Origin of the sequence: Lonsdalea quercina (genome assembly GCF_900107885.1) — a bacterium.
GTDB lineage: Bacteria > Pseudomonadota > Gammaproteobacteria > Enterobacterales > Enterobacteriaceae > Lonsdalea > Lonsdalea quercina.
The window spans coordinates 576,714-634,384 of the sequence record NZ_FNQS01000001.1 but is presented as its reverse complement, the minus strand read 5'-3'; the positions used below and the strand labels follow the sequence as shown (position 1 = coordinate 634,384).

General features: G+C 53.3%; 39 protein-coding genes, 1 tRNA gene and 2 pseudogenes (1 of these 42 only partly in view). 32 read left to right on the top strand and 10 right to left on the bottom strand.

Going from position 1 to position 57,671, the window contains the following annotated elements; all coding sequences use genetic code 11:
- The 7 genes from BLU64_RS02785 to BLU64_RS02750 all read left to right on the top strand — a co-directional run.
- Positions 1-26: the end of an MFS transporter gene (locus BLU64_RS02785; protein WP_235195080.1), read on the top strand. 1,129 nt of this gene lie to the left of the window's left edge; the window shows 26 of its 1,155 coding nt (coding positions 1,130-1,155); the start codon falls outside the window, past its left edge; the stop codon is at positions 24-26.
- A 29-nt stretch (positions 27-55) separates the two neighbouring features.
- Positions 56-1,258 carry an iron-containing redox enzyme family protein gene (locus tag BLU64_RS17560; protein WP_244888408.1) on the top strand — a complete coding sequence of 401 codons (1,203 nt, stop codon included), beginning with the start codon at positions 56-58 and terminating at the stop codon, positions 1,256-1,258.
- Between the two features lie 65 nt (positions 1,259-1,323).
- Positions 1,324-4,074 carry a 3-deoxy-7-phosphoheptulonate synthase gene (locus BLU64_RS02770; protein WP_051625473.1) on the top strand — a complete coding sequence of 917 codons (2,751 nt, stop codon included), beginning with the start codon at positions 1,324-1,326 and terminating at the stop codon, positions 4,072-4,074.
- Positions 4,068-5,582: an anthranilate synthase component I family protein gene (locus BLU64_RS02765; RefSeq protein WP_074727852.1), complete on the top strand. Its 1,515-nt coding sequence runs from the start codon at positions 4,068-4,070 to the stop codon at positions 5,580-5,582. The genes BLU64_RS02770 and BLU64_RS02765 overlap by 7 nt, the downstream gene beginning before the upstream one ends.
- Positions 5,573-6,169: an anthranilate synthase component II gene (locus tag BLU64_RS02760; RefSeq protein ID WP_026742261.1), complete on the top strand. Its 597-nt coding sequence runs from the start codon at positions 5,573-5,575 to the stop codon at positions 6,167-6,169. The genes BLU64_RS02765 and BLU64_RS02760 overlap by 10 nt, the downstream gene beginning before the upstream one ends.
- A gap of 100 nt (positions 6,170-6,269) precedes the next feature.
- Positions 6,270-6,698, top strand: coding sequence for an acyl-CoA thioesterase (locus BLU64_RS02755; protein ID WP_071999756.1), 429 nt, complete (start codon positions 6,270-6,272; stop codon positions 6,696-6,698).
- Positions 6,695-7,087: a RidA family protein gene (locus BLU64_RS02750; protein ID WP_026742262.1), complete on the top strand. Its 393-nt coding sequence runs from the start codon at positions 6,695-6,697 to the stop codon at positions 7,085-7,087. The genes BLU64_RS02755 and BLU64_RS02750 overlap by 4 nt, the downstream gene beginning before the upstream one ends.
- A 23-nt stretch (positions 7,088-7,110) precedes the next feature.
- On the opposite strand, the gene pdxR is transcribed toward BLU64_RS02750, so the two are convergent.
- From pdxR to BLU64_RS17555, 3 genes and pseudogenes are all read right to left on the bottom strand, one after another.
- Positions 7,111-8,535, bottom strand: a complete 1,425-nt coding sequence (pdxR, locus tag BLU64_RS02745) for a MocR-like pyridoxine biosynthesis transcription factor PdxR (RefSeq protein ID WP_074727850.1) — start codon at positions 8,533-8,535, stop codon at positions 7,111-7,113.
- Between the two features lie 592 nt (positions 8,536-9,127).
- Positions 9,128-10,537: an Ig-like domain-containing protein gene (locus BLU64_RS02740; RefSeq protein WP_026742264.1), complete on the bottom strand. Its 1,410-nt coding sequence runs from the start codon at positions 10,535-10,537 to the stop codon at positions 9,128-9,130.
- A gap of 216 nt (positions 10,538-10,753) precedes the next feature.
- Positions 10,754-11,006: pseudogene (locus tag BLU64_RS17555) on the bottom strand (integrase core domain-containing protein); the annotation flags it as partial.
- 511 nt (positions 11,007-11,517) lie between these two features.
- On the opposite strand from BLU64_RS17555, the gene BLU64_RS02730 reads away from it, so the two are divergent.
- Positions 11,518-12,231: an alpha/beta hydrolase fold domain-containing protein gene (locus BLU64_RS02730; protein ID WP_235195082.1), complete on the top strand. Its 714-nt coding sequence runs from the start codon at positions 11,518-11,520 to the stop codon at positions 12,229-12,231.
- A 192-nt stretch (positions 12,232-12,423) separates the two neighbouring features.
- Here the strand turns inward: BLU64_RS02730 and BLU64_RS02725 are convergent, their stop codons facing one another.
- The 3 genes from BLU64_RS02725 to BLU64_RS02720 form a co-directional block, all read right to left on the bottom strand.
- Complete coding sequence (locus BLU64_RS02725; RefSeq protein WP_074727848.1) at positions 12,424-18,804, bottom strand: type I polyketide synthase; 6,381 nt, start codon at positions 18,802-18,804, stop codon at positions 12,424-12,426.
- Positions 18,805-19,025: 221 nt separating this feature from the next.
- Positions 19,026-19,622, bottom strand: coding sequence for an AMP-binding enzyme (locus BLU64_RS17800; RefSeq protein ID WP_327062218.1), 597 nt, complete (start codon positions 19,620-19,622; stop codon positions 19,026-19,028).
- A gap of 54 nt (positions 19,623-19,676) precedes the next feature.
- Positions 19,677-20,588, bottom strand: coding sequence for a class I adenylate-forming enzyme family protein (locus BLU64_RS02720; RefSeq protein WP_342341532.1), 912 nt, complete (start codon positions 20,586-20,588; stop codon positions 19,677-19,679).
- A gap of 558 nt (positions 20,589-21,146) precedes the next feature.
- Here BLU64_RS02720 and BLU64_RS02715 point away from each other — a divergent pair.
- The 23 genes and pseudogenes from BLU64_RS02715 to BLU64_RS02605 all read left to right on the top strand — a co-directional run.
- Positions 21,147-21,420, top strand: a pseudogene (locus BLU64_RS02715) (IS3 family transposase); the annotation flags it as partial.
- A gap of 642 nt (positions 21,421-22,062) precedes the next feature.
- The gene (gene tssB / locus BLU64_RS02710; protein WP_026742266.1) at positions 22,063-22,557 is read left to right on the top strand and encodes a type VI secretion system contractile sheath small subunit; all 495 of its coding nucleotides are present in this window, start codon (positions 22,063-22,065) and stop codon (positions 22,555-22,557) included.
- A 25-nt stretch (positions 22,558-22,582) separates the two neighbouring features.
- Positions 22,583-24,130: a type VI secretion system contractile sheath large subunit gene (gene tssC, locus BLU64_RS02705; RefSeq protein WP_074727846.1), complete on the top strand. Its 1,548-nt coding sequence runs from the start codon at positions 22,583-22,585 to the stop codon at positions 24,128-24,130.
- A gap of 17 nt (positions 24,131-24,147) precedes the next feature.
- Positions 24,148-25,488 (top strand): type VI secretion system baseplate subunit TssK, encoded by a 1,341-nt coding sequence (gene tssK / locus BLU64_RS02700; protein ID WP_026742268.1) that lies wholly within the window; start codon positions 24,148-24,150, stop codon positions 25,486-25,488.
- A complete protein-coding gene (gene tssL / locus BLU64_RS02695; RefSeq protein WP_026742269.1) occupies positions 25,485-26,174 on the top strand; it encodes a type VI secretion system protein TssL, short form in 690 nt (229 codons plus the stop codon). The genes tssK and tssL overlap by 4 nt, the downstream gene beginning before the upstream one ends.
- Positions 26,171-27,889: an OmpA family protein gene (locus BLU64_RS02690; protein ID WP_026742270.1), complete on the top strand. Its 1,719-nt coding sequence runs from the start codon at positions 26,171-26,173 to the stop codon at positions 27,887-27,889. The genes tssL and BLU64_RS02690 overlap by 4 nt, the downstream gene beginning before the upstream one ends.
- A gap of 4 nt (positions 27,890-27,893) precedes the next feature.
- Positions 27,894-28,385 (top strand): type VI secretion system effector Hcp, encoded by a 492-nt coding sequence (gene hcp / locus BLU64_RS02685; RefSeq protein WP_026742271.1) that lies wholly within the window; start codon positions 27,894-27,896, stop codon positions 28,383-28,385.
- 62 nt (positions 28,386-28,447) lie between these two features.
- A complete protein-coding gene (locus BLU64_RS02680; RefSeq protein ID WP_026742272.1) occupies positions 28,448-28,756 on the top strand; it encodes a hypothetical protein in 309 nt (102 codons plus the stop codon).
- A gap of 161 nt (positions 28,757-28,917) precedes the next feature.
- Positions 28,918-31,584, top strand: coding sequence for a type VI secretion system ATPase TssH (tssH, locus tag BLU64_RS02675; RefSeq protein WP_074727844.1), 2,667 nt, complete (start codon positions 28,918-28,920; stop codon positions 31,582-31,584).
- A complete protein-coding gene (locus tag BLU64_RS02670) occupies positions 31,581-34,070 on the top strand; it encodes a type VI secretion system Vgr family protein (protein WP_026742274.1) in 2,490 nt (829 codons plus the stop codon). Before tssH ends, BLU64_RS02670 begins: the two co-directional genes overlap by 4 nt.
- Positions 34,071-34,086: 16 nt before the next feature.
- Positions 34,087-34,881: a T6SS immunity protein Tli3 family protein gene (locus BLU64_RS02665; RefSeq protein WP_051625474.1), complete on the top strand. Its 795-nt coding sequence runs from the start codon at positions 34,087-34,089 to the stop codon at positions 34,879-34,881.
- Positions 34,874-36,886 (top strand): T6SS effector phospholipase Tle3 domain-containing protein, encoded by a 2,013-nt coding sequence (locus BLU64_RS02660; RefSeq protein WP_026742275.1) that lies wholly within the window; start codon positions 34,874-34,876, stop codon positions 36,884-36,886. The genes BLU64_RS02665 and BLU64_RS02660 overlap by 8 nt, the downstream gene beginning before the upstream one ends.
- 46 nt (positions 36,887-36,932) lie before the next feature.
- On the top strand, positions 36,933-37,196 hold the full coding sequence (locus BLU64_RS02655; protein ID WP_026742989.1) for a PAAR domain-containing protein: 264 nt from the start codon (positions 36,933-36,935) through the stop codon (positions 37,194-37,196).
- Entirely contained in the window at positions 37,196-38,626 is a 1,431-nt protein-coding gene (locus BLU64_RS02650; RefSeq protein WP_026742988.1) for a hypothetical protein, read from the top strand. Before BLU64_RS02655 ends, BLU64_RS02650 begins: the two co-directional genes overlap by 1 nt.
- Positions 38,627-38,631: 5 nt before the next feature.
- On the top strand, positions 38,632-42,051 hold the full coding sequence (locus BLU64_RS02645; RefSeq protein WP_074727842.1) for an ImcF-related family protein: 3,420 nt from the start codon (positions 38,632-38,634) through the stop codon (positions 42,049-42,051).
- Positions 42,051-43,652 (top strand): type VI secretion system protein TssA, encoded by a 1,602-nt coding sequence (gene tssA / locus BLU64_RS02640; RefSeq protein ID WP_026742986.1) that lies wholly within the window; start codon positions 42,051-42,053, stop codon positions 43,650-43,652. Before BLU64_RS02645 ends, tssA begins: the two co-directional genes overlap by 1 nt.
- Before the next feature lie 42 nt (positions 43,653-43,694).
- On the top strand, positions 43,695-45,449 hold the full coding sequence (gene tssF / locus BLU64_RS02635) for a type VI secretion system baseplate subunit TssF (RefSeq protein ID WP_074727841.1): 1,755 nt from the start codon (positions 43,695-43,697) through the stop codon (positions 45,447-45,449).
- A complete protein-coding gene (tssG, locus tag BLU64_RS02630; protein WP_026742984.1) occupies positions 45,413-46,498 on the top strand; it encodes a type VI secretion system baseplate subunit TssG in 1,086 nt (361 codons plus the stop codon). Before tssF ends, tssG begins: the two co-directional genes overlap by 37 nt.
- Positions 46,476-47,021, top strand: a complete 546-nt coding sequence (gene tssJ, locus BLU64_RS02625; RefSeq protein WP_026742983.1) for a type VI secretion system lipoprotein TssJ — start codon at positions 46,476-46,478, stop codon at positions 47,019-47,021. The genes tssG and tssJ overlap by 23 nt, the downstream gene beginning before the upstream one ends.
- Positions 47,021-47,476: a type VI secretion system baseplate subunit TssE gene (gene tssE / locus BLU64_RS02620; RefSeq protein WP_074727839.1), complete on the top strand. Its 456-nt coding sequence runs from the start codon at positions 47,021-47,023 to the stop codon at positions 47,474-47,476. The genes tssJ and tssE overlap by 1 nt, the downstream gene beginning before the upstream one ends.
- Before the next feature lie 38 nt (positions 47,477-47,514).
- Complete coding sequence (locus tag BLU64_RS02615) at positions 47,515-47,985, top strand: hypothetical protein (protein WP_026742981.1); 471 nt, start codon at positions 47,515-47,517, stop codon at positions 47,983-47,985.
- A gap of 68 nt (positions 47,986-48,053) precedes the next feature.
- Positions 48,054-49,415: a VasL domain-containing protein gene (locus tag BLU64_RS02610; protein WP_074727890.1), complete on the top strand. Its 1,362-nt coding sequence runs from the start codon at positions 48,054-48,056 to the stop codon at positions 49,413-49,415.
- A 44-nt stretch (positions 49,416-49,459) separates the two neighbouring features.
- A complete protein-coding gene (locus tag BLU64_RS02605) occupies positions 49,460-49,996 on the top strand; it encodes a hypothetical protein (RefSeq protein WP_026742979.1) in 537 nt (178 codons plus the stop codon).
- 109 nt (positions 49,997-50,105) lie between these two features.
- Here the strand turns inward: BLU64_RS02605 and BLU64_RS02600 are convergent, their stop codons facing one another.
- Complete coding sequence (locus BLU64_RS02600; protein ID WP_074727837.1) at positions 50,106-51,368, bottom strand: tyrosine-type recombinase/integrase; 1,263 nt, start codon at positions 51,366-51,368, stop codon at positions 50,106-50,108.
- A 382-nt stretch (positions 51,369-51,750) separates the two neighbouring features.
- A tRNA-Phe gene (locus BLU64_RS02595) sits at positions 51,751-51,826 on the bottom strand.
- 605 nt (positions 51,827-52,431) lie between these two features.
- Here BLU64_RS02595 and BLU64_RS02590 point away from each other — a divergent pair.
- A complete protein-coding gene (locus BLU64_RS02590; protein WP_026742977.1) occupies positions 52,432-54,585 on the top strand; it encodes an ornithine decarboxylase in 2,154 nt (717 codons plus the stop codon).
- A 48-nt stretch (positions 54,586-54,633) separates the two neighbouring features.
- On the opposite strand, the gene ansP is transcribed toward BLU64_RS02590, so the two are convergent.
- A complete protein-coding gene (gene ansP / locus BLU64_RS02585) occupies positions 54,634-56,109 on the bottom strand; it encodes an L-asparagine permease (protein ID WP_026742976.1) in 1,476 nt (491 codons plus the stop codon).
- A gap of 481 nt (positions 56,110-56,590) precedes the next feature.
- Positions 56,591-57,664 (bottom strand): membrane-bound lytic murein transglycosylase MltC, encoded by a 1,074-nt coding sequence (gene mltC, locus BLU64_RS02580; RefSeq protein WP_026742975.1) that lies wholly within the window; start codon positions 57,662-57,664, stop codon positions 56,591-56,593.
- Positions 57,665-57,671: the final 7 nt, after the last annotated feature.

Here is a 57,671-nt window from a genome sequence, read left to right as displayed (position 1 = left end):
GCCTCATCCGGGCTAAAAGCTCTTAATCCTATCGAGTATTTGTGAGGAGATAATAATGGATTTAACAATTGAAAAAAATGTAGCACGAACACAACTAATTGAAGGGATTAGCCCTATTTGGAACGGATGGTTCGAAGCGGATGATTTAAGTGGATTAGTGAACCATCCGTTACTACAGGCATTAGAAAATAATGCCGTTAGTCTGGATGGCGTCAGAACACTGCTGATCCAGCACAGCCTTTATTCCCGCCACTTTACCCGTTATCTGTGTGCTCTGATTGGCAAATTACAGGATCCAGAAGATGTGACGGCACTCCTGGAAAATCTAGAGGAAGAAATGGGGGTGGATGGCAGCAGCCGGATTACGCATGCTGAGCTATTTCAGCGGACGTTACGCCACATCGGTGCTCAGCCAGCCTCTCAAGAACCATTGCCGCAAACTCAGACGATGATCGATGCCATGATGAGCCACTGTCAGTCTGCCGATACACTGAATGGCCTTGCTGCAATGTGCCTTGGCGCCGAGGCGATCGTACCACTCATCTATCGCCCCATTCTTCATGCTCTGCGTCACCATGGTTTTGGTGAAGAGGCGACAGAGTTTTTCAGCCTGCATATTGAAGAGGATGAAGATCATGCGTTAGCCATGCTGGCTATCATGGAGCGCATGCTGCGCGCCCAGGGCGGCGCATGTCGAAATCGCGCCGTTGCAGTTGGGCGTGAAATGATCGCAAATCGCGTGGCGATGTTTGATGCTATTTGGGAGCAGATTCAGACGTTGCCAACTGAAGCACCACCGGCGCAGAAAGCTGGCGGGTTTTCTTCGGGCGATTTTTGGCGCGTTGGCGGTAGCCTTGACGCTCGTCTTCCCGAAAAACTGATTCATGAACAAGTGATGAGTCAGGCGCATCCATCCTTTTCTTCCGAACGTAACCACAAAGTAAACATAGTGGATCTGCCAAGCCACACGATCAGTATGACCGTGGGGCATCTGGAACTGAATGAGCGTACGCGTTTACATCGTCACAACTACGAGACGGTGATTTATGTCACCCAAGGGGAAGGATATTCACGCATTGGCAAGCGTGAGGTGTCATGGCGTGCTGGCGATGCCATTTATGTGCCCGCTTGGGCAGAGCATCAACATGTTAATACGGGCTCAAAAGAGGCTATCTACCTGGCCTGTGAAAACGCTCCACTACTACAGAATTTAGGCGGTATAGCGCTACGTGAGGAGCTGAGTGAACGTCAGAGCTAACACAGGTCTTTGTTCACCTGATTCTTTTTAACACGGTTTCTAAAACAGACTAAGCGAGCGAAACGATGCTGCCATCCTTACTTAAACACTGGGATCCTGATAGCTGGCGCGAAAAGCCTCATAAGCACATTCCTGAATATGTCGACAGTACGCTTTTAGATTCAACATTATCACGGCTCAGCCAATATCCAGCGTTGGTCCCCGTCAGTGAAATTCGCTCACTGCGCGAAGCGCTGGCGGACGTCGCGCAGGGTAAAAGTTTCGTCTTGCAGGCAGGGGATTGCGCTGAACGTTTTAGCGATATGCAGCCAAAAAAGCTCCGTGCGCACTACCAGTTGCTGGAAACACTCGGTTCAACACTGGAAAGCGCGTTAGCTGTTCCGGTAATACGTATTGGTCGAATAGCTGGCCAGTACGCTAAACCTCGCAGTCAGCCTTATGAAACGCAGGGCGACGAGGTCTTTATGAGCTATTACGGGGATATAATTAATGACCTTGCTTTTTCTGCTGATGCTCGTCAGCCAGACCCATTGCGATTGGAAACCGCCTATTTCCATGCCGCGGCGAGCCTGAATTATCTTCGCAGTCTGGCGCCAGGCTCTGTCGCTTATGATAGTCATTACTACGTCAGCCATGAAGCATTATTGCTGCCCTATGAGCAGACTCAGTTGCAGCAGGATGAAGATGGAACCTGGTTTTGTGGTTCTGGACATTTCCTATGGATAGGGGAACGCACACGCCAGTTGGAGGGGGCGCACGTGGAGTTTTTGCGTGGTGTGGGGAACCCAATTGGCGTTAAAGTTGGTCCTGCTTGCACCAACGATGAGCTGTTGCGTCTGATTGATCGACTGAATCCGGAAAATATTCCAGGCCGTTTAACGTTGATTACCCGCTTTGGACATCATGAGATCCAGCGGTTTCCAGCATTGTTAGAGAGAGTGCAGCGTGAAGGTCGCCAAGTGATATGGCTATGCGACCCGATGCACGGTAACGGGATGCAGACGGAGAGTGGCCTTAAAACTCGGCATTATGCGCATATTGCCGTAGAAATGGAGGCGTTCTTCGAGGCGCATAAGGTCGCGGGATCGCGCGCAGGCGGTGTGCACTTGGAGTTAAGCGCTCAGGCGGTGACGGAATGCTTGGGAGGCCCTGAAAATCTTGAGGAAAGTGGCTTATTGCGCGCGTATCAGAGTAGCTGCGATCCGCGTCTTAACCCACAACAGGGAGCGGCATTGGTGTCTCGCTTGGCAACAATGCTCGCTTCTCCGCCATCTTCGCTTGCGCTCAAGGAAGAGTCCGGGCCAATAAATCTTGCGGAGTGCCTGGCAACCGCGCGTCCGGAGAATGACAACCTCTGCTATATCGGCCCGGGATTTAGCCTCAGCTATCGTGAGCTGAACATTGCCGTACGTCGCCGCGCATCACATCATGAACGTCAGGGGGTGAAGGCGGACGAACGTGTGCTGATTGCGTTGAATGACGGCCCTGAGCTGGTGATCGAATTTTATGCTGTGCTGGCTCTTGGCGCATTGCCTGTTGTGATCAACCCTCGCTTCGATAAGGCAAGTTTGCTCCAAATTATCAACGATTTTATGCCGATACTGGCGATAAGACAGCCTGCTCAGCAAGGCGTTTGGCCAGAGAGTATTGCCGTAAGCATGGTTGATTTTGGAGATTATCGGCAGTGGGTGCAGGGCCAAGAAGAGGACGCCACCTGGAATGGATTTATCCGCAAACCCTGGAGCGCGCCGGCTCTAATTCAATGTACCTCAGGTAGTACCGGTAGCTCGAAAGGCGTCGTTCATAGTGCGCAGTCAATGCTGGCGATCTGCCAACATTTCGCTACAGAGCAATTAGGGATTCATACCAGCGATATTCTCTATTCTCCCTCTAAAGCCTTCTTTGGCTATGGCATGGGTAACAGTCTCTTTTTCCCGCTATTTACCGGCGCTTGCAGCGTCCTGGACGCGGACTGGCCCGATGCCCAGCACGTCGTGACGCTATTGCGTCAGTTCCAGCCTAGCGTAATGTTTGCTGTCCCCAACCTCTATCGGGCGTTACTGGATTATGGGCTACGGCCGGAAGACACGTCGTTGCGCTTGGCATTTAGTGCAGGAGCCGCATTGCCAGCACCACTCGCGGCTCGTTGGAGACAGCTGTTTGGCAGCGAATTGTATGATGGGATTGGTTGCACCGAGCTTGGGCATATTTTTGCCACTAATTATCCGGCTGGAGCCGAGTGCCCTGGTAGCGTAGGACGTATGTTGCCCTGTGCTGAAGCCCGCATTGTTGATGACCAAGGAAATGTTGTTGCTATAGGGGAAAGAGGCATTCTGATGGTGAAATCACCCACCTGTGCGTCAGGTTACTGGGACCGACCGGAGGAGCAGCAAGCTAACTTTCAGGGAGAATGGTATTGCACGGGTGACCTGTTTAGCCAGGATGCGCTGGGGAATCTGATATTTCATGGTCGGAAAGACGATCGCTTTAAAGTCAATGGACGTTGGGTTGTTCCCATTGAAATAGAAAACCTCGTAATGAGATTGTTCCCGGAGTTAGGTTCGGCCTATCTAGTTCCTGTCTATGACCAAAATGAGGAAGTGCGTCCAGCGCTCATCTTGGGCAACTCCCGTATCCATGATACGCAAATAGCAGAGATCCGGACGGCGCTGGAGCAAAAACTCGAGCGGTTCAAATGGCCTGTGCGGGTGGTCTGCCTTGCTGAAATTCCTATAAATAAAAACAATAAACCGGACCGTCGGACTATGGCGAAGCTGGCTGTTGAGCAGCATGCCGAGGAGGAAACCGTATGTTGAATGAAAAGGAGTTTAATGAATATGGTCGTCAGGGCTTTACCCATATTCCGCTATGGCAAACCCTGACGTTACCTGACGCTGTGGAACCGCTGGCTTTGTATCAGGCTCTAACGAACCAGGGGCAGGATTATTTGTTTGAAACGGGCGTGCGCCGACAGCATGGCGTTGAGCCAGCGCTGTCGGTCATTGGGCTGCCGTGCCGTGAGCGCTTCGAACTGGGTGAAGGGTATCTACATCACTACCGCGATATGCATTTGTGTGAGACGTGGGAGACAGATGATCCTTTGGAAGTGCTGAAGATATTGCAGGAACGTTGGTCTGTTCCAGAAATATCAGCGCTGCCCGAATTTGCAGGAGGGCTTTTTGGCTATTTTGGTTTCGAAACGACACGTTTGATCGAGCCGAGGCTGCGCCGAATCGCTCGGAAGCCATCAGGCTTTGCTCTACCTGACGCACTACTGTGGTTGAGTCTGGAACTGGTGGTCATCGATCACCAGCGTGGACTGTTGCACTGCATCGTCTACGGCGAGACTGGCGTAGAGGGAGATTATGTCAGATCACGTACACGTCTCGAGCAGATAGTTGAACGGGTACAAGATTCGCTGACACCATCGGACGCGGACAAGGGGGCCTTATCAGCACCCATCGCGGCCCGCGAAATCAACCAATTCTTTCCTGAAGAGTGTTTTCGGCAGGCGGTTGAAAGAATTAAAGAGTATATCGAGGCGGGCGATGTGATGCAGGTGGTTCTCTCTCGACGGATGAGCCATCCCTACGCCGAAGATGCCACGACGCTCTACAGAAATCTTTCCCGGCAAGGAACGGCACCCTATCGCTACCTGCTCAATATGGGAGAGAGCCAGATTGTAGGCGCATCTCCTGAGATGCTGTTTCAGAAGCGGGGAGCGCGCGTGGTGAGCCGGCCGATGGCGGGTACCCGCCGTCGGGGATGCACCGCTGAAGAGAATGATGCCTTGCACGAGGATCTATTAGCCGATCCGAAAGAAATAGCTGAGCATATGATGCTGGTTGATTTGGCGCGCAATGATTTAGGGCGGGTTGCCGCAGCGGGCAGTGTGCAGGTGGATGAGCTACTCACCGTAGAGCAGTTTCCAAATGTGATGCATATCGTCTCTACCGTGACGGGGCAGGCCGCAACAGGGACGCAGGCTCTTGATTTACTGAAGAGCACTTTCCCTGCGGGCACACTGAGTGGAGCATCGAAAATCCGGGCTTTGGAAGTCATTGCCGAGTTGGAGCCACATGCGAGAGGTGTTTATGGCGGGTCTATTGGTTACCTGGATTTTTATGGTAATGCGGATCAGGCTATTGTTATACGGACTGGCATTCTGACTGACGGGAAACTGTATGTTCAGGCGGGCGCAGGTGTGGTCCAGGATTCACGCCCCGAGCGCGAGTGGCAGGAAACCAAGGAGAAGAGCCAGTCCATGCTACAAGCTGCCGCCATAAACCCGCAGCAACCAGAGGAGGCGGTGTTATGCATTTAGTCATCGATAATTACGACTCTTTCACTTGGAATATCGTGCAGTATCTCAGTATTTTAGGTGCAGAGGTCGTGGTGCGGCGTAATGATGATATTGATATTGAGGATATTTCTTCGCTACAGCCGGAATCGCTGATTATTTCACCTGGTCCTTGCTCGCCGAGAGAAGCTGGCATATCTATGGAAGCGATTCGGTATTTTGCCGGGCATCTGCCCATTCTGGGAGTTTGTCTTGGACACCAGTGTGTCGCCGCCGCCTTCGGCGGTGAGATTCGCCGGGCGAATGAGGTCCTGCACGGAAAAGTGTCTTTGATGGAGCACAATAGGCAAGGATTATTTATCGGGCTTGAGGATAACTTGCGGATAGCGCGCTACCACTCGCTGGTGGTGGATAACCTCCCGCCAGAGTTAGAACCTGTAGCCTGGGCACGGCGACCTGACGGCGGGCGCGGTGAGATCATGGCATTGCGTCATCGTGATTTTGATATTTATGGACTGCAATTTCACCCGGAATCTGTGCTTACCGAGCAAGGGCTAAAGATGCTGGGAAACTACTTGCGTTTAGTGGAAAACGCGCTTGTGGTGGGCTGATTATCTTCGGTGGATTCCCAGAAGACCGTGAACTTGGTGAGCAGTTATCGAAGGATCTTCCACCGTAAGGTTGGTTACATGAAACAGGATACAACAACAAATGCAACACTCTCATTTTTCGAAATCATATTTAGTGCGTTTTTCCCACTGCGACCCGGCGGGAATTGTCTATTTCCCGCAGTATCTGGTAATCACAAATTGGCTTATTGAAGACTGGTTTACGGAAGGGTTAGATATAGATTTTAATGTGTTGATAAACCAGCGTAAGCACGGATTACCCATCGTAAAATTAGAATGCGAATTTCTTCAACCTTCACGCCAGGGCGACAGTTTATTGATGAATTTACAAGTCGAAAAAATTGGTCGAAGTTCCTTAACCCTAATAATTGAAGGTTCTGTCGGCGGAGAATTGCGTATGCGTAGCCGACAGGTTTTAGTTTATACTTGTCTTATAAGTAGCAAATCTGTGGAGATCCCCGATCATATCCGCACTGCCTTGTCAGCATCAAGTGAGGGGGTTCCCTCATGACTACATTGCTCCAACCACCAAGCTGGGTCAGACCAAAAGGATATGCTAATGGTATTGCAAGTAGAGGTACCATGATATTTACTTCTGGGCAATTTGGCTGGGACGAAAAAGAAAACCTAGTGAGTGAAAATTATGGTGAACAAGCGATTCAAGCATTAAAAAATATCGTTAAAATTTTGGCAATGGCAAACGCCAAACCAGAACACATCGTTCGATTAACCTGGTATATTGCAGATAAAGATGCATATCTTAATCAGGCGAAATTAGTCGGTGTTGCATATAGAAAAATAATTGGCCACTTCCCTGTAATGAGTGCATTTGAAGTTAACTCACTAATGGTTCCTGGTGCCAAAGTGCAGATTGAGGCGACTGCCGTGTTGCCTGATTAGTTAACAACATTATTTTAATACAGCTAATCGAAGCACTGAAAGAGCATTTTAGCCTGTTTCAGTGCTTGTTCGTGGCTTGTCACATTTGCAAATCCTAGAATCAGGCCCTTACCGCATTCTTTTCTTGAAGATCTTGCCGATAAAGCTCCGATTAGAAGATTATGCATTCTTCCTCGTGTTGCGATTCCAATATCATTTTCTTCATCGTCTAGCTTGGCCAGGATATGTAGTCCACAGGCGGGCATTTCAAATTTCAGCCTTTCTCCAAAGACTTCCTTAAGTCCATTGATGGTCATCACTCGACGTTTTGCATAAATAGCTCTGGTTTTACGCAAATGACGAGAGAAATGATTTTCTTGCATAAAATCAGTTAATACTCTTTGCGTTAATAATGAGCAGCCATCTTGCCAGGTTTGACAAGTAGCATTAAATCGTGGCAATTGAGGTTCAGGGACGACTAGATAAGCTAAGCGTAGCGAGGGGCTAAGCACTTTGCTAAAAGTGCCAACGTATAATACGTTGTCGTGTGACTCAGTACTAGCGAGAACGGGTAAAGGTCGGCTATTGTAGCGATATTCACTATCGTAATCATCCTCGATAATAAAGGCATTGCTCTTTTGAGCCCATTCGAGTAATTCAGCGCGACGAAGTGTCGATAACGCAGAACCAAGCGGACTTTGATGAGCTGGTGTGACAAGTGCGAAGCGAGCATCGGGGGCTAATTCTTTACCGATAGAAATGTTCATACCATCCCTGTCAACAGGAACAGGGATTAATTCCGCACCGAACTCATTAAGTAATTGACGGCTTGGTGGAAAGCATGGGTCTTCAATCCATACTTGATCTAATGGCTGCATTAGTGTTCGACTAATAAGATTTAAGGCTCCTCGATAACCTGCAGTAATGAAAATTTGTGATGATGTACAGTTAAGTCCTCGAGATACACGGAGATAAGAAGCGATAGCTTCTCGTAAGGGTTGGTATCCAGCAGCTTGAGGATAAGAGAAAAAGTAATTTTGTTGGCGTAATTGGCGAGTATATATATTACCCCAAATCTTATATGGAAAAAGATCTAATCCAGGTAGACCTAGCTGGTAGGGAGCGGGTGAGTGGCTTTTGGATGAAAAATCGGACAGAGGGTCATATAGTGAGTGAGATACTTTTTGGGAAGGGGGTATGTCATTTTCCTGAATAGATAATTTGGCTAGTTTTTTTGAAACAATTGTACCTGCGGGACCGCGGGCTTCGAGGTAACCCGCTTCTGTTAATAGGCTGTAGGCAAGTTCTACGGTGTTTCTGGATAATTGTAATTCGCTTGCGAGTGTGCGGATAGAAGGTACTCTCTGTCCAGGAATTAAAACGTTACTCTGAATGCTTTTTACAAATCGATCATAAATTTGCCGATACAATGGTTTTTGATTATCATCAAAAAATTCTTTTTTATTCATTTGTTATCTCTTTAATAAATAATCATCAGCAATAGATAACGGTTTTATACAAAAGAAGGTTATATAAGTTATATTGGGGAATAGAGCTTAAGCTAACTAGTATCTTATCATATTCTATGGATGTATAAACTGATAACTATTTTAATGGGAAATATATTCTCTCTAGAATAAATGATTTATATATATTACCATACTTTATATTAAGTGCAACAATATTGTTAATGGTTCTATTGTATTCTCTATATCTCTTGAATACTTAAAGTTGCAGGTAGTGTGAACCGCCACGGGTTTAACGGACACTTCAGAGTCCATTTACGGACTGACCCACATCACTATACGCATCAATCAGGTACGAGCTGACCGCTCACGTTAAATTCATGAAGGTGGCGTATGCCACCATTTAGGGGGGGCAGCGGGCACAGTGTAAAGGACAGGCAGAAAACTTCTACTTTGGTCATCCCCTTGGTAAGAGATGTCTGGTGAGCAGAGTCTTTAAAAAGAAAGCCTTCCGGTAATACAAAAAGCTGCCTAATCACGAACTTTACAATAGTGCCCTTTTGTTAAATGTAGTTATTGCAGGATAAAAAGTCGATTAGGAACTAACCGTGATATTGTCGATACTTAAAGCGGGGCCGGATATAACAAGGCTTTTTGCCTTGGTTCCCGTAAATGTATGCTCAAACCAACAGCCTACAGTGTTACCACTGCCAGTAATATCTTCCATATAAACCTCTTTGTCCTGGCTGTCATAAAAAGCAAAACGGTTCTTATATCCCTTTCCCATTTGTACTCCAGCTTTAAAATAATTAAATTCAATAGGGAACGTGATTTTATATTTAAGAGCAGTCGCTCCACCATATGCACTAAGGGCCGTCCCCACCAGATAGGGTGCAAGCTCATCATCAACCCCATCAGCTATAACAATCCTGTCCAAGCTGAGATTGGTCAGAGTAGCACCAGAGTTCACCAGTTGTACGGACTGCCATAAATATAATGTAATGTTTTGATTTCCCTCAAAATCCTCGAATATCATGGAGGGTGATATCTTAATGGTATAAATTGATTCTGCGGAGGTTTCAACTACCGCGGACTGAGAACGCGTCACCTGGTACCATACAACTATCTGTTCTCCGTCCGTATCACCTGCCAGGTTATTGTTCAGCATAATCGTCAGCGCCTTACCGGCCTCTGCCGATGTCACCGTATGCTTGGCACTGGTCGTAATACCTGACATGTCCCTCAGCGAAGCCGTCACACTATCCCCCTCTGCCAGGTTTGCCACTTCTGGGATGACTATCGAGATGCCACCTGTTAAAGATGCCGGGTCAATAGTCATCGCCGTGTTATCCGCTTCAGCCACTGTGGGAGCAGGCAAGACTACTTCCCCCCCTTTAAATGTTGCCGTCACCGAATTGTAAACGGCAATATTTTCAGCGAGATAAGCGGTTAATTTCGATTGGCCGGCGGTCGTACTGGTGAAGGGCAGAGAGGCCCGCCCGTTGCTGTCTGTTGTAATCTTCGCCGTATTTTCCCCGCTAATAAAGACAGCACCATTTGTCAGCGTAAGGGAAACTGATGCTCCGGAAACTGGAACAGTTCCGCTGAGCGTCTGGAGCTCAACTTGGTTCTGGTCCTCGCCGTCAGCTTTGGCGTCATCAATTGTCAGCAGAAGATTTATGGTATCGACGGAATTATGCGATGGGGTAAACGTTGCCGCCAGGGAGTTATGAATGGCGGTATCGCTCTGAAGTGCAATCTCAATCACAATGGTTTCTGCCGTAGTGTCAACCAGGCTGGCAGACACTGCGCCGAGGCTATTACTCGAAACCACGATGGATGACAAACCGTTTGAGAAGATTGCTGAACCAGTTGTAATGCTGAAAACAACAGGCTCATTTGATATATAATTTTTACCATTCATTATATCGGCACTGGCACTGATTTTATCAGTGCCATTCGCGACGGCAGTGTTCGGTGTAAGCACGAAATTTGTTATTTCCATTACATAATCTCCGCTATCAATGCATTGACTGAAGTGAATTTGGATATTGTCTGAAAGCCTCTACCTCGGGGCAGTCTGATGCCCGACAACACTGAAAGCGCATTCTTCCAGTATCAGAATGACTAAAATACCAATGAAAGCCGGTTAATGGAGCCTGATGAGCCGGGCAGAAACGGTTCAATACTGACCTTGGTTCAAAATCAGTGCAGTCATAAACTAGAGATCTTCGTCTTTCTGAAGACTTCGAATGAATTCAGCCGGAATCATGTCATTTGATGATGAATGCGTTCTCTCAAGATTGTATTTCCTGCGCCAGGGGGCGAGTCTGTCCTGCGCATCGCCCAGTAACAGGAATCAGGAATGTTCAGACATTCATCCCCCAGACTACTGTTAAATGACTCGATAAACGGATTATCTGTCGGTTTCCAGGGTGGGAGAAGTCCATGATGACATCCTCCTCGCCCGTCCAAGGTCACCGACACGCTGTGAGCAGAACGACGCAATAACCGCGTACCGAGGTGCGCTTCGGGCCGCGCCAGTGCTTTTCCTGCCGCAGACCGTGTCGACCAATGGCCTTGCCTGCGGGCGCAAAACTTCCCGCCTCAACAATCGCGACGAATGTACGCAGGGTATTAAGCTCAATACCACCGCCAGGATGATCGTTATTGATGAATATGCGGACACTCTTTGTCGAACTCTTTCCCCGAATTGTTCAATCGAAGTACCAGCGTAGAAAATAATTCACCGGGAGACCAATTAAATCTTACTTATTAACGCGTAAAATGCTTTAGAGGTATGGATTCAGGCCGCTGCGCCCGTACTACTAAAAATGAAGGGCGAGAGTGATAAGAGCTGGCCAGATGCTCTGGCAGATGATGTCGACGGACTCGACAGCCTCTTCCTGCGCCTGAAGACGTCTCGTTCGTCCCTATTGATTTAGGCGGCGAGCCTAACCATGACGGTAACGCCCGACAACGTAATTGAAGGGGCTGTTTTACATACATGGGGGCGGCTACGTCCATGGGGGAACAACAGCCTACCGGGGACGGGCAGGGAACTATGCCAAACTTCTCCGGGCGACCGTCTTTGTACCGGACTATCGACCGGCGCCCGAGTCTCCTTTCCCCATTCCTATCGATGATACTTTTCTTGCCTATCGCTCTCTGTTGGAGAGCGGCGTATCCCCGCAAACGTTGGTTATTGCCGGGTATGCCGCTGGGGGAGCGATGGTGGTGACGATCATGCGAGAAGCCAAAGAGGCCAATATCGCGCTTCCTGCCGCCGCGGTGGCAATGTCGACCTGGGCAGACCTGACCCATAGCGGAGACGCGGCGAAAGTCATAAATGGTATTGATCCTTTGTGCAGTGCCGAATTCCTCAACCAGCTGGCAGGCATTTTTCTTGCCGGGGATCTACCTATCCATCCTGATGCCTCGCCGAATTTTGCGGATGTCAGGGGGCTTGCGCCTACGTTGATTCAAATTGGTGAAAACGAGGTCATGCTGAGCGGTGCCACACGACTGGCGGCTCATCTCGGCGACAGTCGCGTAAGGACGTCGCTTGAAATCTGGCCTGGCATGTTCCACGTCTGGCCGCTGTTTGCGGGACTTCTGCTCGAGGCCGATCAGGCCCTGCGGAACGCGGTTCGATTTCTGGATGATGCACTGTCATCGTCTCCTCATGAGATACGATAACGTGGTAAGCCATGTATAAAGTGAAGTCATTGGATCGTCAGTGACGCCTCTTTATTGATTCGGTAGAGATGTATTCAAGGTATGCGCCCTGTAACACAGGGCGCTTCCTATCATGATTATGGTCCTGCAACTCTCATTGCCGCACTTATCTCTTTTCGAGCTATCACAAGGCCTCGATAGTTTTTTACACCGTTATTTCCTATCTTTTTGGGGGCCAAAAGCTCCTTTTTTTATAGGGGTTTTTGGGGCGGTCTCGTTTAGCAGTGCGGATAAATTTCCTGCTGTTTGGGCGACATATTCTGTCAGCAGTTCGAAGTGGCTTCCCGGTGTAATGACGCTTTTCACCAGATTGGGCCATTCATTAGCCCATTGCGTTGGGTGTGCGGAAGCAGGGTAATCCGCAGCCTGGAGCATAAATGTCGGGGTTTTCAAGTGAGCGGGCGTCCATTGAAGGCCGAATAGTTCGAGATACCAAGACATCGCCATCATCGCATTGTCCTCGCCTGTCCAGAATTCGCCTTTTGCTGCGAACCAAGTTTTAAGCACATCCCCCATCGCATCCTCGCTCATGGCCGAGGGCGGGAAGCTGTCAATTAACACGACGGATTTGGCCGGTCGACCTCGAGCTTCTAACTGATGAGCTGTTGCATGGGCGACAAGCCCGCCTGTTGAGAAGCCGACCAGAGTAAATTCACGCCCTTCCGAGCCTCGTTCCACCGCCGTCGCTAGCGCGGCTGCCGCTGCATAGTCGGTTGCCGGTAGGGGAGATGTATCGTATCCGGGCAAAGGTATGGTCAACAGACTGTATCGATCGCACAACGCTGAGTTCAAGCGCTGGTAGGTTAAGTTAGCGGCGGCCGGGATAAATGAGTTCAGGCAGATTAGCAGCGGTTTCTCTCGTTCGCGTCCCAGCCACACCCCCTCTGGGGCATATTGGTTATGCTCCAGATGTGAGAAATGCTTACGCAGTCGCGCAGCGCCTGCCAGTACACTCAGCCCATCATTCGTCATGCCTTGTTCCACGGCTTTTCGCAGAAGTTGAAACAACCCTCCTTTGGTTTTCTGCTGTTCGATATGGGGTTCTTCTGAAGGATCCTGCATGCTCTTGAACACCAAGCTAAGTAAGAATTGGGCCAATGCTTGTGGGGTTGAATGCTCAAAAATCGCGGTGGCTGGGAGACGAACCCCTAGCGCAAGTGACAGGCGACTGCCCATTTCCACCGAGGTAAGAGAGTCAAATCCAAGAGAGATGAATTCCTCGTTGCTTCTTATGGACTTCGGTTCGGGATGATTCAGTACTTCTCCCGCGGATTGAATAATCACGTTAAGCAAATAAGGGAGTCTTTCTTTCTCTGGCATTTCAGCGAGCTGCAGTGAGGGCGCTGGGGCGCTCTGGGATGCAGAACGACGTGGAAGCACCTCCGTGAGAAGTGAGGGAGCGTGTTGATCGCGTAGCGCTTCCAGATTCAAGCGTGCCGGTATCAGCAACGGTGCGTGTTCGACGACTTCCGTGCCGACAACGGTATCCAGGAATGCTAATCCTTGCGTACGTGAAAGCGGATTTTGACCGGTGTCGATAATACGTTGGATATCGTCGCTGCCGAGTTGTTCGCCCATTTCCGAGCGTTCGGCCCACATTCCCCAAGCCATTGCCGATGCAGGCAAGCCGAGGTGGCGCCGGTAATGCGCGAGGGCATCCAGAAAAGCGTTGGCGGCGGCGTAGTTACCCTGTGCCTTTTGCGGAAGAATGCTGACGGCGGAAGAGTAGAGCACAAATGCTGAAAGATCGTAATTCAGCGAGAGCTGGTGTAGGTTCCATGCAGAAACGGCTTTTGATTGTAAAACGTTGTCGACTTGCTCAGCCGTCATGCTGTCCAGCAATGAGGTGTCCACGGTGCCTGCCGTGTGGATAATCGCCGTCAGTGGATGCGCTTCAGGTATCGCGTTCAGCAACGATTCCACCGCCTGAGGGTCGGCAACATTGCAAGCGATGAACGTAGCTTGCGCGCCAAGCTCGGCGAGTTCTTCACGTAATGCATCGGCTCCCGGAGCCTCTATTCCGCGCCGGCTCACCAGTAGTAGATGGCGAACACCGTGGCACTCAACCAAGTGTCTGGCGGCAGTCCTGCCCAGTGCGCCTGTACCGCCTGTGATCAACACGGTGCCCCCAGGCTTGAGGTTGCGGCATAACTTTTCCTGCTGGTCGGTGCCGTCATGAGCGGAAAGATCACCGTCGCCAGCCGCTTTTACCAACCGTGGTGCGAGTATTCTCCCAGCGCGCAACGCGAGTTGCAATGTATGGGGAAGCGCATGAATAGCCATGCTTATCAATGACCATGATGCGTTTTCAATATCATCAATATCAAGCAGGAAGAAGCGGCCAGGATATTCAAGCTGTGCCGTGCGGACTAAGCCCCAAATAGGAGATTGCGCTAGATTGGGGACACTCTCATCTTCACGAGTCGCTACCGCGTTTTGCGTCACTACAATGAGAGGCGTGTTGGTCGTTCGTACATCGTTAAGCCATGTTTGCAGGGTGCTGAGCACAAGGTGTGTTGGATTATGGTCGATATAGGTATCGTCATTGTCAGCGTTGGGTACGATAAACATCGCGACATGTTCCGGCTCGGGAGCGAAGCACGCCAATGCATGATCTATATCCGTATAGACGATGAGGGATGAGTCTTCCTTCGTTATGTCAGATAACCAGGGCTGCAACGTATCCTGCTGAGTAATCCACAGCGGTTTGATTGAGGTAGGAGACGCAATCGGTTCGACCTCGCGCCAAAGCAGACGATAAAAAGTTGGACGCACTGCTGAGTGAGTCTGCTGTGCACTGGATGATTTCAAGACCATGGAGTCAACGACAGCGACAGCATTCCCGGTATCATCAGCGAGTCGTAATGAATATTCACGGTAACCTAAAGCGCTGGACGTTGAGGGCTTACGCACCAAGTGTCCTCTCAGGCGGTGTACGTTCTTGGCATAGGTCCGTAGCCCACTCAGGAAAAAAAGTAGACGGGGCTGATTGTTATCCGTTTCTACGTTCAGCTTTTCGATTAATGCCGCCTGCATACCCGCGTCTAATATGGTGGGATGCAGGATGAAATCCTCTCCCTGTTCGCCTTGGATCGGGGGGAGCGTCGCTTCGACATACAAACTGTCGTTATATTCCCAGACGTGGGTCAGCTGTTGGAAAGATTCACCGAGCACGACGCCTTTTTCGGCAAGTTGTTCATACAGTGGGCTAAAATCAACCGGTTCGGCATTTGAGGGGGGCCAGTTTGGCGAATGTAAATCCGGCCATTCAGGCGTTGCCGTGTTATCCGGCACGAGATGACATGTCGCATAGCGTTGCCACACCGGCGTCAGCTCAGCGGGCTGTGTGGGATCGGGAATATAGAAATAGGCTTCGGCCTGGCGTGCTCCACTTGCATCCAGTTCGCCGATTCGCAATTGGATGTGAGCGGGGGCTTGTTTCTCCAGCGGTAAAATGGTGTGCAGAGAAAGTTCGTCCATGCGCTGGCAACCGATCAGTTCCCCGACGAATAACATGAGTTCAGCCGTCACGGTGCCGGCGACGGCGGCGACATTGCCAACCACATGTTCCAACAACCACGGTTGCTTCGCCGCATCTAGTTTTCCGGTGAAAATCCAGCCTTGCTGATTGGCGAGACTGATACCTGCGTGTAGGAACGGATGGTTAACGGTGAAGAGTCCACCGTCGAATGTCGGCCGTCTTTCTGGGGCTTGTAACCAATAGCGGCGCCGCTGGAATGGATAAGTGGGCAGCGCAGCGGGCGGCGCTGGGGGAAGCAATTTCGTCCAGTCCAACGGTTGTCCCTGCGCGTACAGTTGCGCTAATGCGGCGAAAAAGGGACGCGATTCATCCCGTTCCTTCCTTAAGGAGGCAACCCAAACTATGCCGGGCAGGCCATGGGAATCTGTGGCGGTAGCGGCTCGCCCCAATGCCGTGAGCACACCGTCAGGGCCGACTTCCAGCGAGACGACGGTGTTATGCATTTGTAGCCATTGGATGGCGGCGTCGAAACGTACCGCGCTGCGGGCTTGATTTGCCCAATATTCAGCGGAGCAGGCTTGTTCATTGGAAAGCAGCGTGCCGGTCACCGTGGAGACGATTGGAATAGCGGGAGTATGAAACGCCAGTGTTGAGAGTGTGCGCTGTAACTCGCTAGTCATGCTATCGATGTGGGGAGAATGAAACGCATGGCTGGTTTTTAATCGGTGAGTACGGCAACCGCGATCGCGCCACTGTTCAGCGATGCTCAGTACAATATTCGTATCGCCGGATATGACGACGGAGGATTGCGTATTTACCGCAGCAACGGCGACGCTGTCTTCATATCCCTCCAGTGACGTTAAGATTTCCGCTTCACTGACCTCAATCGCCACCATTGCGCCGTCGGCGGTAATGGATTGCATCAGTTTCCCCCGGGTGGCAACAAAAGTTGCGGCATCAGACAGATTGAAGACTCCGGCGATATGGGCGGCGGCGATCTCGCCGATGGAGTGACCGACCATCACATCGGGAAGCACGCCGAGATGCATGACCGTCCGGCATAAGGCGACCTCGAAAGCGAAAAGAGCCGCTTGGGTAAAATCGGTTCTGTTCAGCAGCGCGGCGTCTGTGGTGTCCTTTTCTGCAAACATGACGGTTTTCAGTGGTTGCGGCAGCAAGGGATCGATGTGCTGACAGACTTCGTCGAGCGTTTGGGCGAACACGGGCGACAGACGGTACAATCCTTGCCCCATCGTTGGCCACTGGGCACCTTGTCCGGTAAAAACAAACGCGGCGTTGCCCGACCGGGAGCGGACACCTTGAATGACGCCAGGAGCGTAACGGTTATCGGCGAGTCCCTCGAGAGCGTCGAGTATGCCGTCGCGGTCGTCTGCAGTGACTACGGCGCGGTAATCAAAATGAGTACGGTGGGTGGCTAACGAGTAAGCTACCGCACTGAGGTCAGAGACTTTTTCCCGACTAATCCACGATTGTAATTGCCTGGCCTGTGCGCATAGTCCACTGGGTGACGCCGCTGACAACGGTAGTGAGATGCCAGGAACCGGGAACGTCTTTTCGGTCGCTGCGGGTTTTTCCGAAGACGAGATAAGAGGCGCTTCTTCCAAAATGAGATGCGCATTGGTCCCCGAAAAGCCAAATGCCGAAATGGCTGCACGTTTTGGACGTCCGCTATCAGGCCAATTTATCGCAGCATCAAGCAATTTTATGTCGCCGCGTGACCAGTCGATTTTGGAAGATGGTGTCTCAGCATGTAACGTTTTGGGGAGTTGCTCATTTTGAAGAGCCATGACCATTTTTATGACACTGGCGACGCCAGCGGCGAGTTGCACGTGACCAATATTGGATTTTAACGATCCCAGCCACAGCGGTTTATCCTCGGTCCGATGTTTACCGTAAGTATTAAGCAGCGCATGGGCTTCTATGGGATCGCCGAGCGAAGTGCCTGTGCCGTGAGCTTCGACGACATCGATATCGGAAAAAGTCAGCTCTGCGTTATTCAGCGCTTGGCGAATGACCTGTTCCTGCGCGGAGCTGCTAGGCGCGGTCAGCCCGTTGCTAGCGCCATCCTGGTTGATCGCGCTCCCGCGGATCACGGCTAAAACGGTATGATTTGATTTTATCGCATCAGACAGCCTTTCCAGCAAAATGAGGCCTGCCCCTTCGGAAAAGCCAGTTCCATCCGCTGCGTCGGAGAAGGCTTTGCACCTTCCATCTGCGGCGAGTCCGCCCTGACGCGTGAATTCGGCGAACACATCTGGCGAAGCCATAATGGTCGCACCGCCGGCGATGGCAAGTGAACACTCTCTGTTTCTTAGGGAACTGATGGCTTGATGAATGGCCGTAAGAGAGGAGGAACAGGCTGTATCCAATGTGACTGCCGGACCGTTTAATCCTAGCACGTAAGCAATACGTCCTGAACTAATGCTGCTTAGGCTGCCCTGTAAGCGATAGCCGTCGGTGGCGGGATTACGCCGTTCAATATCACTGATATAGCCATTGTGAGTTGTGCCGATAAAGACGCCCGTTTGGCTGTTCTTTAGTGTCGCGGGAACAATACTTGCGCGCTCCAGAATTTCCCAACTGATTTCGAGTAATATTCGCTGCTGGGGATCCATCGCCAGAGCTTCACGATCAGATATTTTAAAGAAACTGGCGTCAAATCCGACTGCGTCAGCCAGAAATCCTCCCCGCCAGGTTTTCGCGATGGCCATAAGGTCTGGCGTCTGTGCAAATATTGCATCAATGTCCCATCCCCGATCGATGGGGAAGGGGCCTATGGTTTCTTTTCCATCAGATAATTGTTGCCACAGCTGTTCAGGGGAGTGGATGCCGCCAGGGAGGCGACAGCCCATAGAAATGATGGCAATGGGTTCATGCGCAATCTGGGTTAAATACTGATTCTGCTGCTTCAACTGTTTGTTAAGCAAAAGACTTTGACGTAATGCATCAACAAGACGCGGTTCTGTAGTGTCTTCGCCGGTTCCTGCCGGATCGATATTCTTCCTAATGCTGTTGTCAGCTCTGTGCATCATGACATTTCTTCCTTGGTTGATATGGCGTTAGACAATTCAGACTTAGAACCCGACTAGGGGGACTGAAGACGTTTCCGTATTTGTTCATCAGCGCTGCGGCATTATCAGCCATCCAGCACCGCGCAGATGAGAACAGGGCGTGGCAGAAAGAAGCTCACGAGAATGTCATTGGCTTTCTTTCGCGCTTGCATTGCGCGATAACGGATTAGGCTGTTTATTGGTCAACCTTGTGTTGATACGATCATGTGTTTCTTGGCGTGGTTTTTGAGTTGTTCATATTGATTTGTTAACTTACGCCTGCTGATTTTTCCCATCGTCGCTAGCGCGATGTCCTGAACGAAAATATATTCTGAGGGCCGTTTATAGTGGGCAATATGATGAGATAAAAATTCTGATAAATTTTCTGTGCTAGGGACGTTATCTGATGCTGTTTGAACCAATGCAATAATACGTTCACCTGAAAAAGTATCGGGAATACTAAAGGCGATGGCTGCGGCAATATCTTGATGTTGAATAAGCGCTTGCTCAATCTCTATCGGGTAAACAGGGTAGCCTTCAATTTTTATTTGCTCTTTTTTTCTGCCAATAAAAATCAAATGACCATCAGGTGCTTGTTGAACAATATCGCCTGTTGCGATCCATCGGTCGGATGGGAATAGGTCGACATCATGTCCATTCCAAATACCTAATACTTTTGCCGGGGTGAGAATAAAGAGTTCCCCTTCCTCTGATGAGGTGCTTTCGATTCTGAATTTAACGGAGGGAAGGGCGAAGCCAATAGATGGCTCGTTGAGTGTACAAAGATCGTGATGATACATCACTGGTCCGCCTAGTTCCGTTTGGCCATACGAGCTTTGTAATCGAGAATCAAATCATGCAAGAAAGTGTTGGCTGAGTTCGGTCCCACATACGTCGCCACCGACAACGCAAACGGTGTCACTAAGGTTAAGTGGAGAATGTTGTTTTTTCGCTGTGTTGATAACTGCCTGATAATTCGACGGTGTTCCCGCTATCCATGCGATATTTTTCTTTTTTAATAGCTCGACAAACTCATTGATGTTGGATTCCGGAAGCAATAATACCGTATAGCCTTTTTGAATCGCGGCTAGCGTAATCAGTATGCTCCATGGACTAATTAAGTTCACCAGGCTAATAATCACGATTCTTTGGTTGTCTGAGTTTTTAATCGTGGGATTGATTGTCGCCTGGGTTAAATTAAGTGCATTGACTAATGTTTGTTGTGAATAAACTATCCCTTTGGGCTGCCCTGTCGTACCAGATGTATAAAATATGGATGCAATTTCGTCAGGAAGTCGGTCGTCAGTATCCCGGGGTTCTGCGTTTGAAACGACGTTATCCCAAGAGCGAGTGTGATGATTTTCATCGTTATGATTGAGGTTAATAATCCATTTCTTTTCAATGGTCGGGCATAAATCAATCTCTTTACCCATTTCATTAAATCGAGCGGCATCGCCAATATAGAGGCGGGAAGCACTATGTTGTATCAATTTTTTTGCTTCACTAGCCGATAGTTTTAAATTAAGAGGAACGAAAACAGCGCCAATTTTTAAGCAAGCGTAATAGATGGCGAGTAGCTCAACCTTGTTATCCATATGGATAGAAACACGATCACCTTTTTCTATTCCTTCTCGCTGCAAACCCGCTGCTAATTTTTCACTTAAAGCCAACAATTCGCTCAAGGTTACGTTTTGGTTATGTAGTATTACCGCGATACCGGTGGGGTGCAAAGTGGCGATTTTCTTAAAATATGAAAAGGCGGCCATAATATATGTCCTATGGTTATCCTAAAACGATGAGGAAAACAGTTTTTGAATTGGTGATGCTAAAAGCGTTTGTTACTTTATAAATGAGGATATTTTAATGATAAAAAGGAAAATAATCATATTGATTATTACTTTTCTCTATGATTGTTTTTATCTTGTGATGAAGGAACAGTCCCATCGATTAAACGATGATTTAATGCTTAATGATACATGATGTTAGTTATTTTTATGCTTGATCTATCTGATGGTATTTCGAGTTTATTTTGATGGTTTTATTGTTCAAGTATGCTTTGCTGAGTTTAAATGAAAAGTGAGATAGGCGGGTGGTGTAATATTTTACGATTAAAGCGAAAGTCAAGCAGCCATGATTTTTATCGGTAATTTCATCCTTATAGGATGACAACTGTAAATAAAGTATATAGGTATATTAATAATGCCTATAGACATACCAAAATTTATCTTTGCTAATAAAACTAAATTTTGAAGTGTGAGTGATTCCAGTCTTTTACGAATTCGAGAAGAATAAATCAAAACGCATCGGAAAAGATTTTTAGGCCAACCCAGTATGGCAGAGACGACTGGCGACGTTTCTGTCGGGCTAATAACCTTGCGCCGAACATGAGCTGGCGTGGCAACTGCTGGGATAATGCCGTAGCAGAGTCGTTCTTCAGTTCGCTGAAAAAAAAAGCGTATCAGAAAGCGTATATATGAAACCCGCTATCTGGCCCGCGCCGATATCTTCGATTACATTGACGTGTTCTACAACCGAGCCCGGCGTCACAGCCACCTGGGGGGCATCAGCCCGGAGGCCTTCGAACAGGCCTCGCCGTGAGGACAGAATGTGTCTACCGTGGCGGGGTCAGTCCAAACGAACAAAAGACAGCTAGAAGCAGTGGCATGTGGCCTATCCACTTAGGCAGTTTGTAACGTTTAGCTTGCATAACGCAGTGCTGATCTCAACGTGCAAAAATTTTTTTGCACCCTTGAATATCGCAGCGAGACGAACACCCCGCTGCCACGCCCGTTCTTCTTTAGTCTGATGCATCTTCATTCTCCTGATTGAGCGAGTCTTCTCCCGACTATCGCGGAACTCCTGAATGGTGGCTAACTCTCATGCCAGCTGAAGCTCGTTCTGAAAATAAGGCCGTTTAGCCTTCCTTTCATATCTGCATTTATTACGTAAAGGTTAATAACGCTAAATCAGTGCCGTCTCACGGTTAGTTGTTTTACGACGCTGGACGTCTTGACTACTGATTAGGTTGCTGTTGATTTTTTTTGATGTAAATCAATCGATTTTCAGGATTTTCTTGTGTGCAGGCATATCTTGCTATCCGTTTGGTACTTGTTTAATAACGGTGAGCAATTATTGTGGCCCTCCAGTTAGAGCTTGTTCGGGAGTACGTCATTTGGCATCAGCTGGTCTCTGTCTGCATTGCGCCCGGACTGCCGCAACTTCACAGCACAAGGACTTGTTATGTCTTCGTTTCAGAATGAAATACCAAAAGCACGCGTTAATTTAAAGCTGGATTTACATACAGGTGGCGCGCAGAAGAAAACCGAACTGCCTCTCAAGCTCCTGGCCGTGGGTGACTTCAGCAATGGTCAGGAAAACCGTCCGCTGTCTGAACGCGGGAAGGTGAATGTGGATAAAAACAATTTCAACAGTGTTCTGGCTGAGTTCTCCCCTTCCGTTAACCTGGCGGTAGAAAATACCCTGGCAGGGGACGGTAGCGAGGAAAACGTGGCTCTGACCTTCCGGGACATGAAGGATTTTGAACCAGAACAGGTTGCCCGCCAAATCCCGCAACTGAAAGCCATGCTTGCGATGCGAAATCTTCTGCGCGACCTAAAATCCAATCTTCTTGATAACCAGGCCTTCCGCAAAGAGCTGGAAAAAATACTGCTTGACCCGGCACTCAGCAATGAACTGCGCACTGAACTCTCCTCACTGGCACCGAAAGACGCCTGAAGATAACCCGGACTCATACGGAATCATGCTCATGTCTATAAAAAAAGAAAATGCTGTCGGAGGCGAAAGCGTTGTGCTTGAGTGCCCGACTGAAAGTGGTGTGTACGCTTCTCTGTTTGAAAAAATCAATCTGAACCCGGTCTCTTCCCTGAGTGCGCTGGATAGCTGGCAGGACGCGCAGGCGATGTCGGATGCGACCGCGGATGAACGTATAACTGCTGGGATGCAGGTATTTCTGGAGTGCCTGACCAAAGCAGGCTCAAAGGTTGAAAAACTCGACAAAAACCTGATTGACCATCACATCGCAGCGCTGGACTACCAGATTAGTCGTCAGCTTGATGCCGTCATGCACCATGAGGACTTTCAGGCAGTAGAAAGCCTGTGGCGCGGCGTGAAATCGCTGGTCGACAAAACCGATTTCCGCCAGAACGTGAAAGTTGAACTGCTGGATATGTCCAAAGAAGACCTGCGTCAGGACTTCGAAGACAGCCCGGAAATCATTCAGAGTGGACTGTATAAACACACATACATTGATGAGTATGATACACCGGGTGGCGAGCCTATTGCCGCGCTGATTTCCGCCTACGAGTTTGATGCGTCTGCGCAGGATGTCGCCCTGCTGCGCAACATTTCTAAAGTCTCTGCCGCAGCCCATATGCCGTTTATCGGCTCTGCCGGCCCTAAATTCTTCCTGAAAGACAGCATGGAGGATGTGGCGGCTATTAAGGATATCGGTAACTACTTTGACCGTGCTGAATACATCAAATGGAAGTCCTTCCGCGAGACGGAAGATTCCCGCTATATCGGTCTGGTGATGCCGCGTGTGCTGGGGCGCCTGCCGTATGGTCCGGACACTGTGCCCGTACGCAGCTTCAACTACGTGGAAGAAGTGAAAGGCCCTGATCACGACAAATACCTGTGGACCAACGCCTCGTTTGCCTTCGCATCCAACATGGTTCGCAGCTTCATCAACAACGGCTGGTGTGTACAAATTCGTGGCCCGCAGGCCGGAGGCGCTGTGCAGGATCTGCCTATTCATCTGTACGATCTGGGCACCGGCAATCAGGTGAAGATCCCGTCAGAAGTGATGATCCCGGAAACCCGTGAATTCGAGTTTGCAAATCTGGGCTTCATTCCCCTGTCCTATTATAAGAACCGCGATTACAGCTGCTTCTTTTCGGCTAACTCAACCCAGAAACCGGCGCTGTATGACACCGCAGATGCGACAGCCAACAGCCGCATCAATGCGCGTCTCCCATATATTTTCCTGCTGTCGCGTATTGCCCACTACCTGAAGCTTATTCAGCGCGAAAATATCGGCACCACCAAAGACCGTCGTCTGCTGGAGCTTGAGCTGAACACCTGGGTGCGTGGTCTGGTGACGGAAATGACCGACCCGGGCGACGAACTGCAGGCCTCCCACCCGCTGCGCGACGCCAAAGTGGTAGTGGAAGACCTTGAAGACAACCCGGGCTTCTTCCGCGTGAAGCTGTACGCCATCCCGCACTTCCAGGTGGAAGGGATGGACGTCAACCTGTCGCTGGTTTCCCAGATGCCGAAGGCGAAATCATAAGCTAAGGCAGGAAGCCAATGAAAACGGAACAACCGCTATGGGGCAGGGGCGTAATGGTCTCTCCCCAGCACTTCCAGCAACAGGCCGCGTATGCGGCCTGGTCTGCGGAATGCATCGCCCGACTGGGTCTCTCCCATCCCTGGGGAGTGATTGACGCCACTTTCGAACCGGATGCACTGAAACTGGGCCGCCTACAGGCCCGTCATCTGCACATCCGCTTCCCCGACGGCACGCTTATTGACACGGATAATGCTGATGACCTGCCGCCGGTGCTGTCGCTTGAGAGCGAATCACAGGACGTGGTGGTGGTTCTGGCGCTTCCGCTGCTGCGGGCGAATGGCGGCAACTGCCTCAAACCTGATGAAGTGGCTGAACGCCCTGTTCGTTATCGCCAGCGCTGGCGGGATGTCCGCAACACCTTTGGGGATGATACCCGCCAGATTGCAGTGATGCAGCCAGAGCTGACGCTGCGTTTTGCCCATCAGAACAACAGCGATTATCTGACCTGTCCGGTCGCCCGACTGCAGCAGGATTCGCAGGGGGCGTGGTTACTGGATGAGACGTTTCTCCCCCCGCTGCTTACCATCAAGGGCAGTCGCTGGCTGGTGACCCAACTGGAACAACTGATGACACAACTTCGCGCCCGACTGAGTCGACTGATGGCCATGCGTCGTGAAAGTAACGAGCGCATGGCCGATTTTGCCGTGGCTGACGTGTCTCTGTTCTGGCTGCTCAATGCCCTGAACAGTGCCGAACCTGTGCTGGGACAGTTTCAGCGTCACCTGCAAAACCCGCCTGAGCGCCTGTATTCGGAGGTGGCACGGCTTGCGGGCAGTCTGCTGACGTTCTCGCTGGCGCATCAGGTAAGCGCCATCCCGGCCTGGCAGCATGAGCGGCTGAATAACGTCTTCCCGCCGCTGTTTGACTTACTGGGCGACCTGCTGGAAGCCAGCCTGCCGTCGCGCGTGGTGGCGATTGAGCTTGAGCACGATGCCCGGCTTCACTTCTGGCAGGCGCGTTTGCATGACCCACGCCTGCGTGAAGGGGCGGATTACTACCTCTCAGTACGTTCGCCGATACCGGTGGCACAACTGCAGGAACAGTTCCCGCGTCAGTGCAAGGCCGGCAGTCCCGATCATGTCAGGAGCATCGTCAATTCATCGCGGGTGGGCGTTCCTCTGACGCCGCTGCGTCATGTGCCGGCCGCCATTCCGCTGCGTCTGGAAAACCAGTATTTCAGCCTCGATGTCTCTCATCCTCTGGCCACCGAAATGCTCACGGGCGGCACCTGTATGTTTTACGTTCCGGGCATGCTCGGCGAGCCTGAACTTGAACTCTTTGCGGTACTGAGAACATGAGTGAGCCTAAACGCAGCACTGCTGCGTCCATTGATATTGATACCCTTCTGCAGGACACCTGGCTGCAGGTGATCAGCCTGCGCCACGGACCGACGTTTCAGGATGGAGAGGGGCGCACGTTGTGGGAACGTTGCATTGCTGATGTCGAACGTGTACAGCGTGAGCTGAAAGTAAGCAAACTCGATGAAGCCAGCTGTCAGCATATTCTCACCGCACAATGTGCGCTGCTTGATGAGGCGGTAAAAGGGCGAGGTGTGGAAGATGACGCCTGTGTGCAGTGGTATGACATTCCCCTGCAGGGACACTTCCTTGGCACCATGGATGCCGGTGATACGTTGTGCGATCGAATGCGTGATGTGCTGCGTGAACCGGCGCCTGACCATGCTGTCGTGACCTGCTTCCAGCGGATCATGATGCTGGGATTTCTCGGCAGTTTCCGCTCGGTGAACGACCCGGAGCGCCAGAAAATCGTCAACGCGCTCAATGAGCATGTCACGCCGTTCAGCTATCCGCAGACTCATCCGGTACTGGCAGAAAGCCATGCCGGGCGACGAATGAGCGGCTGTCTGGCGTCATGGCCCGTGCGAATCGGCCTGAGCGTGATGGTGGTGGCCGCGCTCTGGTGGGGACTAAGCCACTGGCTGGATCAGATGCTAGTGACTCTGCTGCCGGGAGCCGTGAAATGAGTCCTGCACAACAGCGCGGGCTTGCGCTGTGGGCCGCCCTGCTGAGTACAGTGGTTTGCCTAGGTTTCCTGCCGGTCACCCGCCTGGTTTCTGTGTTCGTTTTGCTGGCGATGCTGGGGATTATCCTGGCGTTCCGGACTGTCGCCAGTCGGCGTGCGGGGCATGACATCCCCCTGTGTCTGGATGACCTCCCAGAAGCCACTTACCGTCAGCCCGTGGTGCTGGTATGTGGTGATTTGCCGCTGGCATGTATGCAGCAGTCACCGGTGCTCACTGTCACGCAGGGATGCTGGATCCGCGTGGCGGATCATCAGGATCTGGAACAGGCGGCCCGACAGGTACTGTGGCTGCGCCCTGACTGGGGCCGCCAGCTATCGGTGATGGTCAGCGTCTGTCCGCAGAAACATGCCGACAGCGAGCGTCTTACCAGTCGCCTGCTGGCCCTGCGCTGGAAAATCAGCCAGTTGCGTAAAGAAACGGGTCATTCTGTGCCGCTGGTTCTGCATGGTCAGATTGGCAGTGTGATGACGAATGACCTGCTCTGGCAGGCGGCTATACCGGGGGAAGGGGTGAGGGTCTGGCGTGAGTCTTCAGCGCCGGGCTCGATCGCTGCATGGATCACCACCGTCGGGTTGCCTGCGATGCAGCAACAGGTGCTGATGAACAGCCTGATGGGCTGGTTCCATCAGCATGTCCAGGCTGTCTTTATGGATGAGAACCCCGATGTTCCTGTCATTGCACCTGTTGCGGTGCTGTGGGGAATGGGACCGATCCTTGCCGGAAGTCTGGCCACATCGGCCTGGACGGCCTGGCTTTCCCGTCACACGGCGATGCAGCAGGTGGCGGGCTGGCAGCCGGTGGGAACGGACAGTACGGTTATATCCCCCTTCCCGGATTTTATCCTGCCGCTGCTGCCCGAAGGGCGAGGCCTGACGCCGCGTGAGCGTACCTGGCGTTGCGCGCTCGGGATTTTCACTCTGGCGGCTATTGCCGCGCTGCTCAGCAGTGGCTGGAACAATCGCCAGCTGCTGCAGCGTGTGAGTTTCGATATTGCCCGCTATGAGCGCATCACGATGCAAGATTTTGGACCCAAAGCCGACGCCGTTGCCGTCCTTCGTGACGATGCGACAGAGCTGGATGACCAGGCACGCAATGGCGTACCGGTGCGGATGGACCTCGGTCTGTATCAGGGGGAGCGTCTGCGAATGCCTTTGCTGGATGCGATCCGCTCTTATGTGCCCCCGCCCCCGCCCTCGCCGCATGAACCGCAGCTGAAACCCAAACCGGTACCGAAAATTGTCCGCCTCGACAGCATGTCGCTGTTCGATTCCGGCAAATCCGTGCTGAAGGCTGGCTCCACCAAAATGTTGGTGAACTCACTGGTCGGTATCAAAGCGAAGCCGGGCTGGCTGATTGTGGTGAGTGGGCATACCGATAACACCGGTAGCCCGAAACTGAACCAGACGCTGTCACTCAGGCGTGCCGAAGCGGTACGTGACTGGATGCGTGACACCGGTGATGTACCGGAAAGCTGTTTTGCGGTGCAGGGCTATGGCGAGAGCCGTCCTATCGCAACCAATGACACCCCGGATGGGCGTGCGCTCAACCGCCGTGTCGAAATCAGTCTGGTACCGCAGGCCAGTGCCTGTCAGATACCGGGCCACACCCAAGCGTCATCGCAGGATGATGGCGCATCACAACACAATGGAGAGTAATTCCATGGCAATTCCTGTTTATCTTTGGCTGAAAGACGACGGCGGCGCGGACATTAAAGGGTCTGTGGACGTTCAGGATCGTGAAGGCAGCATCGAAGTTGTCGCTCAGGAACATAACCTGTACATCCCGACCGACAACAACACCGGCAAGCTGACCGGTACCCGTATCCACACCCCGTTCCTGTTCACCAAGGAAATCGACTCGTCCAGCCCGTATCTGTACAAGGCTGTGACCACCGGTCAGACCCTCAAGTCTGCGGAGTTCAGGTGGTACAAAATCAACGACGCGGGTCAAGAAGTGGAGTACTTCAACACCAAACTGGAAAACGTGAAGGTGGTGAAAGTCAATCCGGTGATGCATGACATCAAAAATCCGGCCTTTGAGAAGCACAACCATCAGGAAATGGTCGAGTTGCGCTACGAAAAAATCACCTGGACCTACAAAGACGGCAACATCATTCATTCCGATAGTTGGAATGAACGCGCTACGGCATAAGTTTTTTTACCAGGTTAAAAATCAGACGGCACACGGAAGTGTGCCGTTTAAAGGAGGTATATATGGCAAATCTGGCAGAGTGGGCGACTCACTGGCAGAAAGACCCGCGTTTCAGTAAAAACTACACGGCACGCCTGGTAGAAAAGGCCTGCTCGCTGGACTCCCAGCTTAATAACGCGTACTGCGCGGGCACGCTTAAAGTCATTGCCGGCCCTCACCGAAAAGCAGGGCCGGGTGGCGGTGGCGACGCCCGCTGGCACATGACGTTGCAGCCGAAAGCTAATGCCAGTTGCTGGCACATCATTCTGGATAACAGCGTGACACGCCCCGTTCAGGTTGATAAGCGAGAACGGCTGGGTCACAGCTTCTGATGATGCGACCGGTACAGGGGCATCGCCTGGCCGGTCAGACGCTCTGCAAAGAACCACACAATTCTGAAATTCGACCTAATGCGCTTTAGGTGCTTTGTATACAAAGAAAAGCGATGGGCGGTAGCGTGTCCGAAAGGTCCTCAACAATGAGTAAAGTGAGCATGGAAAACCCTGCAATCCTCCTTCGACGTCTGAATCCTTACTGCGCCCGTGCGATGGAAGGGGCCGCCTCCTTGTGTCAGACCCGCGCCCATGCGGAAATTTTGCCGGAGCACTGGCTGCTGAAGCTGCTCGAACAAGGAGAAGGTGACCTGACGGTGCTGGCACGCCGCTACGAGTGGGACATGGATGCGCTGTGGCAGGATTTGCTCGGCTGGCTGGATAATCAACCGCGTTCGGTACGCAGCCGCCCGCAGTTATCCGCGGATATTCAGAAACTGATGCAGGAAGCCTGGCTGCTGGCCTCGCTTGCCGGAGAGGAGAGTATCCGCAGCCATCACCTGCTGATGGCGTTGACGGAAAACCCACGACTTGCCCACTGCGACGGTCTGTGGCCACTGCTGACGCTCGGGATGAGTCAGCTTTCCCGACTACGCCCGCTACTGGATGCACAATCTGATGAACGCCCGGAGCTGCAGTTTGAGGCTGAACTGGCCCAGGAGCATGGCAGAGAGGTGGCGTTTGTTGGCCGCTCGGTTGGTGCAGAGCTGAAAGAGGGAGAACTGACCCCGGCGCTACAGAACGCGCTGGATAAATTCACCCTCGACGTCACCGCCAAAGCGAAAGAGGGCAAGATTGACCCGGTGTTCGGCCGTGACACCGAAATCCGCCAGATGGTCGACATCCTTTCCCGTCGCCGTAAAAACAACCCGATTCTGGTCGGCGAACCGGGTGTCGGTAAAACCGCACTGGTGGAAGGCCTGGCGCTGCGTATTGCCGAGGGCAACGTCCCGGAATCCCTCAAGCCGGTGATCCTGCGCACCCTTGACCTCGGCCTGTTGCAGGCGGGCGCCGGCGTGAAAGGCGAGTTCGAACAGCGGCTGAAAAACGTCATCGATGCGGTGCAGCAGTCACCGGTGCCTGTCCTGCTGTTTATCGACGAAGCCCACACCATTATTGGTGCCGGCAACCAGGCGGGCGGCGCGGATGCCGCGAACCTGCTGAAACCGGCGCTGGCGCGCGGTGAACTGCGCACTATCGCCGCGACGACCTGGTCCGAATACAAACAATATTTCGAGCGCGATGCCGCGCTGGAACGTCGCTTTCAGATGGTGAAGGTGGATGAGCCGGACGACGATACCGCCTGCCTGATGCTGCGCGGTCTGAAATCCCGCTATGCCGAACACCACAACGTACACATTACCGATGACGCGGTGCGTGCCGCGGTTACGCTGTCCCGTCGCTACCTGACCGGCCGCCAGCTGCCGGACAAAGCGGTCGATTTGCTCGATACCGCCGCAGCCCGTGTGCGCATGAGCCTCGATACCGTGCCCGAACAAATTGTGCGCCTGAAAGCGCAGCTGACCGCACTGGAACTGGAAGAGCAGGCGCTGCTGGAAGATATCGCCGCCGGCAGTCACCGTCATGGTGATCGCCTGGGTGTGATTGAGCAGCTGCGGACCGAGCTGGACGCGCGTATTCAGGAGCAGGAAGGCCGTTTCCGCCACGAAAAGGCGCTGGCGCAGCAGCTGATGGCCAGCCGACAGGATATCAGCCAGCAGGCTGAAATTGCCGACCTGCAACAGCAGCTGGCGCAGGCGCAGCAGGGCGATGTGCTGGTGCAGGTGGATGTCGACACCCGCACGGTCGCTAACGTGATCGCCGACTGGACCGGCGTGCCGCTGTCTTCGCTGATGAAAGACGAACAGACCGGGCTGCTGAGCCTGGAAAACGAAATCGGCAGCCGCGTCGTCGGCCAGGATGCTTCCCTTGAGGCCATCGCTCAGCGCCTGCGCGCGGCGAAGACCGGGCTGACGTCCGAAAACGGCCCGCAGGGCGTGTTCCTGCTGGTTGGCCCGAGCGGCGTCGGTAAGACCGAAACCGCGCTGGCGCTGGCGGATGCGCTGTACGGCGGCGAGAAGTCACTGATTACCATCAACCTGTCCGAATACCAGGAGCCGCACACGGTGTCGCAGCTGAAAGGCTCCCCGCCGGGTTATGTCGGCTACGGTCAGGGCGGCATTCTCACCGAAGCCGTGCGCAAGCGTCCGTACAGTGTGGTGCTGCTGGATGAAGTGGAAAAGGCCCACCGCGACGTGATGAACCTGTTCTACCAGGTGTTTGACCGTGGCTTTATGCGCGACGGCGAAGGGCGCGAAATCGACTTCCGTAACACCGTCATCCTGATGACCTCCAACCTCGGCAGCGACCACCTGATGCAGTTACTCGATGAACAGCCGGAGGCCACCGAAGGCGACCTGCACGAACGGCTGCGTCCGATCCTGCGCGACCACTTCCAGCCGGCGCTGCTGGCCCGCTTCCAGACCGTGATTTATCGCCCACTGGCGGAGGCAGCTATGCGTACCATCGTGGAAATGAAGCTCGCCCAGGTCAGCAAGCGCCTGCATCGTCATTATGGCCTGACCACGCAGATTGATGAGAGCCTGTACGACGCGCTGACCGCCGCCTGCCTGCTGCCGGATACTGGCGCGCGTAACGTCGACAGTCTGCTCAATCAACAAATTCTGCCGGTACTCAGCCAGCAACTACTCACCCACATGGCGGCGAAGCAGAAGCCCAAATTACTGACCCTGGAGTGGAGCGACGATGAGGGCATCGTGCTGGCGTTTGCCCCCTGGAATACAGAGACAGAAGGAACTGACGCATGAGTACGAATCTCCCGATAAGGTTCAGCCACAACCACCACCTGCTGTCGGTTAAAGGGTGTGAGCCCGAACTGGACGTACTGGCCTTTGAAGGTAACGAAGCCCTGAGCACGCCGTTCAGCTATCGGATTGAATTCACCAGCGCTGACCATGCCATCAGCAAAGAGATGATGCTGATGAAGGCCGGCTCCCTGAGGCTGCAGGCCCCGGTGGACCAGGGCTTTGGTATTAAGGTTCAGCAGCCGGTGCGGGTAATCCAGGGCGTGGTGACGGGCTTTGAACGCCTCAGCACCTCAAAGGATGAAACCCACTACGCCCTGACGCTCCGGCCACGCCTGGCGCTGCTTGACCGTTCGCATCAGAACGCCATTTATCAGGACATGTCGGTCCCGCAAATCGTGGAAAAAATCCTGCGCGAGCGTCACAACCTGCGCGGCCAGGATTTTCTGTTCTCGCTCTCAAAAGAGTACCCGCGCCGTGAGCAGGTCATGCAGTACGGAGAAAACGACCTGCACTTTATTACCCGCCTGTTGGGTGAGGTGGGTATCTGGTTTCGCTTTACCACCGACACGCGCCTGAATATCGACGTGGTGGAGTTCTGTGACGGTCAGCAGGGGTATGAAAAAGGCCTGACCCTGCCGTCGATTCCGCCTTCTGGGCAGCATTCGGAAGGGGTGGACTCGGTCTGGGGCATGGAGAGCCATCATAACGTGGTGCAGAAGCAGGTCAGCACCCGCGACTACAACTACCGCCAGGCCACGGAAGACATGAACACCCAGGTGGATGCAACCCGCGGCGACAGCACCACTTACGGCGATGCCTATCACTATGCTGATAACTATCTGACGCCAGGCAGCGCGTATGACCGCAACCCCGCCCCGGAGTCCGGTGCGTTTTACGCCCGCATTCGTCATGAGCGCTATCTGAATGGCCAGACCCAGACCCATGCCATCACCAGCTGTCCGACTCTCTCTCCGGGTATGCTGCTGAACGTCACCGGCGGCTACGAAGTGGCAGAGGTGTTTGCTCAGGGCGTGGTCATCACGGCGATGCACAGCCATGCCCGCCGCGACCGCGATTTTGAAGTACATTTTGACGGTATCCCGGACAGCCCGGATTTTTGCTTCCGCCCGGAGCCTGGCTCACGCCCGGTGATGGCCGGCACCTTACCGGCCCGCGTCACCAGCACCACCGAGAACGACACCTACGGCCATATCGATAAAGACGGCCGCTACCGCGTCAACATGCTGTTTGACCGCGACAACTGGGAGACCGGGTTCGAGAGCCTGTGGGTGCGCCAGTCCCGCCCCTATGCCGGCGATACCTACGGTCTGCATCTGCCGCTGCTGGCGGGCACCGAGGTGGCGATTGGCTTTGAGGACGGCAACCCGGACAGACCGTACATCTCCGGCGTGCTGCACGACTCGGCCCACGGCGACCACGTCACCATCCAGAACTACAAACGCAACGTGCTGCGCACGCCGGCGAACAACAAAATCCGCCTCGACGATAACCGCGGGCAGGAGCATATCAAGGTCTCCACCGAGTACGGCGGCAAGAGTCAGCTGAATCTGGGGCATCTGGTCGACAGCGAAAAACAACAGCGCGGTGAGGGCTTTGAGCTAAGAACCGACAGCTGGGGAGCCATCCGGGCACAGAAAGGGCTGTTTATCAGCGCTGATGGGCAGGCCATGGCGCAGGGCCAGGTGCTGGAGATGGGGGCAGCCCTCGCACGGCTTTCAGCAGCATTAATGGAGATGGAATCCCTTGCCGCCAGTGCACAACAGGCTCAGGCGCTGGCTGCCGATGTCAGCCGTCAGCAAAAACTCCTGAAGCAGAAAATTGAACAACTGCATGAGGAGGTTATCCTGGGTAGTGCGCCAAAAGGAATGGCACTGGTGAGCGGCGAAGATATGCAGTTATCAGCCAGTGATAATCTGACGCTGACGGCGGGTAAACAGCTGGATGTCGGTGCGCAGAAGGACTTTACGCTGGCGGCCGGTAAGCAACTCAGCCTGTACAGCCGTGAAGGGGCTAAACTGTTCAGTTCGCAAAACGATATTGATATTCAGGCTCAGGGCGGGAATATCACCACCTGGTCGACACAGGACACGCATATTTCGAGTGGCAAGAAACTGGTCGTTACGGCCCAGGACGAGCTGACACTGATATGTGGCGGTGGCTATATCAAAATTAAAGACGGCAATGTTGAGGTTGGCGGCCCTGGCAAACTACTTATTAAAAATGCCGGTATCAAAAAAGCAGGTTCAGGTAGCATGCAGGGCGTGATGAAGTCATTTGAGCCATCGACATTTGATGAGAAATTCGTCATTACCCATCCTGTTACAGGAAAGCCGCTGGCAAATCAGAATTATGACATTCATATGCCGGATGGGAAGGTTCTGTCTGGCATAACAGACAGCTCTGGAAACTCATCGTTAATAATGTCCAAAGCGGTTGATGGACTGAAGATCGTTCTGAAGAAATAAAGAAAGGAATAGGGTTATGATAAATATAATTATGCGTCTCTGCTTTATATATGGTGTATTTATCCTGAGTGGTTGTGTGGCTGGTCCTTATGGTGGCGGTGTTGCTTTTGTGAATCCTTTTTCTGCAATGCAGAATACGCAGGCAGCGCCGGAAAAGAAAAAACAGCAACCTGAGGTGTATGGCCCTCCGCAGATAATTTATCGCATTGACAAAGATCGCTACTTTACGCTTGAAGAGTACACTCGCTGCGAAAATGGAAAAACATTTTATAACAACAAAGCGAAAGGGATCCATACGCAGATATCACCCTCTTCAGGTTATTTATTTAAAGGGCGACTATTCTGGTTGTCAACGCGTGATGATTATTTAGCTTTTCCAATAACAGCAAATGATAATAAGGCTGCGTGTAAGGGTTCTGATAAAGGATGTCTGAATGTTATTGCTGTGACGACAGATGGTGGTAAAACAATACGCTCGGCGCCTTACGGGTCAAATACGCAGGACCCGAATGGCGATACAAAAGACTACGATATGCTGGTGACTAATGACAGCGTTTATATGATTTATTATCGGGGGAGGGGAAGAGTATACCCTGTTGTAGATAGATGGAATTTTGATAATGAGAATGGACTGGGGGTAGCTAAATCAGAGGATGAGTATAGTTTGCTCAGGCCGGGGGAGGTGAAACCCGTTGGAGGTTTCTTTAAAATAGATATGTCAAAGTTCTATCCCAGAGAAGGAGAAGGGAAAATGCAGTGTGACCGTCGACTGGAGCCTGTACAACCCGAAGGGAGAATTTCTGATGAATAACAATAAAACCTCCCCTACACGCAAAGTCGATGTCCTGATGACAGATAACGGCACTCCTTTTGCTTATTCCACTACCTCACATAAAAATGTCAAAGTGAATGCTGAGGTGCGGCCGCCATTACAGTTACCCGGACTAGCAATTTTTGTGCACGGAGTTAACTCTGAAGGTGAGTGGTATAATGATGCTGAGAAAGCATTGTGCGATGGATTAAATCAACGACTGGGCCTTAATGGTGAGCATATACTTGTAGAAAATATATATGCTAAAGGCGATTTTGAAAACTGCGATAAAAATAGCCCGGAATGGATAAGTTGCTATGGTGATAAGAATAATCCAAAAAAGAAAAAATGGATAACACCTCCCCGCAAAATAACCGATGAAGGCCGCTCTCCTGTTATCCGTTTTTACTGGGGATATCGTGCAACAGATAATGATATCGGTAAATATGCAATTCCGCTAAAAAACAAACTGGGTGATAATTATTATGACCTGACTCCTGAGCAGCGAAAAAGCAAAGGTCCATTTTACTGGGGCGGAGGCCCATTCCAGAATGGCTGCAACCAGCTGGTCAGCCTGTGGAGTGATAAAGGATTTGATAACTGGCCTTCTGCGCTTGGAGTTCCTGTCCCCTTCAGTACGCAGTTGCTGAATGGAGAGCGTGACAGGCTGCTCACTGCTGCACCACCTCGGCATTATTATGCCCACGCAGCAGGTCGCCTGGCGAAATTAATCAAAACAATTCGTGATAAACATCCTGAAGACACGGTGACGGTACTGTCGCACAGTCAGGGCACTATGATTGCCCTGGCCGCTGCGGCAATCGAAGCCCCGGATGCTCTGTTTGTGATGAATTCGCCGTATGCCCTGGATAATGAAGCCGCGACCTATATCTCTTATCCGTTGAATGAAATTATCAGCAAAGAGGCCAGAGAGGCAACGTTTGCGGATATCGTGAAAAAAGTGGCCGAAAATAAAAACCGACTGCAGCAACTGGGTTGTGAACGATTACTGGCAGGCGTGTGCAGTGACGGAGACAGCTGGACGCCGGCCGGGAAAACGCACGGTGGGGTACCGGAGCGCGATAACCACGGGACAACCTGGATCTACTGTAACCCTCATGATCGAGTGATGGGCTCTTCGCCGCTTCGCAGTATTGGCTGGCAGGGATTACCGAACACTAAAAGCAGTAATTTTGCTGAATCTCACCCTCTTTTCAAGGCCGCTGGTGACACCTTATACGTGCGCATGCTGGGGCGAAACACACCGTGTGGCGTTGAACCCAACGTGCAAACCCATTTCAGCAACCTTGAGGATGGAAAACCATTCTGGGACAGTACGACATCAATAATGGAAAAATTGACATGGCCTGATCCTGTTAATGGACAGAAACTGACCATTAACGGGCCAATGGTTCCTGAACCGCTGTCAGCTGATGAATTGAAAGATTTTGACCAGGATTATAGGAGCAAAGAAAAGCAAACAGGGGAAGTAGGGTATGGGTATGGCCAGATAGATAAAGACACCATTCAGAACGGAGATATTTATTCTGGTAGCCCTGTTGACTATGATTATCGGTATTATATTTCTCTTTACGGTTACTTTGACCAGAAAATGATCCCCAAAAAAGCCTCTGGTTATTATCAGCCGGGACCCGGTTCAAAAGATGAACGAGTCGGTTATGAAAAACAATCCAGAGCAGAAATGCTGGAAGAAATACGTACTTATGTACAGCGACCGACAGACCACAGTACCTTGCCGATGGATCAGCGCTTCATGAGCAGAGTCGCTGCCTATGATTTACCCATCGGCTACTGCTGGCATTCCTGGGACAGAGAAAGCCTTGCTGAATTACGCCATCAGGCTGACTGGCTGGAAAGTGATGATTATTACTGGACCGGTAAGCTGACGATCCCAGCCATGCCTGCGATTATTCGAAGAGAAGTGGCAAGTGATGCAGTGGAAAAGAAATCCCATGTAATGGAACGTCTGCGCCCTGAAAAATAAATGCACGTAGCTGCAATGCATATACCTTAATCCTAAGGAATGAAATATGGGTAAATATGTTGTCGTATTAGGGGACGCTACCTCTCATGGTGGCAAAGTCACATCAGCCTCATCCAGTTTCGAAATATCCGGAAAAAATGCTGCGCTCCTGAATGATACTGTTTCATGCCCTGAGCATGGCTCAAATAATATTATTGAATGTGATGTTTCTGCCTATGAAGAAAACGGGCGTGGGGTTGTATTACACAACTGTAAAACGCAGTGCGGCGCGAGCGTCATTGCAAGTATGCAAGATGTGGAGGTTGGCTGATGGGATGGTCTTTGCCGGAAATACCTGAAAAAGAGCCAGCAACGGCCTGGTCGCCCTGGGTCTGTCTGTTGATTATTGTACTGGGTCTTTTCATTGGGTTAGTTGTTGCTGTGTTGAAATCACCAACAACAGGATTACCTTCGCTGAGTAGCGGGTACTGGTTACCACTGACGACCTGGACATTTGTGGGCATTTCGGCAGCCATAGCGGTCTACAGTTTCTGCTGGGAAACGCTGGCAATCCGTGTCTGGAACTGGAATGAGTGGTGCCGGAACACGCGTCTGAAGTGGCGCTTACGCGCGCATCAGCATCTTGTCATTCTCAGCCATGTTTTCATCGCTGCAGATACGGGATTGCTGTCTCGTCTTGCACATACACAAGAAGGGGATAGTGCGGACACACCGCCTTTAACGCTGTTGCCGGACGACCCCCTTACGCCCGGTATTTCACGTTTTGAGCAGCTACTTTGTCATCTCATTGCTCAGATAATGCCCTCGATTCGGCGGCGATATCCTTCCGGCCCACTCCAGATTATTGTTCAGACCAACGGTAGCGACAAAGACCGTGAATCTCAATCATTCCATCGTATCTGGTCAGCAGGTTTCCCTCCCTGGAAAGCTGAGATTCATTTTCAGGACGCAGACTCATCCTTTGATGACTGGAATCAGTTTATGGGACCAATAAAGCGGCCCGTACTCATATTGGCGATGCACTATCGGCTACCCGATGATGTTCTGTCTGAATTTGCCAGCGCGTTGTTTATGGTGCATCCGTCGATGCTAAATCAAGGTGAAGGAAAAAATGCGTTACGGATTTTCCGGGCGATGCCGCTCAACATCCGTACGCTTGCAACGGAACTCGGTGAATTACGGGATATGGCCCTCACGCCTGCCAGCACGAAACACCTTGTCTGGCACAGTGGACTGTCAGATGCGCCACGGCAGTCAGTGAGCAGGGTGCTGAATGATCTGTCGGTTCCTCTGTACGACAGCATTGGCACTGGCGGTGTCATTGACTATGACACCGCCAGTGTCCGGTATGGCGGTCTTGCTGGCTGGGCAATGATTGGGGCTGCGGCTGAGATGGCTGCTTATGGCCCCGCCGGCCAGTGGCTTCTTCTCGAAGGTGAAGATGATGCCTGGGCAGTGACGCTCGGAAACGCCGCCCCCGCAGTCGGGCATGATCATTTCGTTATTCAGCCACCCTTTCCCGGAGGGGCTGTTCTGATGGCATTACTGCTTAATGCCGGGCTGTACAGCCTGATGATCCGCTATTTCCCTTCAACTGCATTCTCCTGGTCAGGGATCACTCTTCTTCTGCTGTCACTGATAGTGACATTGCCTGGGCTGGCCATTTTGCTGAGACGAATTACAGCCCGTCTCCAGCGCCCAGAATTTATCAGGGTTGCACGACACTCCGGAAAGGAATAACCGGCATGAAAAAGGTTTCAAAGCCACTGGGAGCTGGGCTACTCATCGTGGCAGTCCTGCTGATGATACTCTTTATTTTTGCACAGACAACGCAGTTGCCCTCCGGTAGTGGTGACGATAATTTCTGGTATGTGCTGGCAGGTTTCATCATCCTGACCGCCACATTATGCACCCTGGTATTTTTTACGTTGTCCAGGCAACAAAATCCCTCTCCCGTTACGCCTGATGGTGAAAACAATCACAATGAAGAAAGAACGTCGGATCAATATGATTTTTCAGCACTGAGCAAGCATCTCAGAAGACGGTACTCGTTCTTCTGGCGCCATAAAGCCCGCCTGTTGTTGATCACCGGCGACGAAGCCGCAATTGAACAGCTGGTTCCCGGCCTGCAACAGCAGCAGTGGCTTGAAGGCAACCGTACCGTGCTGATTTACGGCGGCAGTCTGTCAACTGAGCCGGACAAGGAAAAATACGCCGCGCTGCGCAAGCTGCGTCGCGGGCGTCCCCTGGACGGGATTGTCCGCGTTATGCCACAGTCGCTTAACCTGACCCCACAAACCAGCGACAACGATTTACGCGGGCTGGAAAAAATCAGCGAATTACTGCGTTATTCCGCCCCGGTCTGGCTGTGGCAGCTGTGCGACAGCAACTGGTCGCAGGCAAACCGCCCTGAACAGACGGTCGGGGCCAGTTTCCCGCTGCGCGCAAAAGAAGACGATATTACCCGCCAGCTTGAACTGATGCTGCCGGCCCTGCGGGCGCAGGGGGTGAGCCAGGTCGCCGAGAACAACCGCCACGACTTCCTGCTGCGCCTGGGCCAGCACCTCAAAGACGGCGGTATCGCCCGCTGGGCTCAGCAACTGCTGCCATGGCTCTCTGTTTCCCAGCAGCGAGTGCCGCTGCGTGGCCTGATGTTCAGCCTGCCGGAGAATCAATTTGCTGATATGTCAGAGGGTACCGCTGGTGCGGCACCTGCCGACGCTGAGAAGTATGTCCCCGAATCACAGCGCCATGCCCTGACCCTGTCGGTGAGCTGGCAGGGTATCGTGGACGACTGTACCCGCGTGCGTGGCCGCCGTGTCGGGATGGCGTGGGAACAGACGCTTGCCTGGACGCTGATGGCAATTGTCGGTGTCTGGGGGGCGGGAACGCTGCTGTCGTTCGCGGTCAACCGCCAGCAGATAGTCTCTGTGGCGCAGCAGGCTCATGCACTGGTGGAGCATCCTTCCGTATCGGATTACCAGCTGACCGCCCTGCATACGCTGCGTAATGATGCCGGTCGCCTGCAGCACCGTATTCAGGATGGGGCGCCCTGGTATCAGCGTTTCGGTCTGAACCATAACCAGCAGCTGCTCGACGCAATGCTGCCCTGGTACGGCGTGGCGAACAATCGCCTGATACGCGACCCGGCGAATCAGGCGCTGACACAGAAACTAAATGCTTTGGCAAACTCTGCCCCCAACAGCGACCAGCGGGCACAGCTGGCAAAACCGGGTTATGACCAGCTGAAAGCCTGGCTGATGATGGCCCGTCCGGATAAAGCCGACGGCGCGTATTACGCGCAGACCCTGAAAACCGTGCAGCCGACGCGGATGGGCATCTCACCCGGCCTGTGGCAAAGCCTGTCGCCGGATTTGTGGGCCTTCTACATCACCGAACTGCCAAAGCAGCCACAGTGGAAAATCACCCCGGATGCGCAGCTGGTGAGCCAGAGCCGCCAGGTGCTGTTGCAGCAGATTGGTCGCCGCAATGCGGAAAGCACCCTGTATGAAAACATGCTCAAATCCGTACGCCGTAACTTCGCCGATGTTTCTCTGGAAGACATGACCAGCGGTACCGATGCCCGTCGACTGTTCATCACGGATGAAGTGGTGCCGGGCATGTTTACCCGCCAGGCGTGGGAAGGGGGCATTCAGCAGGCTATCGAAAAGGCGGCAAATTCCCGCCGGGATGAAATCGACTGGGTGCTGAGCGACAGCCGGAGAGCCGTCTCCTCAGACCTGTCGCCGGAAGCCCTGAAAGCGCGTCTGACACAACGTTACTTCACTGACTTTGCCGGCAGCTGGCTGAGCTTCCTCAACAGCCTGCGGCTTAATCCGGCGAACAATATTGCGGACGTCACCGACCAGCTGACGCTGATGAGCGATGTCCGCCAGTCGCCGCTGATTGCCCTGATGAACACTCTCGCCTGGCAGGGGCAGACCGGCCAGAAAAGCGAAGGTCTTTCGGATTCCATCATCAAATCGGCTAAAGACCTCGTAGGCGGAAAAGACAAACCTGCGATTGACCAGTCTGCGTCAGGTCCGCAGGGGCCGCTCGATGAAACCTTTGGCCCACTGCTTCAGCTTCTGGGTAAAAACAAAGGCAGCAACGTCATGGCGGCTGACAACTCCCTGAGCCTGCAGACGTATCTGACCCGCATCACTCGCGTGCGTCTGCGCCTGCAACAGGTGGCCAGCGCCTCTGATCCGCAGGAGATGATGCAGACCCTGGCGCAGACCGTATTCCAGGGAAAAAGCGTGGACCTCACGGATACTCAGCAGTACGGGAGTCTGATTTCGGCAAGCCTCGGCGAAGAGTGGAGCGGGTTTGGCAGCACGATGTTTGTGCAGCCGCTGACCCAGGCCTGGGTGACCGTGCTTCAGCCGTCGGCGGCCAGCCTGAATGACAAGTGGAGCCGCTCCGTGGTGGCGAACTGGCACACGGCCTTTGACGGGCGCTTCCCGTTCGCTGTGAGTAAAAGTGATGCCTCTTTGCCGATGCTGGCTGAATTTGTGCGTAAGGACAGCGGGCGTATTGAACGCTTTCTGACTACTGAACTCAGCGGTGTGCTTCACAAAGAGGGCAGCCAGTGGGTACCCGATAAGGTCAACAGCCAAGGGCTGACCTTTAACCCGGCCTTCCTGCGGGCGATTAATCAGTTGAGCGAGTTGTCGGACATCCTGTTTACCGACGGCAGTCAGGGCATCAGCTTCGAGCTTCAGGCGCGCCCGGTACCGCAGGTGGTGGAGACTCAACTAACAATAGATGGACAAAAACTGCACTACTTCAACCAGATGGCCGACTGGCAGAGCTTCCGCTGGCCGGGAGACACTTACAAGCCTGGGACCATGCTGACCTGGACCTCAGTCAACGCCGGTGCGCGTCTGTTCGGGGATTACAGTGGGACCTGGGGTTTTATTCGCTGGCTGGACCTGAGTAAGCGTCAGCAGCTTGACCGCAGCCAGTGGATGATGAATTTCACCACGCCGGATGGTCGAACCCTGCAGTGGGTACTGCGCTCACAACTCGGAAAAGGTCCGCTGGCGCTGCTGGCGCTGCGTGGGTTCACGCTGCCGGAGCAGATATTCAGTGTCGACAGCGCGGCCACCGCGCAGGCGCTGATGGCTAACACCGGAAACAGTGACATGGACGGAGTCGAATAATGAGCACTTTGCACAATCTGGTTGCCGCCTGTCAGGCGGATGAAACCCTGCTCAGAGAACAGGCGCAGTCCCGCACCGAAAACTGGCAGCCCTGGCTTGCCCCGGTCATTGAAGCGAGTCCGACCGGAGAAGACCCCGGCTATGACGATGATTTTCAGCGCATCCGCGAGGAGGTCAATAAACTCTCCGGGATTGATACCGGGCTGATTTGCACACTTGCCGAAAAGCTGCTGACCACTACCGCCAAAGATATCCGGATTGCTACCTACTACTGCTGGGCGCGTCTGCACCATGACGGCGAAGCCGGCTTTGCCGAAGGGCTTGAACTGCTGGCGGGATTACTTCAGCGCTATGGCATGCAGCTTCACCCGCAGCGGGACCGCAGCCGCAAGGCCGCGCTGGAATGGCTCGCCGGTACCCGTGTCCTGGACAGTCTGTCACTGTACCCGGAGGTCGTACGCGAGGATGCGCAGCGTACCGCCGGGGCGCTGCTGCTTATTCGCGACAGTCTTGAGACAGAGCCGGAAGCGTCACGGCCAGAGCTGAATGCCCTATACAGCGCGCTGGAATCTCGCCTGATGAAGGCCGGTGGTGTGGATGCCGTGGTACCGCAGAACGCAGGTAATAAGGCTCAGTCACAGACATCCACGCATACAATCGAGTCCGACGCGCCAGTTCTGAGCCGCATTACCTCCGGTCAGGATTTGCTGGCCCAGGCCCGTACACTGACCGGGTATCTGCGTGAGCAACCCGATGGCTGGCTGGCAGCACACCGGCTGATGAAAAGCCTACGTCATGACACGCTGAGCGCTATCCCGGCACCGGATGCTGAAGGGAAAACGCGCATCGAACCGCCGCGGGCTGACCAGCGGGCCATGCTCAAACGCCTGTACCTGCAGCAGAGCTGGCTGGAGATACTGGAGCAAGCGGACAGCACCTTCTCGCGTGGCGCCAATCACCTCTGGCTGGATTTGCAGTGGTATATCCACCAGGCCCTGATTAAGTCGGGGCAGGATGTGCTGGCTGACATCATCACCGCCGACCTGAAAGGGCTGCTGCGCCGCCTTACCGGGCTTGAAACCCTGGCCTTTAACGACGGTACGCCGTTTGCCGATGAGGTCACACTGAACTGGATAAATCAGAGCGTGCTGGACGATATGTCCGGCTGGCGTGATGAGCCGGCCAGTGCCGCTGGTGAGACGGGTAACGATATCCTGGCCCTCGAGCCGGAAGCGCTGGAGAAAGCGGACACTGACGGTCTGGATTCCACACTTCACTGGCTGCAGACTCGCCCGGGCACTGACACCACAAAAGACAAATGGCTGCTGCGTCTGTTGATGGCCCGTGTGGCCGAGCAGAAGGGCAAGAATGAACTGGCCCTGCATCTGCTGGGCGAGCTCGACAGTGCCGCACAGTCAATCACCCTCACGCAGTGGACACCAGCACTGTTGTTTGAAGTGAAATCGCGTCGCCTCAGACTGCTGCGTATGAAAGCCACACGCAGTGAAATCGATAAATCTCGGTTACAGCCGGAGATGGACCAGCTTTTGGCGGGTCTGATTGCCCTCGATCCGGCCAGCAGTGCGGTGCTTTGCGGGTAAGAAGATATGGCATACCTTTAAAACACACATATTCAGGTTTTTATGGACGATTTAACCCTGCGTTATTATGACGCCGAAATGCGCTACCTGCTGGAAGCCGGCGAAGAGTTTGCCCGTGCTCACCCCGAGCAGGCGGCAATGCTCAACCTCGATAAAGCGGGCGCGCGCGATCCGTACGTAGAGCGCCTGTTCGAGGGCTTTGCCTTCCTGATGGGACGGTTGCGTGAAAAGCTCGATGATGACCTGCCTGAACTGACCGAAGGGCTGGTCAGCCTGCTGTGGCCACATTACCTGCGCACCATTCCGTCAATGTCGGTGGTGGAGTTCACCCCCGACTGGCGCGAAATGAAAGAGCAGATGCGCATTGTCAAAGGTTTCGAGGTGAACTCTCGGCCGATCGGTGAAAAGGGCACGCGTTGCCGCTACACCACTACCAAAGAAATCACCCTTCAGCCGTTGTCGCTGGAGCATGCCCGCCTGTCGACTGACCCTGACGGGCGTTCGGTCATCAGCCTGCGCTTTAACTGCAGTCATCTTGCCGACTGGAGCCGTGTCGATCTCAGCCAGATCCCGTTCTACTTTAATGCCGATGCACCGCTGGCCTGCGCGATGCATGAAGCTTTTACCATGAACACGGCGCGCCTCTGGTTGCGGATGCCGGGTGACATGGACAGAAGACCGCTCGACGGGTATTTCACCGCGCTGGGGTTTGGCGATGATGACGCTCTCTGGCCGAAGGGTGACAGCAGTTTCAGCGGCTACCAGTTGCTGCTGGAATACTTCACCTTCCGCGAAAAATTCATGTTCACCGGATTCCGTGGGCTGGAGACAGTAGCCTTCCCGGCCGAGCTTCCCTGGTTTGAAATCGACGTGGTGCTGGCAGAACGCTGGGAGCATGACTTTAACTTCACCGAAAAACACCTGCGCCTGAACTGTGTGCCGGTGATTAACCTGTTCCCGCTGGAATCTGACCCGCTGACGCTCAACTCGTTGCAGACCGAATACATGCTGCGCCCAATGCGCGTGCAGGATGGTCATACTGAGATTTACGCGGTCGATTCGGTGATGTCATCGAGCCAGCATACCTACGTGCCATTCTCAAGCTTCCGCCACAAGGGGGGGATGATGCGTCATGAAGCCCCGGAGTATTACTACCACACCCGCGTGCGCCGCGGCCCGTCCGGGCTGCATAACACCTGGCTTATCCTCGGCGGTGAAGCCTTTGATAACCACACCGTACCGGAAGACGAAAGCCTCTCCCTGACGCTCACCGGCACCAACGGCCAGCTGCCACGCCGCGCGCTACAAAGCACGGTGCTGGATACGGTGATGAAAACGACCTCAGCCAGTATTGTCGTGCGCAATCTGTGCGCACCGACGCTGCCCTGTTATCCACCGGCGCAGGACCGCTTTCACTGGCGTGTGCTGAGCCATCTCGGCAGCGGCTTCCTGTCGATGATGGATAATGCCGACGTGCTGCGCGGCACTCTGGCGCTGTACGAGTGGACTGACAGCGAGATGAACCGCCGTCGTCTGGAAGCGATTATCGATGTGAGGCACAGTGAAACGGAACGCTTTGAGCAAGGGTATCTGGTGCGCGGGGTGCAGATTGAGGTGACGCTGGACAGTCACGGCTTTGCCGGGCGCGGCGATATCTGTCTGTTCGGCGAGATGCTGAGCCGCTTCTTTGCGCTGTACACCGATATCTATCTGTTTAACCGCCTGATAATCATCCTGCAACCGACCGGAGAACGCCTGGAATGGGAAGAGAAGCACAACCGCCGCATTCCCGGCTGACCCCGCGGCTGGAAGCCGACCTTCACCGCATTAATTTTTACCGCTTATGCCAGCTGCTGGAGAAACGTAATCCGGACCGGCCGCTGATGGGCTCGACCAGTCATCCCGGAGACGACCCGGTGCGCTTTGCACCGCATCCTGGGATGGGCTTTCCGGCGAGCGAACTCAAAGCCGTTGAGTATGACGAAGAGGATGACAGTAAACCACCGCTCATTCGCGCCACGTTTATGGGGATGTACGGCGTTGATTCGCCGCTGCCAACCGCCTATCTCGACGATATCACCCAGCGCCGGGAAGGGCATGAGACGCTGCAGGGTTTTCTGGACATCTTCAGTCATCGCATCCTGACGCAGTTTTATCGCATCTGGCGTAAATACTCGTACCCGGCCACGTTTGAGCCCGGCGGTACCGACAGCATTTCGCAGTCGCTTCTGGGCCTGGTGGGGCTGGGCATACCGGGCACCGCAGAGCATATCGCTACCCCGGTGTCGCGCTTTCTGTCGCTGTTGGGCGTGCTGCAGCAGCCCGGTAAAACCCAGGAGGGGATGCAGGCGCTGGTGACCCTGCTGGCCCCGGATACCATTGTGAAGGTCAGCCCTTACTGTCTGCGTCCGGTGGAGGTCAGTGAGCCGCTGGGCTTTTACGGCGATGACGATTTTCTGCTGGACGGTAATACGCCGCTGGGTGACGAAGCAATGGATGCCAACAGCCAGTTACTGATTGCCCTGTACACCGAAAACGAACAGGAATCACAGAGCTGGAAGCCGGATGGCCTGCTGTACCAAGACTTTCTGGTGATGCTGCGGGTGTACTTCGGCTGGCGATTCAAGGCCAAAATTACCCTGACCACCGCCACCCGTCTGCTGGCCGCTCCGCCGCTCGGCGAAGGTCCCTTCTGGCTCGGCATGAATGGCGTGCTGGGCGCGGAAGGCGAAGACCTCCTGGAGGATATCCCGCAGACCTTTACGACCGAACTGGGTTACTACGCCGGGCTGGAGCCTGCGACACCACAACAAGGAAACCGACGTGTTACGTACAAATTTAACTAAAACTTCGCGCTGGCTGTTACCGCTGCTGGCATTCGGTCTGGCGGGCTGTGGGGTGACGCAGGGCATCACTGATGGCACCAAATCAGCATTTAACGCCATGTTCTACAAAAAGATTAAGCTACTGCACCTGGATTTCACCGCCCGTGAAGCGCTGAATACCGATTCGCGCGAGAGTAATTCGCTGTCCGAATCGGTGGTGGTCCGTGTCTACCAGCTGAAAGGCCGCAAAACTTTCGACAAAGCGGTCTACCAGCAGCTGCTGAAAGATGGGGAGACCATTTTGAAAGCTGACCTGCTGGCGAGCCGTGATGTGGTGGTGAAGCCGGGCGGAGATGTGAGCCTCGACATGCCAATGGAAGCAGGTGCGCAGTTTGTGGCCGTAGTGGGGCTATTCCGTCACCCGGATATGGTCAACAACACCTGGAAGTATGTAATTCAGCGCGAAGACCTTGATCCGGATAAGCCGCGCATTCTGGAAGCGGGTAATAACCATCTGACGCTGCAACCGCTCAAGGACGAATGATGCCCCAGGAACACAACACACCTTCGCTGTATGAAATGCTCACCGGTCATTTTACCGGTGGCCTTGGTCTCAACCAGGTCAGTGAAGGAAATCAGGTCATCCTCTCTGTACTGGATAATATGCAGCGCATTCTTAACTGCCGTGCGGGAACGCTGGCGCATCTGCCGGACTATGGTTTGCCCGATATGACAAAAATACTGCAGGGCATGCCGGGAACGGCTCATGAACTGATGGGCACGTTGTCTGCCGTCCTGCTCAAATATGAGCCACGTTTGAAAAGTATTAACGTTGTCCTGCTTGAACAGACGCAACCGGGCGAGTTGCGCTATGCCATTGATGCTGAACTGAAAGGCGTGGGCCTTGTGCGCTATGGTACAGAATTTATGCCCGAAGGCCGTGTGCTCATACGCCATATGAAACAGCAAAACTTTCTTGGTCGCCAGGCCCGGATGTAGTTCGACACAATCCTCTGTTTTAGGTCAGAACACTATCTATGTCAGCAAAAGCACAATTTCTGCAAAAGCTTCAGGATAACCAGCCGCGCACAGACACATACGCAAGTAAAGGCCAGGCCGACCTGGCTACGTTTTGTCAGCGTCTCGGCGCACTCCAGGAAAACACCGAAACCTGGCTTGCGGAAACCGGGATACGGCTCATTACCCGTCACTGCGCCCTGACCGAAATGCTCATCAGCAACCGCGCATTCACGGTTCCCTGCTTTGAACTTCATTATGAAAACCGGGTGGTGAAATTCACGCCGGTGTTTTTATACGGGCAGGGCGTGACAGGGTGTGTGGACGTGACCCTTGCCGCCGGTGAACCGGCATCTGCTCTGTGCCGGTTGTTTATGCGTTCGGCCGAAAGTCAGAGCTGGACGTACACACCTGCCCACAACCCAGGCGGGCAGCGAGTGGCGTTCGATGAGGAGGCTTTCTTCACGGTGATTGCCCCCTTGCTGCCTTAACCGGCAATGGGGTTGTTATCAGGAGCCGGGCCCTTTTTTTTACCTGCATGTTCGGAGATAACGCCGCAATGCAAAGCACTGAACCACGATATATCCGTACGGGAGGGGATCCCCGATCGTTCCCTGATTTCACCGCGCTGCGCGATGAGCTGAGCAAACTGACGCATCCGGCGCGCCCGGATATCGACTGGCGACAGGTGGAAAAATGCTGCCTCAGTCTGTTTGAACATAACGGCGTCGAACTTCAGACGGCTGCCGGGTACACACTGGCGCGTACCCACATGGCGGGATTGCCCGGGCTGAATGAGGGGCTGTCCATTCTGGAGGCACTGGTCACCCGGCAGTGGGGAAATCTCTGGCCGCGGCCGGTCCATGCGCGTATCGACATACTGGCGGGGTTGAGTCAGCGTCTGCAGCAATTCGGGCGTACGCAGACGTGGGGTTACACCGATTTAGGCGCACTGTATCAGGCTGAAAAACATCTTACCGCCATCACTGAAGCCTTGCAGCGTCTGGAACTGAAGCATCAGACGGGCACGGACGACCTGCGTCAGCAGCTTCACACCGTGGCTGTTCGCCTGGAAAACAATAGCGGCGATACCGGGAACCTCACGACATCACCTGTCTTTGTGACACCGAAGGCGGCAGTATCCCGGGAAGACACCGGGAAAATGTCGTCTCCGTGGGTGTATGTGGTGCAGCCTGCGTCAGCGCCCCGGGTCAGCGTGGCACCTGCCTGGGGCGTAAAACCCTGGAAACCCTTTGTGTCCGGCATGTTGACCACGTTGCTGATGGGCGGTTTATTGTGGTGGGGGCATGCCGCTCTGACTAGTAATCCGCAGCAGGACGCGCTGATGGCGTCAGTGGCCCTCCCGCCGGCTCCGTTGCCGGAGGAGGCCCTGCGTTCGCTGCAGCGAACGAACCCGCCATGGCTGAAAGAGCACACTGAGTGGGTAAAACAGACACAGCAGCAACTGGAACAGCTGGCTGCGATGCCACCAGACTGGCCACTGGCACACGGGACCGCGCTGGTTCGGCAGGTGCGGGTGTTGTGGCCTGACACCGAGGTAGCTGACGCTGTCTCGCGGCAGTGGCAACAGCAACTGGTTGCCTCTGCGACGCCGCCGGACAGTCTAGGTGGCTGGCAGCAAGGCATGGCGCAGCTGCAACGGCTGACAGACAGGCTGAACCAGCTGGATGGTCAGAGGGGAAAATACATGACGGTTAGCGAACTGAAATCGCAAGTGTTTACGATAACCCAGGCATTTAACCAGACGGTACCGGTCGAAGAGCAACTGCGCCAGATGGCGCAGCAACCGACAGACCAGCCTGCCCCGGCCGCGTTGCGTTCGCAGACTGCGTTGCACCTGAAGCAATTACTGGCGCGTTATGCCCTGCTGGGCAGAGAGACAGATGAAAAATCCCGCTGAGTGCCGAAATCGCCGGTCGCGCTGGACTTTGCAGGAAATGCGTTATGTGGAAAATCACTACGCGACCGCGGACCGCGGCAGACATTGGCGTCAGCCCAGGCCGGCCCGCTTCATCTGTGGCATGCTCAGCCTGCAAGACAGGCGTCACCAGAAGGAAGGCAGAGCTCTGGACTGAAGAGGAAAAAGCGGTGATTTACGTGCATTACGCTGCCGGTATGCCCATGCAGGATGTCATGGCGCTGCTGCCGGGCCGAACGCGGGGAACCATTCTTGCAAAGGCCGATAAACTGGGTATAAAACGGCCCTCACGCTGGAGTCAGAAAGAGTGCGATATTCTGAAAGACTATTATCCGTCAGAAGGCCAAAAGGCCGCAGAACGTCTGCCTAGCAGAACGGCAGATGCGGCAAAATCAAAGGCCTGTGAGCCGGGTGTTGAGTACCAGGGGGGCGCTTATCGGCAATATGTGCGCCGGTCAACGTGGATAAAGTGTGTTCTGCGTAAGGAACTCCAGACCCGCGCAGTATTGAACCAAAAGGCTGAACGGGGGGGAGTCAGTGATATAGCAAACCCTAACATGTAAGGAACGCTTGGCCGAATGCACGAATGGTTTTACGACAACGCTCCTGACCGGGTTTTCTACCACATAGAAAGCCCGTCCGGAGCCAACAAGCGCAGCGCGTTAGCCGCAATCAATCTTCTCTTTTGTAACTTCGAGCATAAATATACGGCGCGACATATCCTTCTCGGTTTACGTCCAGATAATCCGACCACCACTGCATCATTTCGATTCGGGCTTCCAGATGCTCCGCTTTATGCACGTAAGCAGCCCGCACGCCGTTGCGTTCTTTGTGACTCATCAGCCGCTCAATGGCATCCTTTGACCAGCATCCGGACTCATTCAGGGCGCTACAGGCCATAGTCCTGAAGCCGTGGCCGCAAATTTCTGTCTTGGTGTCATAGCCAATCACGCGCAGCGCCTTGTTGATGGTGTTTTCACTCATTGGCTTGTTCAGCGTGCGAGCGCCTGGAAAAACGAATACTGACTCGCCAGAAATCGCCTGAATTTGTTTCAGCAGGGCAACCGCCTGTCGTGACAGCGGCGCCAGGTGTTCATCCTTCATCTTTGCGCCACGCTCTGAGAACCTCACACCTTTTACTGCCTCACGCTGGGCAGGTACGGTCCAGATATGGGCTTTCAGGTTGAACTCGTCCCAACGGGCAAGCCGTAACTCGCTGGAGCGCAGAAAGACATGCAGATTCAGCTCCAGCGCCAGACGGGTCAGTTCCCTGCCTTTGTAATTACGAATCTTCTCAAGCAGCTCTGGCAGGCGTTTCAGCGGCAGGGCGGGGTGATGTTGGGTCGCTACCGGGGTCACGACTCCGTCCAAATCGTAAGCTGGATTGTATTTGATGACACCTTGCTGTACGGCGTGGCGCATGATTTTGGTCAGATGCTGCCGCACCCGTCCGGCGACGTCATGCACGCCTCTATCGTCAATCGCCTTCATAAGCTGCGCCAGATGGCGGGTTTCAACCTGAGCGATATCTATTGCGCCAATGGCAGGGAAAACGTAGCGTTTCAGGCAGGTGAGAATTTTATCGGCATGGGCTTCCGACCAGAGTTTAAGACTGCTGGTGTGCCATGCCAGAGCGACATACTGAAAGGTACGGGATTCCTCAACGGCGGGGTTGTTCGATTTACGAAGCTGAGAAGGGCAGAGTCCGGACGCCAGCAGCTTACGCGCGGCATTGCGCTTTTCGCGGGCTTCCGCCAGCGTAGTCTGGGGATAGGGGCCAAAGGCTAGACGGTTTTCTTTACCGGCGAAGCGATAACGGAAATACCATAACTTAGCGCCGCTGGTGGATACCGTGAGGTACAGGCCTTGCGAGTCAGTGAGCTTGTAAGATTTTGCGAGAGGTTTCGCGGATCGGACTTTGCTGTCAGTTAACACATGAGGGTCACTCCCGTTCATCGAACTGAATGACCCGCAATCTGACCCACAAATTCCCCGATACGAAGGGATAAATCAAAACGCATCGGGAAAGATTTTCACGCCAACTTATTGAATCACATAAATATAGGGATTGATAAGGAGGAATAAAAAAGGAAAGGTGGTGCCGGACTCGGACTCGGACTCGGACTCGGACTCGGACTCGGACTCGGACTCGGACTCGGACTCGGACTCGGACTACGCCGTAGGCGTTGAACAGCGCGGTTTACGCGCTGGCCCCAAAGGGGTGAGCCGCTTGCGGTGAATAATCGAACGAAGTTCGATGGAGAGTCCGTATCTCTGAAAGCAAAAAACCAGCCATCAGGCTGGTTTCTTTAATAAGTGGTGCCCGGACTCGGAATCGAACCAAGGACACGAGGATTTTCAATCCTCTGCTCTACCGACTGAGCTATCCGGGCAACGGGGCGCATTAAACCGTATATCACCGGAGCCGTCAACGGGTTTCTGCCTTACGCCGCCTGCTTGCTCTATTTTCAAACAATGTCGTGATCTCCCATGTAGAAGTACTGCTAGCCAGATGGGGGGAGGGCTATTTTAGATTTCCCGGCTTAGGCGGCCGTGGCTTTCTTGAATTGGATAAAAAATAGTGCGACTATTGCGCGGTTTTTGACTTTCCTTTCATCTGTGATTATCGAGGGTCGTTGATATGTCGGACTCAATGCTTCTGGTGCAGACGCTGCGCGCCACGACTTTGATGACGTCCCGGGACTCCGGTCACACTGCTGTAGCATTCTCTTTTTCCAGTTTATCTCCCTTCACCATGCGGTGAGGCGTGCCGACGCTCACTGTTAGGCATGATTAAGAATAGAGTTATCCCTCTGATTTTACTGATGTCTATCGGATAGAACGGGCCAATTTCCCCTTTGTTTCGGCAGGTTTTCGCATGAGTCATACACTAAATGGTATTGGCTGGCGAAACACGACCGGCAACGGTTTGGCACGTCATCCCTGCGCTGTGTCTTTCGGACACATCTACTCATCCTTGATCGTTTGGGTTTGTTACATGAAACAGTTGAAAATTGCGGCCAATTCAGCGGTTGCCGCCCGTTTAATCACTGAACGACCGGTAGTGGCCCTGAGTCAGACCGACTTTACGGATATCGCTGCGGTAGTGGTATCCGTTGAGGAAGCTCACAGCGGTATTTTGTCAGTGTTACATCACACGGGGTTTTCTATCCCGGCCTTTGTGCTGCGCATGTCGGAAGAGGGCAGTATCGAAATGCTGCCCTCAGATAGTGAGTGGCTGACATTGGACGAAGCAGGTGGGCATGCCGTTCTGCTGGAGGAGGCGGCCCGGGCGTATGAAGATGCGCTGTTGCCGCCGTTTTTCGACACGTTGACCCAGTATGTCGAAATGGGCACGACGACCTTTGCCTGCCCTGGGCATCAGGGGGGGCAATTCTTCCGTAAGCATCCCGCCGGGCGTCAGTTCTATGAGTTTTATGGCGAGACCCTGTTTCGATCGGATATCTGCAATGCGGATGTGACGCTGGGCGACCTGTTGATCCACGAAGGGGCCGCGAAAGAGGCCCAGAAATTCGCAGCCAAAGTCTTTAATGCGGACAAAACTTACTTTGTGCTGAACGGCACCTCCGCGGCGAACAAAGTCGTCACCAATGCACTACTGACGCGGGGCGATCTGGTACTGTTCGACCGTAACAATCACAAGTCCAATCATCACGGTGCGCTGATTCAGGCGGGCGCGACGCCGGTGTATCTCGAAACGGCGCGAAACCCGTTTGGTCTGATTGGCGGCATCGACGCCCACTGCTTTGACGAGGCTTACCTGCGTGAGCAGGTCAGGGCGGTTGCCCCTGAGCGCGCCGAGGAGGCAAGGCCATTCCGTCTGGCGGTGATCCAGCTTGGCACCTATGACGGCACCATCTATAACGCGCGTCAGGTGGTCGACAGCATCGGTCATCTGTGTGACTACATTTTGTTTGATTCCGCCTGGGTCGGTTACGAACAGTTTATTCCGATGATGGAGCAGTGCTCGCCGCTTATGCTCGAACTCAATGAAAACGATCCGGGGATATTTGTGACGCAGTCGGTGCATAAACAACAGGCCGGTTTTTCCCAAACGTCACAGATCCACAAGAAAGACGCCCACATCAAGGGGCAGAAGCGTTTCTGCAACCATAAGCGGCTCAACAATGCCTTTATGCTGCATGCCTCGACAAGTCCGTTCTATCCACTCTTCGCCGCGCTGGATGTCAACGCCAAGATGCACGAAGGCACCAGCGGTCGCCGCCTGTGGCAGGAGTGCGTGAAGCTGGGCATTGAAACCCGAAAGCAGTTGCTTGAACGGTGTTCCATGATCGCGCCTTTTGTCCCGACATCGGTGAGCGGCACACCCTGGCAGGGTCACGACACAGAGGCGATGGCGCAGGACGTCCGCTTCTTCCTTTTTGAACCGGGAGAGCGCTGGCATGCCTTTGAGGGATACGCGCAGGATCAGTATTTTGTCGACCCTTGTAAGCTGCTGCTGACGACACCCGGTATTGATGCGGAAACCGGTGAGTACACACCGTTCGGCATACCGGCCACGATTCTGGCCAACTATCTGCGCGAACACGGCATCATTCCGGAAAAATGCGATCTGAATACGATACTGTTCCTACTGACCCCGGCGGAAGATAGCCGCAAGATGCATCATTTAGTGCAGGCGCTGGTGCGCTTCGAGCAGTTGATTGAGCAAAACGCTCCGTTGAGCGACGTTCTGCCGAGCCTGTTTCAGAAGCATCATCAGCGCTATGAAGGTTACACGCTGCGGAGGCTATGCCAGGAAATGCATGATTTTTACGCGCGTCATGACGTGAAGCGCCTGCAGAAAGCGATGTTCCGCCAGGCGGAGTTCCCGGCGGCAGTCATGTTGCCGCAAGAAGCGCACAGTTGCTTTATCCGGGGCGATATCGAACTGATTGCGCTGGACGAGGCCGAAGGGCGTGTTGCGGCCGAGGGGGCGCTGCCTTATCCGCCGGGCGTGCTATGCGTGGTGCCGGGAGAAGTGTGGGGCGGGGCGGTGCTGCGTTATTTTCTGGCGCTGGAAGCTGGTCTGAACCTGATGCCGGGCTTTGCGCCGGAGCTACAGGGCGTATACGTCGTCGCGGAAGAAGATGGGCGGAAACGGCTATACGCGCATGTGGTGTCGGATTAGGAACCGGACATACCGGGGCGAAAGCCCCGGTAATCGGCGTCGGGAACGTTACTGTGAGTTTGAGGACCCCTGCTGCTCGTGCTCCTGTTTGACCAAATTCGCATCCTCCTTTTGGCGGCGCAGGCTGTACCAGCCCATTGTCAGCATGATGGCAAGTAGCGGCAGCGTGGAAATGGTATAGGTGCCGTTAGGGTAATCGAATGCCATGAGTACCAGTACAGACACAAGGAATCCCAGCGTCAGCCAGGAAGTTACCGGCGCGCCGGGCATTCTGAAGCTGATCGGTTTGGCCTTTCCGGCTTTAATCGCCTGACGCAGCTTCATCTGGCAGACAATGATAAAGCCCCAAGAGCTGATAATGCCGAGCGAAGCGATGTTCAACACAATCTCAAACACCTGCGCCGGCACGATGTAGTTCAGGAACACGCCGATGGCGTGGATGCCCACAGTGACCAAAATCCCGGCGTAAGGCACGGATTGCGCGCTCATTTTTGACATGAACTTCGGCGCGGAGCCTCCCAGCGACAGCGAACGTAGAATACGTCCGGTCGAGTACAGCCCGGAGTTGAGGCTGGACAGCGCCGCCGACAGCACCACGATATTCATGATAGTACCGATGTAAGGAACGCCTAACTTGCTGAAGAACGTCACAAATGGACTTTGCCCCGCCTGGTAGGCGTTCCACGGCAGCAAACACACCAGCAGGATCACTGAGCCAACGTAGAACAGACCCACGCGCCAGATAACGCTGTTAATCGCCTTAGGCAGCATTTTCTCGGGATCTTTACACTCGCCGGCGGCGGTGCCGATCAGTTCAACGCCCGCAAAGGCAAATATCACGCCCTGTATCAACACCAGCGCCGGCAGCATACCGTGAGGGAATAGCCCGCCATTATCGGTAATGAGGTGGAAGCCGGTGCGATTGCCATCAAGCTCATGGCCGGTGCCGAGATAAATGGTCCCCACGATTAGGAACAACGAAATCGCGATGACTTTGACGAGCGCGAACCAGAACTCCGCTTCCGCAAACCATTTCACCCCGATCATGTTCATGGTGGTGATAAGCGCCAGTGCGCTGAGGGCGAAGACCCACTGTGGGACGTCGGCGAACGTGCCCCAGTAATGCATGTAGAGCGCAACGGCGGTGATATCGACGATACCGGTCATCGCCCAGTTAAGAAAATACATCCAACCGGCGACGTACGAGGCTTTCTCTCCGAGAAACTCACGGGCATAGGAGACGAAGCTTCCGCTGGTAGGACGGTGTAAAACCAGTTCGCCCAGCGCGCGCAGAATGAAGAAGGAAAAAATACCGCAAGCGAGATAAACGAGGGCCAAAGAAGGGCCAGCCATCTGTAAACGAGCGCCCGCGCCTAAGAACAGACCGGTACCGATAGAGCCGCCGATGGCGATCATCTGAACCTGCCTGTTACCCATTGTTTTGTGGTATCCCACTTCATGTGAATCGAGCCAGCGCCGCTTAGCCGCATGGCGTTCAGAGTCTTTGCTTTTGTGCTTGTTCATTACCCGTCCAGATCCCGTTTCTTATCATTCATAAGAAAGAAATGACATATTATTTAATGAGTTAACCGTTAAAGTTCGGCCTTTGCATATACCGCCAGTCCCTAGCGGCATGCAGGGGCAGGAATTGAAAAACGTCTGCGATGCTACCTTTTCTTGGCATCCTAGGCAAAAATTGTCTGCGCCAGTAATGTATAAAATAAAGATAATGATCATGCGTTATTATAAAAAAATAGTGCTATATAGAATGCTTTTTGGTTTTTTGTAGTGATTATTGCTATTCAATAGGTTGGGCATAGCATTTGCTTATAGACAGGTTTCCTGTTGGTGCTGACGGTAAATTCGTCAGTCAATGGAGGGCCTCGGACGCATCAACAACCGTGATTAAGCATCAAACCTTTGTACTACATCCTCAACCATTGTGTTTTGAAGACGAGCCTCCACGGACGAACCTCCGGCTTGGCCAGAGGTTCGACGTGCGTCATCAGCGACGATAGTTTCTCTGCGCCGAATTCACCTTATATAAATAGCGGCGAGACTCCTGTGAAGGGTGACGTGTCGTCAGCGTCTGGTAAACATCGTTGGGAGACATACCGTTGATGGCGCTTACCGCAGCGTCTTTGTCGCTGGAGAACACGCGCAATACGCTGCCTGCGCCGCCGTTATAGGCGGTGATGACGGCATAACGCTGAGAGGTCGGATTCTGAATGCCCGCCAGATACACATTTTTCAGCATGGCCAGATAGGCCGTTCCGGTATCGATATTGTTTTCCGGATCGAACAGGTAGCTGCGGCTCGGCTGTCCCCATTTCCCTTTCATTTTAAAGACGTCGCGTCCTGCGCTGTGCTGCACGACCTGCATCAGACCCAATGCATCGGAATGGCTTACCGCGTAGGGGTTGAAGCTCGACTCGGTCTGCATGATAGCCAGGATCAGGGAAGGCTCGATGCCGTAGCGATCTGCGGCTTTACGGACCAGCGGCAGATATTTGTGGGCACGTTTGTCCAAATGGTTCGGCACCAGCTGGATGGTTACCGTCCAAATCACATGCACACCGGCCGTGCGGCGTTGTAGCTTGTTCTGGATCAGATAGTCTGCAAAGTTGACCGCGCGGCCTTCCCAACGGATAGGTTCGCCGGTGTTGTCCAGCACCTGCCCATACAGCAGCGGCTCACGGCTGATTTGAATATCGTTGGCGTCGGAATACAGGTCGGCGTTACTGGCGTCATCGCCCATCAGCAGGGTGGTGACGATAGCCTGACGGAGGCTGGCTTCGTAGTTAGTCGGGTTGATGGTTTCGATGGTGATCGTACCGGCATCGAAGTTGACGTGGCTACGGGTCAGATATTGGTCGGAATACTTTACGTAATCCTTGGGGCCGGCGATCAACACTTCGTTGATGCCCCAGATGTTTTCGATGTTATTGGCGAATTGCCCCATCAAAATATCAAAGGCGTTGGTGTCTTTGACATAGGCTTCCGCATCTTCGCTGCCTTTGTTGCTGGAACAAGAGATCAGCAGCGGAGCGATGCACAGCAAAGCTAGCAGTTTCTTCATCATATCA

Bases quoted from the DNA above. Each gene is read 5' to 3' on its own strand.
- BLU64_RS17560 (WP_244888408.1), top strand. From the start codon at position 56: ATGGATTTAACAATTGAAAAAAATGTAGCACGAACACAACTAATTGAA.
- BLU64_RS02770 (WP_051625473.1), top strand. From the start codon at position 1,324: ATGCTGCCATCCTTACTTAAACACTGGGATCCTGATAGCTGGCGCGAA.
- BLU64_RS02765 (WP_074727852.1), top strand. From the start codon at position 4,068: ATGTTGAATGAAAAGGAGTTTAATGAATATGGTCGTCAGGGCTTTACC.
- BLU64_RS02760 (WP_026742261.1), top strand. From the start codon at position 5,573: ATGCATTTAGTCATCGATAATTACGACTCTTTCACTTGGAATATCGTG.
- BLU64_RS02755 (WP_071999756.1), top strand. From the start codon at position 6,270: ATGCAACACTCTCATTTTTCGAAATCATATTTAGTGCGTTTTTCCCAC.
- BLU64_RS02750 (WP_026742262.1), top strand. From the start codon at position 6,695: ATGACTACATTGCTCCAACCACCAAGCTGGGTCAGACCAAAAGGATAT.
- pdxR (WP_074727850.1), bottom strand. From the start codon at position 8,535: ATGAATAAAAAAGAATTTTTTGATGATAATCAAAAACCATTGTATCGG.
- BLU64_RS02740 (WP_026742264.1), bottom strand. From the start codon at position 10,537: ATGGAAATAACAAATTTCGTGCTTACACCGAACACTGCCGTCGCGAAT.
- BLU64_RS02725 (WP_074727848.1), bottom strand. From the start codon at position 18,804: ATGATGCACAGAGCTGACAACAGCATTAGGAAGAATATCGATCCGGCA.
- BLU64_RS17800 (WP_327062218.1), bottom strand. From the start codon at position 19,622: ATGTATCATCACGATCTTTGTACACTCAACGAGCCATCTATTGGCTTC.
- BLU64_RS02720 (WP_342341532.1), bottom strand. From the start codon at position 20,588: ATGGCCGCCTTTTCATATTTTAAGAAAATCGCCACTTTGCACCCCACC.
- tssB (WP_026742266.1), top strand. From the start codon at position 22,063: ATGTCTTCGTTTCAGAATGAAATACCAAAAGCACGCGTTAATTTAAAG.
- tssC (WP_074727846.1), top strand. From the start codon at position 22,583: ATGCTCATGTCTATAAAAAAAGAAAATGCTGTCGGAGGCGAAAGCGTT.
- tssK (WP_026742268.1), top strand. From the start codon at position 24,148: ATGAAAACGGAACAACCGCTATGGGGCAGGGGCGTAATGGTCTCTCCC.
- tssL (WP_026742269.1), top strand. From the start codon at position 25,485: ATGAGTGAGCCTAAACGCAGCACTGCTGCGTCCATTGATATTGATACC.
- BLU64_RS02690 (WP_026742270.1), top strand. From the start codon at position 26,171: ATGAGTCCTGCACAACAGCGCGGGCTTGCGCTGTGGGCCGCCCTGCTG.
- hcp (WP_026742271.1), top strand. From the start codon at position 27,894: ATGGCAATTCCTGTTTATCTTTGGCTGAAAGACGACGGCGGCGCGGAC.
- BLU64_RS02680 (WP_026742272.1), top strand. From the start codon at position 28,448: ATGGCAAATCTGGCAGAGTGGGCGACTCACTGGCAGAAAGACCCGCGT.
- tssH (WP_074727844.1), top strand. From the start codon at position 28,918: ATGGAAAACCCTGCAATCCTCCTTCGACGTCTGAATCCTTACTGCGCC.
- BLU64_RS02670 (WP_026742274.1), top strand. From the start codon at position 31,581: ATGAGTACGAATCTCCCGATAAGGTTCAGCCACAACCACCACCTGCTG.
- BLU64_RS02665 (WP_051625474.1), top strand. From the start codon at position 34,087: ATGATAAATATAATTATGCGTCTCTGCTTTATATATGGTGTATTTATC.
- BLU64_RS02660 (WP_026742275.1), top strand. From the start codon at position 34,874: ATGAATAACAATAAAACCTCCCCTACACGCAAAGTCGATGTCCTGATG.
- BLU64_RS02655 (WP_026742989.1), top strand. From the start codon at position 36,933: ATGGGTAAATATGTTGTCGTATTAGGGGACGCTACCTCTCATGGTGGC.
- BLU64_RS02650 (WP_026742988.1), top strand. From the start codon at position 37,196: ATGGGATGGTCTTTGCCGGAAATACCTGAAAAAGAGCCAGCAACGGCC.
- BLU64_RS02645 (WP_074727842.1), top strand. From the start codon at position 38,632: ATGAAAAAGGTTTCAAAGCCACTGGGAGCTGGGCTACTCATCGTGGCA.
- tssA (WP_026742986.1), top strand. From the start codon at position 42,051: ATGAGCACTTTGCACAATCTGGTTGCCGCCTGTCAGGCGGATGAAACC.
- tssF (WP_074727841.1), top strand. From the start codon at position 43,695: ATGGACGATTTAACCCTGCGTTATTATGACGCCGAAATGCGCTACCTG.
- tssG (WP_026742984.1), top strand. From the start codon at position 45,413: ATGGGAAGAGAAGCACAACCGCCGCATTCCCGGCTGACCCCGCGGCTG.
- tssE (WP_074727839.1), top strand. From the start codon at position 47,021: ATGCCCCAGGAACACAACACACCTTCGCTGTATGAAATGCTCACCGGT.
- BLU64_RS02615 (WP_026742981.1), top strand. From the start codon at position 47,515: ATGTCAGCAAAAGCACAATTTCTGCAAAAGCTTCAGGATAACCAGCCG.
- BLU64_RS02610 (WP_074727890.1), top strand. From the start codon at position 48,054: ATGCAAAGCACTGAACCACGATATATCCGTACGGGAGGGGATCCCCGA.
- BLU64_RS02605 (WP_026742979.1), top strand. From the start codon at position 49,460: ATGTGGAAAATCACTACGCGACCGCGGACCGCGGCAGACATTGGCGTC.
- BLU64_RS02590 (WP_026742977.1), top strand. From the start codon at position 52,432: ATGAAACAGTTGAAAATTGCGGCCAATTCAGCGGTTGCCGCCCGTTTA.
- ansP (WP_026742976.1), bottom strand. From the start codon at position 56,109: ATGAACAAGCACAAAAGCAAAGACTCTGAACGCCATGCGGCTAAGCGG.
- mltC (WP_026742975.1), bottom strand. From the start codon at position 57,664: ATGAAGAAACTGCTAGCTTTGCTGTGCATCGCTCCGCTGCTGATCTCT.